The sequence below is a fragment of the Nocardioides panacihumi genome, from assembly GCF_039530925.1.
GTDB lineage: Bacteria > Actinomycetota > Actinomycetes > Propionibacteriales > Nocardioidaceae > Nocardioides > Nocardioides panacihumi.
Genome location: NZ_BAAAPB010000001.1, coordinates 1,210,153 through 1,261,215, shown reverse-complemented (window position 1 = coordinate 1,261,215; position 51,063 = coordinate 1,210,153). Strand labels below are relative to the sequence as shown.

Below are 51,063 nucleotides of genomic sequence, written 5' to 3'. Positions count from 1 at the left end.
GCGCCGACTCGGCATCTCGGAGTCAGGCGGTGACCAGGTCCCCGCGCTCGAGGCCGTGCCCGGCGGGTACGTCGGCCGGGTCGCTGCCCCGCGTCACGACGCGGTTGTCCGCGTCGACGAAGACCACGTGCGGCTGCAGCTCCTTGGCCTCCTCGGTCGTCAGCTGCGCGTACGCGATCAGGATGACGATGTCACCCGGATGCACCAGGTGCGCCGCGGCGCCGTTGATGCCGATCACGCCGGAGCCGCGCTCGCCCGCGATCGTGTAGGTCTCCAGCCGCGCGCCGTTGGTGACGTCGACGATGTGGACGAGCTCGCCCGGCAGGATGTCCGAGGCCTCGAGCAGGTCCTCGTCGACGGTCACGCTGCCGACGTAGTGCAGGTCGGCCTGCGTCACGGTGGCGCGGTGGATCTTGGACTTCATCATGGTGCGCAGCATCGATGTCCCCCTCAGAACTGCAGTGGCATGTTGTCGATGAGCCGGGTCGAGCCGACCCGGGCGGCGATGAGGATGCGGCCCTCGGTGCCAGGCTCGGGATAGTCGGCGAGCTCAGTCAGGTCGGCGGCGCGCAGCGCGAGGTAGTCGATGTCGATCCCCGGCTCGTCCGCGAGCACGTTCATCGCCGCCCAGCGCGCGGGCGGCAGGCCGTACGACGCCCGGTCCTGCGCGGCTCGCAGCGCACGGCTCAGGCCGGCGGCCGCCAGTCGCTCGCCGGCGGAGAGGTAGCGGTTGCGGCTCGACAGGGCGAGGCCGTCGGGCTCGCGCTGCGTCTCGGCGCCGACGACCTCGATGCCCAGGCACAGGTCGGCGGCCATCCGGGTGATCAGCGCGAGCTGCTGGTAGTCCTTCTGCCCGAAGACCGCGACGTCCGGCCGGACCAGGCCGAAGAGCTTCGCGACGACGGTGAGCACACCCCGGAAGTGACCCGGCCGGCTCTCGCCCTCGAGGATGTCGGCGAGAGCCCCGGGCTCCACAGTGGTCATGTCGGGGCCGGCGCCGCCGGGATACATCTCGTCCACACTCGGAGCGAAGACGACGTCGACGCCCTCCCGCTCGCAGACCTTGAGGTCGTCCTCCAGCGTGCGCGGATAGCGATCGAGGTCCTCGCCGGCCCCGAACTGCAGCGGGTTGACGAAGACGCTCGCGACGACGGGGCCGTCGCCCACCCGCTCGCGCGCAACCCGCATCAGGCTGGCATGACCCTCGTGGAGGGCCCCCATGGTCGGCACGAGGCCGACCCGCCGGCCGACTCCGCGGTGAGCGCCGAGGACCGCAGCGAGCTCCGCGCGGGTGCTCGCCAGGACAGGCCTCATCGGGCGGCCGACACGTGCGCGCGCTGCTCAGCCGCATCGAGCAGGCCGGCGATCTTGTAGGCGCGGATCCGCAGCAGCCGGCCGTCGGTCACGGCTCGCTCGAGCGTCGCGCGCGCCATGGCGACGTACGACGCCAGGGTCTGCGGCGCGTTCGCGGCGATGTCCTCGAGGTGGGCCGCGACGGTGCCGGCGTCGCCGCGCACGATCGGGCCGGTGAGCGCCGCATCGCCCTGCGACAACGCGTTGTCGAGCGCGGCGGTGAGCAGCGGACGCAGCGTGCCGGCCGGGTCGCTCGCGCCGGCGGCGGAGAGGATCTCCATGGCCTCGGTGACCAGGGTGACGAGGTGGTTGGAGCCGTGCGCCAGGCCGGCGTGGTAGAGCGTGCGCATCTCCTCGGGCACCCACATCGCGGTGCCCCCGAGGTCGGAGACGAGTGACTCGGCGAACGATCGCTCGGCCGGCTCGGCGGTGAGGCCGAAGACGCAGCCGTGCAGGCGGTCGATGTCGACCTCGGTGCCGGTGAAGGTCATCGCAGGGTGCAGCGCGACGGTCCGAGCACCCACAGCACGGGCAGGCTCGAGCACGCCGAGGCCGTGGCGGCCGGAGGTGTGGACGACGTACTGCCCCTCGCTGATCGCGCCCGCGCCGACGAGCGAGACGACCACGTTGGCCAGCATGTCGTCGGGCACGGTGAGCAGGAGCACGTCGGCGGCGCGGGCGACGGCGGTCGGCTTGCCGCCCGGGACGCCGGGCAGGAGGGCGGCGATGCGGCCGCGGGAGGCATCGGACTCACCGGCGGCCGCCACGATCTCGTGGCCTGCGCGGCGCAGCGAGGCCGCCAGGACGGCGCCGACGCGACCAGCGCCGACGACACCCACCCGGAGCGCGGGGTTGAACGTGCTCATTGCTTTCAGCCTTTCGTTCCAGTCCCTCCGACCACTCCCCCTGTTCCCAGGTGGAGCCGGGTTGGGTACCGGACGCTTTCTGAACAGTGCAACGACGACGGTACGCGCGCACCTTCCGCCGAGGGAATGCGCCGGGGTGTGACGTGTCCGACATCGCGAGTCGGTGCATCCTCACACCCCACAAACGCCGAGTCGGCGCTGGTGCACCCCGTTGCGGGTGCACAAGCGCCGACTCGGCGTCGTACGGAGGCGCAGTAACGCCGACTCGGCGTCAGGCGGACTGTGCCTTCCAGCCGGTGGTCGCCTGAGCGGCGGAGAGCTCGGAGCGTACGGCGTCGAGCTCGGTCTCGAGCTCGTGGACATGGACGATCGCCTCGGCGGCGCGCTGCTCCGCCTCCTCGAGACGTACGGCGAGGGCCTGGCCGTCCCGCTCGGACCGGTCGGCCCGACGGGCCTCCTCGGCCCGGGCGCGGACCGCGTCGGCGGCACGCTGGTGAGCGGCCGTCAGCGCGGCCTCGAGGTCGGCGATCGTCTCCTGGCGGCGGGCGATCTCGTCGGTGAGGAAGGCGTCGTGCTTCGCCTGCTCGGCGACACGGGCCTCCGTGATGGCGCGGTAGGCCTGCGCCTGCTGGGCGCGGTCACGGGCGGCTTCGACGCGCGTGGCCATCAGCTCGGAGTGGGTGATCTTCGTGGCGGTGGCGCCGAGCACCACTGCCACCACGGCGGCGACGCTGGCGATCAGCCAGGAGCCGCTGGGGACCGCGCCGGCGACGGCCAGCGCGGAGAGCGCAACCAGGACCACGGCGACGGTCACACGCGTGTTGCGCTGCCGCCGTCGTGTGACGGATGTTGCTGATGGGGAAGCCATAGGCTCCAGGCTAAGCGTCCTCGTCATCGGAACGGACGCGACACGCCCGTTCCAGCAGCAGCGCTCCCGTGCAGATCATCACGCCGGCCGCGGCTGCGATGAGCGACCGCACCAGTCGCTGCTGGGCGAGATCGGAGTCGATGCCGAGCCAGCTGACGGCGTACCCGAGATATCCCCCGGCCACCACCGCTCCCGCGAGCGCGCACGCGCGGGCGAGGACGAGCCGGTTGACGGCCTGGTTCGCGAGGAGCCGCTCGCGGCGGACGTGCACCGTCCGGTACGTCGCCCAGGCGGTCCAGCCGAGGATCGCCGCGACGAGGAGCAGCGTCAGCGGCTGGACCCAGGTCACGACGGGCGCGGTGCCGTGGATCTGCTCGGCGAGCGGGTGGAGCACCCATCCGAAGACGAGACCCACGACCGCCCAGACGGTGATCGAGCCGGGCGAGGTCGGCTGCAGGTGCCCCGGGTCCGGCGGCCGGGGTGTCTCCGGCGGGTCCGGAAGCTGGTCCCGGCTCACCGGCTAGGTGAGGTCGAGGGCGAGGTCGTCGCGGCGTGACACGCCCGTCTCGCCCGACTTCTCCAGCAGGTCGGCCACGGGGCCCATGCCGGGGATCTCCGCGTCGGGCTCCAAGTCGTGCCAGGGCTTGAGGACGAAGGCACGCTCGGCGGCACGCGGGTGCGGCAACCGCAGCTCGTCGGTGTCGCTGACCTTGTCACCGACCACGATGAGGTCGATGTCCAAGGTGCGCGGGGAGTTCCTCACGTCGGAGCGCTGCCGGTCGAAGGCGTCCTCGATGGCCAGCACGCGCTCGAGCAGGCGCTGCGCGGACAGGGTCGTGTCGGCGAGCACGACGGCGTTCAGGAAGAGGCCCGCGTCGCCCGGGACGTCCAACGGCTCCGTCTCGTAGATGGGAGAGACGCCGGTGACCCACACGTCGGGGGTGTCGGCGAGCGCGTCGAGGGCTCCTTGGAGGGCCGAGATCCGCTCACCGAGGTTCGAGCCCAGCGAGAGGACGACTCGTCGGATCGGCCGCATCTCACCCGTGAGCGTGTCGGCGTCGATGATGTTCGGATTCGGCGTCTCAGTCACGGGCGGGGCCTCCGTTGGCTCGAGTGATCGTCAGCGCGACGTCCGAGTACGTCGCGTCGATAGGCGCGTCCGGCTTGTGCACCGTGACGCGCACCCATTCAACACGGCTGTCCAAGAGGCAGACGTCCGCGATCCTCTGGGCAAGCGTCTCGATCAGGTCGACCGGGTCGCGCTCGACGGCGGCCTTGGCCGTCGCCACGAGACTTCCGTAGTCGACCGTGTCATGCAAGTCGTCGGAGGCCGCTGCGGGAGCGGTGTCCAGCCCCAGGACGAGGTCGATGAGGAACACCTGTCCCTCGCGCCTCTCGAAGTCGAAGACCCCGTGGTGGGCGAAGCACTCGATGCCGGTGATGGCGAGCTCGTCGGTCGCTGACTGTGTCACGTGGCCATTCTGCCGACGACGGCGAGCGCGTCACGAGTGGCCCTCACGTCGTGCACCCTGAGGCCCCAGACGCCGCGCGCCGCGAGCAGGGCGACGAGTGCGACGTGGGCGTGCTCGCGCTCGGCGACGGGTCGCGGCTCGCCGCCCGCTCCGGGGAGCAGACGCCCGAGGAACGCCTTGCGGCTCGCGCCGACGAGGACGGGCAGGCCGAGCTCGTCGAAGGCGTCCAGACCGCGGAGCAGCTCCCAGTTCTGGTCGGCGGTCTTCGCGAAGCCGAGGCCCGGGTCGAGGACGAGCTTCTCGACACCGGCCGCCCGTGCCGCATCCACCCGCTGCTCGAGCTCGGCGCGCACCGCGGCGACGACGCCGCCCGGGCCGTCGTACGACGTGAGGGTCTGCATGACGTCGGAGTGCCCGCGCCAGTGCATGCACAGGTAGGTGGCGCCGGCGTCGGCGGTGACCGAGAGGATGCGGGGGTCCGCGAGGCCGCCCGAGACGTCGTTGACGATCGACGCACCTGCCGCGACCGCCGCCTGCGCGACCTCGGCGCGCATGGTGTCGACGGAGACGACCGCTCCAGCCGCGGCGAGCTCGGAGATGACCGGTACGACGCGGGCCAGCTCCTCCTCGATCAGCGGCCTGGTCGCCCCTGGCCGGGTCGACTCGCCGCCGATGTCGAGGATGTCGGCCCCGTCGGCGAGCAGCTCGCGCCCGTGCGCCACCGCATCGTCCGTCGCCAGGAACCGCCCACCGTCGGAGAACGAGTCGGGCGTGACGTTGACGATCCCCATGACGAGGGGTCGTCCCTCGGGGCGCGGGGGCATGGGTGGAGGCTACCGAAGCCCCGACCCGGGATCAGCGGCGGTGGATGAGCGCCATCGCCTCGGCGCGCGTGCTGGCGTCCGAGCGCATCGAGCCTCGGACGGCGGAGGTGATCGTGCGTGCGCCGGCCTTCTTGATGCCCCGCATCGTCATGCACAGGTGCTCGGCCTCGATCACGACGATGACGCCGCGAGCCTCGAGGATCTCCACGAGCGCGTCGGCGATCTGCGTCGTCAACCGCTCCTGGACCTGCGGACGCTTGGCGTACACGTCGACGAGCCGGGCCAGCTTCGACAGCCCCGTGATCTTCCCCGACTGCGCCGGGATGTAGCCCACGTGCGCGACGCCGGTGAACGGCACCAGGTGGTGCTCGCACATCGACCACAGCTCGATGTCACGGACGAGGATCATCTCGTCGTGACCGAGGTCGAAGGTCGTGGTCAGGACGTCCTCGGCCTCCATCCTCAGGCCCGCGGTGAGCTCGGCGTACGCCCTGGCGACCCGGGCCGGCGTCTCGACGAGGCCCTCGCGCTCAGGGTCCTCGCCGATCGCGATCAGCAGCTCGCGTACGGCGGCCTCGGCGCGCGCCTGGTCGAACGGGCCGGCGGGCTTCGAGTCCCGCAGGGTCACCGGCTCGATCAACGGGGTCCCCGATCGGTCGTCCGCTGGGGAGCGAAGCGGATGAGGGAGGACCCGAGTGCGGTGCTCATGCGTGGCCGGGGTCCGTGGGCGTGGGAGCCGGAGCGGCGGGAGAGCCGTTGATCGGACCGTTGACCGGGCCGTTGACGGGGCCGCCCGCGGCCGAGCCGTTGGCGGCCTGCGCGGCGAGGTGCATGGCGGCGGCCCGGTCACGGATCCACTGCGGGACCTCGACGGCCGGGATGTCCGAGGGCACCCGGGTCGGCGAGCCGGTCCAGGCCGGCCGTTGGGGACGCCGGCGCAGCGGCTTGAAGATCTCGGCGATCTCGTCCTTGCCCAGCGTCTCCTTGTCCAGGAGCGCCAGCACGAGCGTGTCGAGCACGTCGCGGTTCTCGACGAGGATGTCGTAGGCCTCCTGGTGCGCCGTCGCGAGGAGCTTCTTGGTCTCCTCGTCGACGATGCCGGCGATCTCCTCGGAGTAGTTGCGCTGGTGACCCAGGTCGCGACCGAGGAACGGCTCGGAGCCGGAGTCGCCGAGCTTGATGGCGCCGAGGCGCTCCGTCATGCCGTACTGCGTCACCATCGCCCGGGCCACGCTGGTGGCCTTCTCGATGTCGTTGCCGGCGCCGGTCGTCGGGTCGTGGAAGACCATCTCCTCGGCGGCCCGGCCGCCGAGCATGTGCGCGAGCTTGTCGAGCATCTCGGAGCGGGTCTGGGAGTACTTGTCCTCGTCGGGCATCACCATCGTGTAGCCCAGCGCCCGGCCACGCGGCAGGATCGTCACCTTCTGCACGGGGTCGTTGTGCGGCATCGCCGCGGCCACCAGGGCGTGGCCGCCCTCGTGGTAGGCCGTGATGAGCTTCTCCTTGTCGCTCATCAGACGGGTGCGCCGCTGCGGGCCCGCGATCACGCGGTCGATCGCCTCGTCGAGGTTCTCGTTGGTGATCATCTTCTGGTTGGCGCGCGCCGTGAGCAGGGCCGCCTCGTTGAGCACGTTGGCCAGGTCGGCACCGGTGAAGCCCGGCGTACGTCGGGCGACGGACAGCAGGTCGACGTCGATCGCCAGGGGCTTGCCGCGCGCGTGCACCTTGAGGATGTGCTCGCGTCCGGCGAGGTCGGGCGCGTCGACCTGGATCTGGCGGTCGAAGCGGCCCGGGCGCAGCAGCGCCGGGTCGAGCACGTCGGGACGGTTGGTCGCGGCGATGAGGATGACGCCGCCGCGGACGTCGAAGCCGTCCATCTCGACGAGCAGCTGGTTGAGGGTCTGCTCGCGCTCGTCGTGACCGCCGCCCATGCCGGCGCCGCGGTGACGGCCGACGGCGTCGATCTCGTCGATGAAGACGATCGCGGGGGCGTTCTCCTTGGCCTGCTCGAACAGGTCGCGGACCCGGGAGGCGCCGACGCCGACGAACATCTCGACGAAGTCGGAGCCGGAGATCGAGTAGAACGGGACCCCGGCCTCGCCCGCGACGGCACGCGCGAGCAGCGTCTTGCCGGTGCCGGGCTGGCCGTAGAGCAGCACGCCCTTCGGGATCTTGGCACCGACCGCCTGGAACTTGGCCGGCTCCTGGAGGAACTCCTTGATCTCCTGGAGCTCCTCGACCGCCTCGTCGGCACCTGCGACGTCGGAGAACGTCGTCTTCGGCATGTCCTTCGAGATCAGCTTCGCCTTCGACTTGGCGAACTGCATGACGCCGCGACCGCCGCCGCCCTGGACCGAGTTCATCAGGAACAGGAACAGGACCACGATCAGCACGAACGGCAGGATGAAGCTGATGATCGAGCCGAGCAGGCTGGGCTTGGCCACCTCGGAGTTGAACTTCTCGATCGTGCCCTTGTCGACCTGCTGCTGGACGTCGTTGAGCAGGGCCTGCTGGCCGCCGTCGACCCAGTGCGTGGTGACCTGGTCACCCCCGGTGCGCACCCCCTTGTCGAGGGTCGCCTTGATCTGCTGGTCACCGTCCACGAACGTGATCGACTGCACGTCGCCGCCGTTGATGTACTTCACCATCTGGGACGTGGGGATCTCGTCGCCGCCGGTGTGGGGGGCGAGGTACTGCAGGGCAAGGAGCACGCCGACAACGGCGATGATGATCCACACCCAGGGACCCTTGAAGATGCGCTTCACAGGCTTCTCTCGAACTCTACGAACACGGAACCGGGGAGGTTACCCCTCAGTGGACAACGATCCGGTGCCCCCGATTGTCCCACGCTATTGGGTGACCGTCGTCCCACGTCGTCTCAGGAGTACACGTGGGGGGCAAGTGTGCCGATGTCGCGCAGGTTGCGGTAACGCTCGCGGTAGTCGAGGCCGTAGCCGACCACGAACTCGTTGGGGATGTCCCAGCCGACGTACTTGACGTCGATGGGCATCTGCACCGCCTCGGGCTTGCGCAGGAGCGTGGCGATCTCGACGCTGGCCGGGCCGCGGCTGGTCAGGTTGGCCAGCAACCAGCTCAGCGTGAGGCCGGTGTCGATGATCTCGTCGACGATCAGGACGTGGCGGCCGGCGATGTCGGTGTCGAGGTCCTTGAGGATGCGGACGACGCCGGAGGACTTGGTGCCGGAGCCGTACGACGACACCGCCATCCAGTCGATCTCGACGTGCCGCCCGAGCGACCGGGCGAGGTCGGCGATCACCATGATGGCCCCGCGCAGCACGCCGACGATGAGGAGGTCCTTGCCCTCGTAGTCGGCCTCGATCTGCGCCGCCATCTCGGCGATGCGCGCCTGGATCTGCTCCTCGGTGAAGAGGATCTCGACGATGTCGTCCCCGACGTGCTCAGCGTCCATGGGTGTTCACCCTAACCGGGGTTGGTGAGCGGCGGGTCACCGGCGGGGTAACCGTCTGTTCAGTACGCCTCCTGACGGTTGCAAGGGTCAGGAGGCGTGTCGAAAGGACGGTTACCGTGACGAAAGGACGGTTACCCCTGGGGACGCTCGATCGACACGACCCCGCCCCGGCGTACGCCGCGCAGGTGGCCGGGGAGGTCGACCCAGCGCTGCCCGTGCCAGTCCGTGACCAGCGCGTCGAGGGCGAGCACGTGCTCGTGGAAGAGCTCCGCCGCGGGCGACCCCGCGGCCAGCGCGGCGAGGCGGAGGATGCGGCGGCGCAGCGCGTCGGGCTCGGCGGCGAGCACCTCGGCCCGCAGCGGGAGGCCGATGGCCGCCAGACGCTGCTCGGCCAGGTCGTCGAGCAGCTCCATGTCGGATCGGAGCTGGTCGGCGGTGCGAGCGAGTGCCGTCCCGACACCCGGTCCGAGCTCCTCCTCGAGCACGGGGAGCACCCGTGTGCGGACGCGGACGCGGGCATAGCCGGGGTCGTGGTTGTGCGGGTCGTCCCAGTAGTCGACGCCCTCGACCTGGCAGGCCGTCACGGTGTCGTCGCGGGCGACGTCGAGCAGCGGCCTGCGGTAGCGGTCGAAGGACCGTCGCATGCCGGCCAGGGAGCGGCCGCCGCTGCCGCGGGCGAGCCCGAGCAGCACGGTCTCGGCCTGGTCGTCGCGGGTGTGCCCGAGCAGGATCACGGCGGAGCCGACCTGGTCGGCGACCTGGTCGAGGGCGGCGTACCTGGCGCGGCGGGCGGCCGCCTCCGGACCGAGCCCGCCGGAGTCCTCGATGGTGACGGTCACGGTGAACGTCTCGTCCGCCCCGAGCTCCGCCATCTGGCCGACCGTGCGGAGGGCCTGCTCGCGCGAGCCCTCCTGCAGCCCGTGGTCGACGGTCACCCCGATGACGCGCAGCGCGGGTCGCCGGGCCTCGAAGACCGCCGCGGCCAGCAGGGCGAGGGAGTCCGGCCCGCCGGAGCAGGCGACCAGCACGGCGTCGCCGGGGGCGAGTGGAGCGAGCACCCGACGTACGCCGCGACGTACGGCTGCGACCGACGGGTGGAGCGTCACAGCACCCGCTTCATCCAGGCGTCGGCATCGTGGATCTCGGTGCGGCTGGGCAGGTTCTCCGGCCCGGCGAAGACGGCGTTGAACCGCTCCATGCCGGCCGTGTCGACGACGCGGCGCACGAACATGGCGCCGTCGCGGTACTGCGCCATCTTCGCGTCGAGCCCGAGCAGCCTGCGCAGCATCCGGTCGAGCGCGCCGACCCCCTTGCGCCGCTTGTCGAACTTGCGCCGGATCGCGTCGACGCTGGGGATCACCTCGGGTCCGACGCCGTCCATCACCACGTCGGCGTGTCCCTCGAGCAGGGACATCACGCCCGTGACCCGGTCGAGGATCTCCTTCTGCTCGGGCGAGCTGACCAGGTCGACGAGGCTGCCGGTCTGGCCCGTGCCCTTGATCGCGTCCGTGACCCGCTTGAGGCCGTCGTCGAGGATCGACGCCACGTCCATCGTCTCGGCGAGCGCGGCGATCTGGGCGAACAGGTGGTCGCGCAGCCACGGGTTGGCCGTGAACTGCACCCGGTGCGTCTCCTCGTGCAGGCAGACCCAGAGCCGGAAGTCGCCGGGCACGGCTCCGAGCTCCCGCTCCACGTGGACGACGTTCGGCGCGACCAGCAGGAGCCGGCCGTGCGGCTCGTGGAACGGGTCGAACTGGCCGAGGACCTTCCCCCCGAGGAAGCCGAGCAGGCCGCCGACCTCGAGGCCGGTGACGCGGGAGCCGATCGCGGTGGCGACCGGACCGGGCGTGCGCTTGCTCGTGACGCGGTCGACGAGCGGCGCGAGCGCGACGGCGAACCCGTCGGCGTTCGCCTGCACCCAGCCGGCCCGGTCGACGACGAGGACCGGTGCGGTGTTGTCGGGCGCGAGCAGGCCGGTGTAGTCCCGGACCAGCCCGGTCGACCGAGCCGCGTCCTCGCGCAGCTCCGCGACGACGTCCTGTGCTTCGGTCGAGCTGACCACGGGGCCGTCGCCGGCCAGCCGAGAGCCGACACGTACGGCGAGGTCCCAGTCGATCACGTCACCCATGTGACGTGACGCTATCCGACCGGTGTCTGTCATCTGCGGGTAGATATGACCGATCTGCGCGTCCTCCCAGGAGGAGTTCCACGCCCGACGGGGCCGCCGGTCGACGTCGGGCGCGGTTGTCGCTACCCCGAGGAGGAGCAGTGGCAGGAGGCGAGTGCGGCGGCGGCGTCGTCGAGCGCCCGGCGGGCCCCGAGGGTGCTGGCCGGAGCGATCTTGTCGGCCATGATCACGAACGTCATCACGTTGCCGTCGAGGTCGGTCGCGGTCCCGGCCAGCGAGCTGACGCCGGTCAGCGTGCCCGTCTTCGCGCGGACCAGGCCGAGGCCCGGCGCCGAGGCCGGGTCGTCGAAGCGCTCGATGAGGCTGCCCGTGAACCCGGCGACCGGCAGTCCGCCGAGCACGGCTGCGAGCTGCGGCTTCTGAGCCGCGACGCGAAGCACACCCGTGAGCGTGGCGGGCGTGATCCGGTCCTCGCGGGACAGTCCGCTGCCGTCGTACAGGACGAGGCCTGCGGTGGGGACGCCCAGCTTGCCGAGGGTCGCGACCATGCCGGCCACGCCGCCGTCGAACGATCCGGACCCACCCACCTTGGCGCCGACGTGGTGGGCGAGCACCTCCGCCGCGTCGTTGTCGCTGGTCTCCAGCGTGTGCGTCACGATCTCGCGCAGCGGGGCGCTCTCGACCTGCGCGACGGCCGTGCCCGCCGCGTGGGTGCGCACGAGCCTTCCGCGCACGGCGATCCCCTGCGCCCGCAGGTCGTCGGCGAAGAGGGCGGCCGCTGCCTGCGAGGGGTCGTCGACACGACGGCCTGACGCGTCGTTGCCCTGGTCGGCCCACAGCGCCGTGATGTGCGAGACGACGTCGTCGGGCACGTAGTTGGCGGGCCAGTGCGGACTCGTGGTCGGTGCAGCGAAGAGCGAGTCGTCGAATCCGAGCCGGACGTGCGTCGCCCCGGCCTTGCGGAGCGCCGCCGCCGTGCCGACCGCGAGGGTGCGCAGGTCGGCGCGAGGGGGGTAGGCGCCCTTGCCCGGCTTCGACCCCAGCAGCGGGTCGCCCCCGCCGACGAGGACGATCCTGCCCGGTGCCGGCTGGACCACCTTCGTCGCGAAGGTCGTCTCCGGACCGAGCACGTCGAGGGCCGCGGCCGACGTCAGGAGCTTGGTGGTCGAGGCCGGCACGGCGGCACCCGATCCACTCGTGAGCACCGGAGCGCCGCCGTACAGCGGGGCGATCTCGGTGACGACGTGCTTCCCGAGGTCCGTGTCGCCGAGCGGCCCGGCGAGCGCGGCACGCACCTTCGCCGGGTCGGGCGTCCTCGATGCCTCGGCGGCGTCGACGGCCTGCGGGCTCGGCACCGGCGACTCCCACGGATCCGGCGTGGGGGTGGGCGCGGCCGCGGGCGTCCGGTCGAGCCAGTTCTCCACCCAGCCGAGGTCGTACGCCGTCGCGGCAGCCGCCACGACGAGTGCGAGGGTCAGCAGCGGGGCGATCCAGCGGACCGCTCGTCGCCGGTGACGTGTGTCACGTCGCACCTGTCAGTCCCGTCCTCGAATCGCGCACCCGGACATTGTCGTGGAGACTGATGGGCGAATCACGGAAGGGTGCGGTCGAACCTCGGCCGCCGGGAAAGCGGAGGCGAGTCGTGACGCTGGAGTTCGACGTACTGGTGGAGATCCCCAAGGGGGAGCGCAACAAGTACGAGGTCGACCACGAGTCGGGCCGGATCCGCCTGGACCGCACGCTGTTCACCTCGACCGTCTACCCGGCCGACTACGGCTACATCGAGAACACCCTCGGCCAGGACGGCGACCCGCTCGACGCTCTCGTCATGCTGCCGTTCCCGACCTTCCCGGGCTGCCTCATCAAGTGCCGCGCCATCGGCATGTTCCGGATGACGGACGAGAAGGGCGGCGACGACAAGGTCCTGTGCGTCCCGATCGACCCGCGCAACGAGCACATCCAGGACATCGGCGACGTCGACTCGCACGACCTGATGGAGATCCAGCACTTCTTCGAGGTCTACAAGGACCTCGAGCCCGGCAAGTCCGTCGAGGGCGCCGACTGGGTCGCCCGTGACGCCGCGATCGCCGAGATCGAGGACTCCTTCCGCCGGTTCAAGACCGAGGGTCACTGACCTTCAGCCGAGCCAGTCGTCGACCGCGGCGCGCACCTGGGACAGGTACGCCGCGGTGCGCTCCTTGTCGCCCTTGACGGCCAGTGCGTGGTCGGCCCCGGGCAGCGCCAGTAGGTCGGCCTCGAGCCGACCGGCCGCGTCGGGGTCCCACGCCAGAGTGTCGCCGGTCCCGGCGATCACCAGCTGACGGGCTTCGTTGGCCCGGATCGCGCGGACGACGCGCCGGTCGAGCAGGAGCGGCGTGAGCCAGACCGCGTCGAGGCGGCCCTTCGCGGCGTACGGCGCGGCGAGCGTGCCGAGCGACTTGCCGACGATCAGCGGTCGATCTGCCCAGCCGGCTGTCGCCGTACGCGCCTGGTCGGCGACCCAGGTGACGGTCCGGCGTGGCGAGAGGCCGTCGGGGACCTGCCACCACACCTCGCGGACCGCCCAGCCGCGTCGGAGGAGGACGTCGCTGACCGCGGCCAGCAACGGCTTCGCGGGCGAGTAGGCGCGACCGGGGAGCAGGACCGCCCGGCCGACCTCGGGAAGGTCGGGGTGACGGTCGCGGAGCTCGGTCATGGTGTCAGGATGCGCCGACTCGGCCCTTCTCAGGTGCGAGGTTGCGCCGACTCGCCGATGAGGTCGTCGGCGCGCAGCAGCTCCCGGGGGATGCCGAAGGCGTCGACGAGCTGCTGGGCGAGCGGACGGACCTCGCGGCACAGCGCGTTGACCTGGGCGGTGATCGCCTTGGAGCGTGCGGAGGACAGGCGGCCGTGCTCCATGAACCAGGCCCGGTCCGCCTCGATGACCCCGAGGGCGTGCAGGTCGCGCAGCAGGATGAGCGCATCGCGCACCTGCCCCTCGGGCGTCGCGGCGACCTTGGCGGCGAACGCCTCGAGCACCAGCCGCTCGACGTGGGCTCGGGCGGCCGCGATCACGTGGTCCTGGACCGAGGAGAAGACGGCCCCCGGGTTGCCGCCCTTGTCGACGCCGGCCTTCAGCCGCCGGGCGACGCCGCCGAGGATGTGCTCCTCGCGGAACGACAGCATCGCCAGGTGGTAGTCGGGGTCGCGGAGGTCCGGTTCGCCATCGGAGGCGCCGCCGGGGAGCAGGTCGCGGACCCGTTCGAGCAGCTTGTGCACAGCCGTGCGCTCGAGCACCGTCTCCACGGCCAGACCGGTCACGAAGCGGACCATGCCCAGCTGGTTCATGTCCTCGAACGCCCCGGCATAGTCGGTGAGCAGGCCCTTCGCCACCAGCTGCAGCAGGACGTGGTTGTCACCCTCGAAGGTCGTGAACACGTCCGTGTCGGCCTTGAGTGCGGCGAGGCGGTTCGCGGAGAGGTAGCCCGCGCCGCCGCACGCCTCGCGGCACTCCTGGATGGTCCTGGTCGCGTGCCAGGTCGCCAGCGCCTTGGTGCCGGCCGCGCGCGACTCGAGCGTGCGACGGGCGATGTCGTCGTCTCCCGGCCGGTCGGACAGCGCGCCCGAGAAGACCGCGTGCAGGTCGTCGCGGAGCACCTCCTGCGCGAAGTGCAGCGCGTAGGTGCGCGCGAGCAGGGGCAGCAGACGCCGCTGGTGCAGGCCGTAGTCGAGCAGCAGGTCCTCGGCGGCCGGGTCCGTGGCCTCGAACTGCCGTCGCCGGCCGGCGTACGACACCGCGATCGCGAGCGCGACCTTCGACGCCGTGATCGCGGCACCGCCCACGCTGACCCTGCCCTGCACGAGGGTGCCCAGCATGGTGAAGAACCGACGGCTCTGGTTCTCGATCGGACTGCTGTAGACACCCTCGGGCGAGACGTCGGCGAACCGGTTCAGCAGCGCCTCGCGCGGCACCCGCACGCCGTCGAACCACAGCCGGCCGTTGTCGACGCCGTTGAGGCCCATCTTCGGCCCGTCGTCGCCCACTCGTACGCCGGGCACGGGCTCGCCGTCCTCACGGATCCTGACGACGAAGGCGTGCACGCCGTGGCTCTCTCCGGCGACCTCGAGCTGGGCGAACACGACGGCCAGCTCGGCGTGGCACGCGGCGTTGCCGATGTAGTCCTTGTAGGCGTCCTCGCGAGTCGTCGTGATGACGAACTCCTGCGCCTCGGGGTCGTAGCTGGCGACCGTCTGGAGTGCTGCGACGTTCGAGCCGTGCGCGTGCTCGGTCATCGCGAAGCAGCCGAGCGTCCGCGCCGCGACGACGTCGGCGAGATAGGCGTCGTGGTGACGCTCGGTGCCGAGCTGGAGGATCGCGCCGCCGAAGAGCCCGAACTGCACGCCGGCCTTGACCAGCACCGACAGGTCGCCGTGAGCGAGCGCCTCGAAGGCGGCGATGCTCGCGCCGATGTCCCCCGCGCCGCCGTACTCCACCGGGAAGCCGAGGCCGGTCAGCCCGCTCCCTGAGAGCTCGACGAGCAGCTCGCGCACGCGCTCGCGGAACTCGGCCGGGGGCATCGTGTCCGCGTCCTCCAGCACCGACGCGTGCGGCACGAGACCGTCGACGACTCGTCGCCGGACGTCCGCATGGGAGCCGTCGAGCAGGTCGCGCATGCCGGTGGCCAGGTCACCGTGGGTGCTCGCCGGAGAAGGTTCGGTCAGGGTCGCGTCGGTCGCGTGGTCGCTGAGCTGGGCCTCCATGGCGCCACGGTAGCCAGCGGAGCGCCCGGACGAACCCGGTGAGGCCGGTGGACTGGGCGAACCAAGTGGACCAGGTGGATCAGGGCCGGGCGTAGAAGTTGGGCGGCGTCCAGTAGTACATCGACGCCTCCTGGACGGGCTCACCGGTGCGCGGCGCGTGCAGGATCCGGCCGTCGCCGATGTAGAGGGCGACGTGGTAGATCGAGCTCGGACTGCTCGAGTCGCCCCAGAAGACCAGGTCACCGGGGCGCAGCTGGCTGGCCCTGATGGGCGTCGACTGCTCGTACTGCGCGACCGAGTAGTGGGGCAGCGACCTCCCGCCGGCCGCCCAGGCCTTCATGGTCAGGCCGGAGCAGTCCCAGCTGTCCGGTCCGGCGGCACCCCAGACGTAGGGCTCCCCGAGCTGGGCGCGGGCGAATGCGATGGCCGCCTGCGCGCCGCTCGACGGTGCCGGCGGGTCCGGGTCCGGGTCGGGCGTCGGAGCCGGATCGGAGGTCTGCGTCGGCGGATCGGGCGCCGGCGCGGGCTGCGGGTCGGCCGCAGGAGTCGGATCGGGTGCGGAGGAGGACGGGGTCGTCGGCGGGGTCGCGGGCGGGGTCGCCGCCGCGGGCTCCGCCGCCGCGGCTGCCGCCGACGCCGCCGACGCGGCCTGCTCCGCCGCGGCCTGCTCGAGTGCGTGCTGGCGTGCGGCGGCGGTCGCCACGCTGATGTCCTGCAGCCGGGCCAGCTTGCGGACCAGCGCCGCCTTCCGGGCGGCGATCACGGCGGCCTCGGTCGCGGCGGCGTCCGCACTGCGGCGCGCGGTCTCGCGGGCGGCGCCGGCCTCGTCCTTCGTCCGCTGCGCGGCCTGGTCGGTCGAACGCGCCTGCTCCTCGGCGGCCTTCGCGAGCGCGGAGGCGGCGAGGAAGCGCTGGTACTGCAGGTCGAGGGCGGTCTGGGCGTTGCCGATCGTCGAGACGCGCTGCATGAGGGCCTCGATGCCGTCGGCCGAGGCGAGAGCCGCGAGGGCCGTCAGCTGCGGGGCCTGCTGGGAGTCGGCCAGCAGCGTCGCGGCGTACGCCGTCCGCTGCCGGTCCAGGTCCTCACCTGCGACCCCTGCCCTCTGTGCGGCCCGCCGCGCGGCCCGCGCGGCCTGCTGGGCCCGGTAGCGGGCGCCGTTGTAGGCCTCCTCGGCGCGTTCGGCAGCGATGGCGCTGCGTTGCAGGCGCTCGTTGGCGTCCCGCAGCGCGGCCTGCACCGCGGGGACGTCGTCGGCGCCCGCCGCGACGGCCCGCCGGGCGTCGCGGACGTCCTGCCGGCTCGGCACCGGCGTGGAGCTCGGGGTGGGGTCCGCCGAGGCGGCGACGACGGTGCACGTGACCCCGAGGACGGTCGCGCACAGGGCGGACGACAGGGGCACTAGCACAGGCGACACTCGGAGCACTTGCCTCACGCTAATGCTCAGAAGTCACATAAGGAACAGCAATCTCAGATTTTCCGAAGTTCCTCGGCGTGTCGCCTTGACGAACTACACAGTTGTAATTTTCGCGTCGCGGGCCGCCTGCAGGGCCTCACGCTGCGCGAAGCCCTTCCGGCGGAACCGCTGCTTGCTCGCGATGCCGCCGAGGTAGAAGGACGTGAGCGCGATCATCACGCCCGCCACGTCGTCGGAGACGTAGTGCCAGCCGAAGTAGAGCGTGGCCACGCAGGTGCACGCGCAGTTGATCCAGAAGACGATCTTGAGCCACCTGATGCTGACGGTGTACTGCACCATCAGCGCCGTCAGCAGCGTGATGGCGACGTGCAGCGATGCGAAGCCCGCGACCGTCTGGGCGGCGTTGGCCTGGGCGTCCCAGAGCGCGTTGTGTCTCGCGTTCACGAGGGAGTTCATCAGATCGGTCGTCGGCGTGTGCGCGAGCGGCGCGTAGACCTGGACGTACTGGATCCCGGGACCGACCGTGGGGAGCGCGTAGTAGGAGACCGTGCCGAGCGTCCAGGCGAGCGCCTGGGCACAGACGAACCAGTAGCCGTAGCTGAGGTTCCTCGACCACACCAGCCAGCAGGTGACCGCGATCGGCACCAGCGGCAGGAACCACAGGTAGATGTAGGAGAGGAACCACGCCGCGACGTGGGTCCCGAGCATCCCCTGGAGCACCGCACCGGGCTCGTTGCCGAAGAAGAGCGCCTTGTCGATCAGGTGGAGCTCGTGGTCGTACTGCGCCTGGATCAGGGCGGGCAGCGCCGACTTCAGGTTCCGGTAGCTGACGTAGACGATGTAGAAGCAGATCACGCCCAGCCCGACGAGGGTCAGCCGTTCGTGGTTCCAGTGCGTGCGCAGCCGCTTGAGCGCGATCGCGCGCCACAGGGTCGGCTTGAACCGCGACTCCCACAGGGTCCTGGGCACCAGGTCGAGGGCGAGCGCCGCGAGCAACAGGATGGGCAGGCGCATCCAGGTCGGACCGAGGAAGCTGCCATCAGGGTCGATGAGCGGCTTCCCGGTCGCGATCGAGACGACGATCGCGGCGATCCCGATCAGCAGCGCATTGGCCACGAGGGTGATCTGGGCGCGGCGATACATGCCGGGAAGTCTATTCGGCGGGCAACAGCGCCAGACGGGTGGCATCGAGTTGCAGCCGGACGCCCTCGCCGGGGCCCGGATGACGGTCGAGCGGGGCGACGGCGTCGAGGATCCCGACACCCTCGGCATCGACCACGAGCCGCACCAGGTCGGGCGTCGCGCGGGCGGACACGACGGTCGCGGAGATCGGACCGGCGTCGTCGAGCACGAGCGCCGAGCGACGTACGGCGAGGCGGGCCGCGCCCTCGATCCCGCGCCCCAGACCGTCCAGGAGCCGGCGGGCCGGCGCGGCGTCCAGCACGCGCGCGTAGCCCAGGAACAGTGCCGTCTCGGCGTCGGCAGGCGCCGCCCACACCTCGCTCGCGGCGCCCTCCTGCACGAGGCGGCCGTCGCGCAGGACGGCGAGCCGGTCGGCGACGGCGAAGGCCTCCTCCTGGTCGTGGGTGACGAGCAGTGCCGTCGTGCCCGCCTCGCGCAGGATGCGGCTCAGGTCCCCGGCCAGGCGCTCCCGCAGGCCGGCGTCGAGGGCGGACAGCGGCTCGTCGAGCAGCAGCAGCCGGGGCTCGACGGCGAGTGCGCGCGCGAGCGCCACCCGCTGGCGCTCGCCGCCCGAGAGGGTGCCGGGCATCCGGTCGCCGTAGCCGCCCAGCCCGACGAGCTCGAGCAGCTCGGCGACGCGGGCGGCGCGGCCGGGCGCGCGGCGGAGCCGCTCCATCCGATCGCGGCGGAGCCGCTCCATCCGATCGCGGCGGAGCCGCAGTGGGTACTCCACGTTGCGCGCCACCGAGAGGTGCTCGAAGAGCTGGCCGTCCTGGAACATGAGGGCGAACCCGCGCTTGTGGGTCGGTACGCCGGCCAGCGAGCGTCCGTCCCAGGCGATCGTGCCGTGCGCCGGCTCGAGGCCCGCGATCGCCCGCAGGAGAGTCGACTTCCCCGAGCCCGAGGGCCCGAGCACCGCGAGCACGTGACCGTCGGCGAGGTCGAGGCTGACGTCGTGGACCGCGGCTCGGCCGTCGTACGAGACGGAGATGTGCGAGAGGGACAGCATCGGCTCAGAACGACCCGATCGACGGCACCCGGAGGCGCTCCACCAGCAGCATCACGACGGCCGTGGCCGCGGCGAGGACGACGGAGGCCGCCAGCGCCATCCCGTAGTTCATCGCGCCAGGGTGGCCGATCAGCCGGAAGATCACCACCGGCAGGGTCGGGTGCTCGTCCCGGGCGAGGAAGCTGGTCGCCCCGAACTCGCCGAGCGAGACCGTGAAGGCGAAGCCCGCGGCGGCCAGGAGCGGCTTCCAGACGACCGGCAGGTCCACCGTGAGGAACTGGCGCAGCGGGCCGGCACCGAGCGATGCGGCCGCCTGCCGGAGCCGGTCGTCGACGCCGCCGAGCACGGGCACGAGGATGCGCACGACCAGCGGCAGCGCGACCAGCGCCTGGGCGATCGGCACCAGCAGGGGGCTGTCACGGAACGACCCGAGGGTGATGAGGAGCCCGAAGCCCAGGGTCACCGCGGAGACACCGATCGGCAGCATGAAGAAGCCGTCGAGCACCCCGCGCAGCCGACGCTCGGCTCGGCCCTGCGACCGCCGGGTCACGACGACCGTGACGAGGCCACCGAGCAGCAGCGCCATCCAGGTGGCGTCGACAGCGGTGCGCAGGCTGGTCGCCAACGCGCTGGTGACCGGCACGAGCAGGGCGGTGCCCGGCGTGCCCAGGGCCCGGTAGTTGGCCAGGCTCCAGTGGTCACCCGACCGGAGGCTGCCCGCCAGGAGGGTCAGCAGCGGCGCCGCCACGAGCGCGAGCAGGGCGGCCGTTGCGATCAGCACGGGGACGTCCTGGCGGCGCGGCCGACGGGGGCGGGCGACGCTGCGGCGTACCCCGGGCGTCGTGCGCACCCGCGCCGCGATCGCGAGCAGGACCGTCACCACGACCAGCTGCAGGATCGACAGCGCGGCGGCGGCCTGCAGGTCGAGGAGGTTCGTGGTCAGCAGGTAGATCTCGGTCTCCACGCTGGAGTACCGCAGCCCACCCATCGTCAGCACGACCCCGAAGCCGGTCGCGCAGAAGAGGAAGACGACGGTCGACGCGCTGACGATCGCCGGTCGCAGGGCCGGCAGCGTGACCGTGCGGAACACGGTCGCCGGGCCGGCCCCGAGGGCGGCCGCGGCCTCCCCGGTCCGCGCGTCGAGTGACTCCCAGGCCGAGCCGACCGTCCGGATGACGACGGCGACGTTGAAGAAGACGAGGCCCGCGACGATGCCGGCCGCCGTGCCCTCGAGACCGAGGAAGCCGAGCGGCCCGGACTCCCCGAGCAGCTGCCGGAACGCCACGCCGACGACCACCGTCGGCAGCACGAACGGCACCAGCAGCGCCGCACGGACGACTCGCTGGCCGGGCCAAGCCAGCCGGTGCAGGGCGTACGCCGCCGGCAGGCCCAGCACGACGCTGAGCGCTGTCGCCACGCCGGCCGACCACACCGTAAACCACAGCACGCGGTGGACGCGCGGCCGGGCGAGCACCGACAGGACGGCACCGGGCCCGTCGGCGAAGCCGCGCGACACCATCCCGCACACCGGCAGCACGAAGAAGACCGCCAGCACCGCGACAGGGAGCGCGGCGAGGGCGATCAGTGCGAGCGTGCGCCTCATCGGCTCACCGCGCGGGCTCGATGCGGGTCTCGATACGCTCGCCGGCGCTCGCTGCCCGACCGACGAACGCCTCGTTGATCGCGCAGCCCGAGCCGCCGGGCGAGGACGTATCGCGATCGCGTGCTCTCATGACTCGACCACCGGGCTCACTGGGAGACCAGGTCGCTCCACGTGCGCAGCCACTCGTCGCGGTGGGCGTCGATCTCCTCGGGCGCGACCGTCCAGGGCTTCATCGGCTGCACGGCGTACTTCGCCCACGACGCCGGGAGCGGCAGGTCCTTCTCGACGGGGAAGACGTACATCGCGCCGGGCAGCGCGGCCTGGACCTGCGGGCTGACCAGGAAGTCCACGAGCGCCTGCGCACCCTTCACGTTCTTCGCGCCGGCCAGCACGCCGGCGTACTCGACCTGCGTGAAGCAGGTGTCGAGCAGAGCCTTCGTGGTCGAGGACCTCCCGGCGACGGTGAACGCCGGCGAGGAGTCGTAGGACAGCACGATCGGTCGGCTGCCCTTGCCGCCGCCCTGGGTGAAGTCGACCGTGTAGGCGTCCTCCCAGCCGTTGACGACGGAGGTGCCGTTGGCGAGCAGCTTCTTCCAGTAGTCGGGCCAGGCGTCGCCGTACTTCGCGATCGTGGTGAGCAGGAACGCCAGCCCGGGCGACGAGGTCGTGGCACCCGGGGTGACGAAGAGACCCTTGTACGCCGGCTCGACCAGGTCGTCGAGCGTTGCCGGCGGCGCGATGTGGTGCGCGTCGAACCAGGTCGTGTCGACGTTGACGCAGACGTTGCCGTTGTCGACGGGCGTCAGCCTCTTGCCACCGTCACCGGGCAGGTCGTACCTGGCCGCGCCGTCCGGCAGGTCCTTGGGTGTGTAGTCGGCGAACACCCCGGCGCCCAGGGCGCGCGAGGCGAAGGTGTTGTCGACGCCGAAGGAGACGTCGCCGGTCGGGTCGTCCTTGGTCAGCACCAGCTTGTTGGTGAGGGCGCCGGCGTCGCCGCTCTGGCGGATGACGAGCCGGTAGCCCGAGGTCTTCTCGAACTCGGACTTCAGCTCCTTCGGGAGGGTGAACGAGTCGTGGGTGACCAGGACGACCTGGTCGGAGCCCTTCGACGTGGCCTTGTCGCTCCCGCCGCTCAGCGAGCAACCGCTGAGAGTGAGCGCGAGGGTCGTGGCGAGACCGATGGTGGTGGTGGCGAGCGCGCGCGTGCGCATCGTGACTCCCTTCGCCGGTGCTAACCGGATCAGGTTCGGAGGGTCTGCGGCCGTCCCGCACTCTCAGCCCGGCTCATCTCTGGTCCGGGCTCCCCTGTCTGACGGGGCAACACTAGCGCGGGGCGCCGACGGATCGTCCCGGGGTCGTCAGTGCCGCGGATCCGAGTCACCAGGTGACTCGGATCCGCGGCACAGCGTCAGGCGTGCTCCACGACGGCGGCGAACTGCACCCCGTCGGCCCGGTCGGTCCGACTCGCCTGACCACGGGCCACGAGCAGCTCGAGGTGGGCCTTGGTCTCCATCGACGCCAGGGCCGAGTTGAACGGGTCCAGCGTCGCGAACGCGTGCCCGTGGCGGGTCCACGGCAGGTCGCCGGCGACGTCGTACGCCGTCCGGGCACCGCCCGACAGGGCCGCGAGGCACAGCGCGAGCCGCTCCTCGTGGTGTGCCAGCAGCTCGTCGACACGGGCGTGGACCGACGGAGCGATCGGCCCGTGCGCGGGCAGCAACGTCAGGTCCGGCAGCGCGCGGACCTTCGCGAGCGACGCCATGAAGTCGCGCAGCGGCTGCCGTACGGCGGCGGGCTCGAAGCCGATCGACGGCGTGATCGTCGGCAGCACGTGGTCGCCGGCGAAGAGCAGCCCGGCCTGCCGCTCGGCGAACACGTAGTGGCCGCGTGTGTGGCCCGGCGTGTGGATCGCGTGGAGGGTGCGCTCCCCGACGCCGACCTCGACGTCGCCGTCGAGCCAGCTGTCGGGGTAGCGGAGCGAGCGCTCGTCGCGGCCGTCGCTGGACGGGTCCTGACCGAAGATCCGTGCGAGCTCCGCGGCGCCGCTCTCGCGCAGCTGCGCGATCATCGGCATCTCGTCGGCCGGGACCGCGCCGAGCATCATGTCCAGGTTGGGCTTCTCCCCCAGGCCGAGCGCCACCCCCGCACCGACCTCCGCGCCCAGAGCGGCGGCGAGGGAGAAGTGGTCGCGGTGCACGTGGGTGACGAGGAAGCGCCGGATGTCGGCGAAGCTCCGTCCGATCTGACGCAGCCCCTTCTCGAGCGCCTCGCGCCCCTCCGTGATGGCCCACCCGCCGTCGACGAGGGTCAGCCCCTGCTCCGTCTCGATGACGTAGACGTTGACCGCCTTGAGGCCGTCCATCGGCAGTGGCAGCGGGATCCGGTGGATCCCGGCGGCCACCTCGAAGGCGCCGGGTGCCGACCAGTGCTCGCCGGAGTCCGGCGAGACGGCGTACGCCGTGGGGGTGCTCATGCTCGCTCACTCTCCGTGTTCCGTCGGTGCAGCCACAGCAGGCCCGCGATCGGCAGGATCGCCGGCACCCAGCCGTAGCCGCTGCCGTAGTCCGACCACACCGACGCGTCGGGGAACCAGTCCCGCTCCACCAGCGACAGCGTGCCGATGACGACCACGCCACCCAGCTCGACCCACAGCATCACGCGGGCGAAGGCGGGCCGACCGTGCGCGGCCCTCCGGATGGCGAACCAGCCGGCGACGTACGTCAGCGCCGCGACCAGCGACAGCAGGTAGGCGACCGGCGCCTCGTGGAACTGGGTGGCGAGCTGGACGATCGCCCGCGAGCCGGACGCCAGGATGAAGAGGGCGTACACGGCCAGCAGGACGAGATGGGGACCTGATCTCACTGCGACCTCACCGGGTCATCATGATCCTCACCGCGACGACGCCCGTCGCCAGGGCCGCCACCGCGACCACGCCCGACGACCACGGCCCGCGGTCCTCGCGCACGGAGACCATCGCGATCGGCAGCATGACGACGATCGCGGCGACGTACCCGAGATGGGTCGTCAGCTCGGCGGGCCTCCCCTCGCTGAGGGCGGCCAGCGCACCCAGGGCGAGCACGACGGCGAGGACCTCGAGCATCCAGGCGAGCTGGTCCAGCCAGCGCGGCCGCGGCGCCCGGAGGGCGACCCCGACGCCTGCCGCGACCGCGACCAGCAGTGCGTAGCCGACGACGATCCACGCGATGGGGGTCAGGGCGCCGGACATGGGAGCATCCTTCCCGATGACACTCCGTGATCTTTCAGCGGGCGATCCGTCAGCGGCCGACCCTCTCGTGGCCCGGCTACGCGCTGCCGGCTGCGTCTTCGCGGAGGAGGAGGCGGCGCTTCTCCTGGCGGCCGACGACTCCCCCGCCCGCGTCGAGGCGCTCGTCGCGCGCCGCGTCGCGGGCGAGCCGCTGGAGACGATCCTGGGCTGGGCGGACTTCGCGGGCGTCCGCGTCGTCTGCGCGCCGGGCGTCTTCGTGCCCCGGCAGCGGACCGCGCTGATGGTGCGCCTCGCCGCGACCCTGCTGAGCGACGGAGGGCGGGTCCTCGACCTGGGCTGCGGGACGGGGGCGATCGGGGCGGCCGTCGCGGTGCGAGCGCCGTCCCTGGAGGTCTGGGCGGTCGACGTGGACCCGGCCGCCGTCGCCTGCGCCCGTCTCAACCTGCCGGCGGACCGCGTGCTCCTCGGCGACCTCTACGAGCCGCTGCCGGCCGCCATGCGCTTCGACGTCATCCTGGCCAACGCGCCGTACGTGCCCACCGGCGAGATCGCGCTGATGCCGCCCGAGGCCCGCGACCACGAGCACCGGGTCGCGCTCGACGGCGGCGCCGACGGGCTCGACGTGCAACGGCGCGCGATCGCCGGCGCGCCCGTCCGCTTGTCGCCACACGGCGCGGTGCTGGTGGAGACCGGTCGCCGGCAGTCCGAGGCGACGGCCCGCCTGATGCGAGCCGCCGGCCTCGAAGCCCGCATCGAGACCGACGACGAGATCGGCGGGACGGTGGTCGTCGGGACCATGACAGAGGTCGTCCACCCCCCACCGGTGGACGACCTCCCCTGACGGAACGGGCAGGCGTACCGGCCATGACGCGGTTTCGGGCTCCCCAGCGCCTCGCGTCGGTAGCTGTTGGCGAACCGCCCGTCCGTGCACGTCAGGACAGGCGAGTGCCAACAGTTACGGCACGCGGAGCACGCCGGTGGCGTCGTACGCCGACAGCGCCTCGACGTACGGCGCCAGGTCGATGTCCTGGTCTGCCAGCCACGCGTCGGAGTAGTACGTCGTGCTGTAGCGGTCGCCGCCGTCGCACAGCAGCGTGACGACGCTGCCGGACTCGCCGGCGCTCCGCATCCGGGCGATCACCTGCAGCGCGGCCCAGACGTTGGTGCCGGTTGAACCGCCGACCGCGCGGCCCAGCCGCTCGGTGACCCAGCGCATCGTGGCGATCGATGCGGCGTCCGGCACGCGCAGCATCTCGTCGACGACGCCACCCACGAAGGACGGCTCGACGCGCGGCCGGCCGATGCCCTCGATGCGCGAGCCGCGGCCCGTCGCGGTGGAGACGTCCTGCTCCCAGCCGTCGTAGAACGCCGAGCCCTCGGGGTCGGCGACGAGGAGGCGCGTCGGGTGGCGCTGGTAGTGCAGGTAGCGGCCGATGGTCGCCGACGTGCCGCCGGTGCCGGCCGAGACCACGATCCACGTCGGGATCGGGTGCGGCTCGCGGCGCAGCTGACCGAAGATCGACTCGGCGATGTTGTTGTTGCCGCGCCAGTCCGTCGCTCGCTCGGCGTAGGTGAACTGGTCCATGTAGTGGCCGTCGCACTCGGCCGCGAGCCGGCGAGCCTCGTCGTAGACCTCACCCGCCGCGTCGACGAAGTGGCAGCGGCCGCCGTACCACTCGATGAGCGCGATCTTCTCCGGCGAGGTCCTGCGCGGCATCACCGCGACGAACGGCAGCCCGATGAGGCGCGCGAAGTAGGCCTCCGACACCGCGGTCGAGCCGGACGAGGCCTCGACGATGGTCGATCCGGCGTGCAGCCAGCCGTTGCAGAGCGCGTAGAGGAAGAGGGACCGGGCCAGTCGGTGCTTGAGCGAGCCGGTGGGGTGCACCGACTCGTCCTTGAGGTAGAGCGTGATGTCCCCGGCGGCGGGCAGCGGCAGCAGGTGCAGGTGCGTGTCGGCGCTGCGGTTGGCGTCGGCCTCGACCCGCCGGACGGCCTCGTCGATCCATTCGCGGTGGTCGATGGTCAGGAGCGGCATGGCCGCACCTTAGAGCCCGAGCATCTGGGCGCTGCGTTCGCGCATCTCGATCTTGCGGATCTTCCCGGTCACGGTCATCGGGAAGTCCTCGACGACGAGCACGTAGCGCGGGATCTTGTAGTGCGCGAGCTTGCCCTCGGCGAACGCCTTGACAGCGGCGGCGTCCAGCGGGTCCGCCCCGGCCCTCATCCGCACCCAGGCGCACAGCTCCTCGCCGTACTTCTCGTCGGGTACGCCGACCACCTGGACGTCCTCCACGTCGGGATGGGTGTAGAGGAACTCCTCGATCTCGCGCGGGTAGATGTTCTCGCCGCCGCGGATGACCATGTCCTTGATCCGTCCCACGATGTTGCAGTAGCCGTCGTCCCTCATCACCGCGAGGTCACCGGTGTGCATCCAGCCCTCGTCGTCGATCGCCTCGGCGGTCTTCTCGGGCTCGTCCCAGTAGCCCAGCATCACCGAGTAGCCGCGCGTGCAGAACTCCCCCGGCTCACCGCGCGGCACGGATCTGCCGGTCGTCGGGTCGACGATCTTGATCTCGACGTGCGGCGCGGCCCGGCCGATGGTCTCGGTGCGCCGCTCCAGGTCGTCGTCGACGTGGGTCTGGCACGAGACCGGGGACGTCTCGGTCATGCCGTACGCGATCGACACCTCGGCCATGTGCATCTCGTTGACGCACCGCTTCATCACCTCGACCGGGCAGATCGCGCCGGCCATGATGCCGGTGCGCAGGCTGGTCAGGTCGTAGTCCGCGAAGTCGGGCAGGTTGTGCTCGGCGATGAACATCGTCGGGACGCCGTACACGGCGGTGCAGCGCTCGTCCTGCACCGCCCGCAGCGTCGTCGCGGGGTCGAAGGCCGGGCCCGGGATGACCATCGTGGCGCCGTGGGTGGTGCAGCCCAGGTTGGCCATCACCATGCCGAAGCAGTGGTAGAAGGGCACCGGGATGCAGAGCCTGTCCTGCTCGGTGAAGCCGATGGTCTCGGTGACGAAGTAGCCGTTGTTGAGGATGTTGCGGTGGCTGAGGGTCGCGCCCTTCGGGAAGCCGGTGGTGCCCGAGGTGTACTGGATGTTGATCGGGTCGAACGGGTCCAGCGACGCCATCCGCTCGCGGACCGCGCTCGGCGGCAGGTTGCGGCCCTCGTCGTTGAGCGCGCGCCAGCCGTCGGAGTCGATGTAGACGACCCGCTCGAGCGTCGGGCAGTCGTCGGCGGTCTCCCGGATCATCGCCCGGTAGTCGCTGCTCTTGAAGCTGCTCGCCGCCATCAGCAGCCGCATGCCGCTCTGGTTGGCGACGTAGGCGAACTCGTGCGTGCGGTACGCCGGGTTGACGTTGACCAGCACCGCGCCGATCTTGGCGGTCGCGAACTGCACGATCGTCCACTCGGCGCAGTTGGGGGCCCAGATCCCGACCCGGTCACCCTTCGCGATGCCGGCCGCGAGGAGGCCGCGCGCCAGCCAGTTCACCGAGTCGTCGAGCTGCCGCCAGGTCCAGCGCCGGCCCGAAGCCACCTCGACCAGGGCCTCCTGGTCGGCGTACGCGTGGACCGTGCGCTCGAAGTTCGCCCCGATGGTCTCCTCGAGCAGCGGGATGTCGGTCTCTCCGGCGGCGTACGACTCCATGGAGCATCTTTATCACCTCTGTGGCCCCGGTCACAGAGGCCCCGGATGGTCCCGTGAGGCCCCGAAGCCGGGGCCGGACTATGACGTCTGCCACATCTGCCGCGCAACGCCGGGACCCGATTTGCTGCCCGAGGCCGCGATGACCGATACATGAAGTGTGGAGACACCTATCGACGCGGTTCTCATCGGTGGCGGCATCATGAGTTCCACTCTCGGCACGCTCCTGCAGGAGCTCGAGCCGAGCTGGAACATCAAGGTGATAGAGCGGCTCGACACGGTGTCCCAGGAGAGCTCCGGCCCCTGGAACAACGCCGGCACCGGCCACTCCGCACTGTGCGAGCTCAACTACACGCCGACGAACCCCGACGGCACCGTCGACATCTCCAAGGCCGTCCAGGTCAACGAGCAGTTCCAGGTCTCCCGCCAGCTGTGGGCCTTCCTCGTCGAGAGCGGCCGCATCCCGGACCCGTCGGCGTTCATCAACCCGATCCCGCACATGAGCTTCGTCTGGGGCGCCGACAACGTGGCATACCTGCGCAAGCGGTACGACGCGCTGGCCCAGCACCCCCTCTTCAGCGGCATGCACTTCAGCACCGACCCCGAGGTGATCAGCACCTGGGCGCCCACGCTCGTCGAGGGCCGCGACCCGTCGGTCCCCGTCGCGGCGACCTTCACCGAGGCCGGCTCCGACGTCGACTTCGGCCGGCTCAACGAGCTCCTCCTCGACAACATGACCCAGCGGGGCGCGGCGCTCGACCTCGGCTCCGAGGTCCGCAAGGTCAGGCGGAACGCCGAGGGTCTGTGGGAGATCGAGGGCCGACGCGTCGGCTCGGGCGAGCGGTTCGACTACACGGCGCGCTTCGTCTTCGTCGGCGCCGGCGGCTTCGCGCTCCGGCTGCTGCAGGCGGCGAAGATCCCGGAGATCAAGGGCTTCGGAGGCTTCCCGGTCTCCGGCGAGTTCCTCCGCACCACCAAGCCCGAGGTGGTCGCGCAGCACCAGGCCAAGGTCTACGGCAAGGCCGCCGTGGGCGCACCGCCGATGTCGGTGCCGCACCTCGACACCCGGTTCGTCGACGGCACGCAGGCGCTCATGTTCGGCCCGTACGCCGGCTGGAGCCCGCGCTTCCTCAAGTTCGGGTCGTTCTTCGACCTGTTCGCCTCGATCCGGCTCCACAACCTGTGGCCCATGGTCAAGGCGGGCCTGACGAACGTCGGCCTGACGATCTACCTGATCCAGCAGCTGATCGCGCGGCCGTCGACGAAGTTCAAGGACCTGCTCGACTTCTTCCCGGAGGCGGACCCCCGCGACTGGGAGAAGATCACCGCCGGTCAGCGTGTGCAGGTGATCCGGCCCGACGGGGTGCTGCAGTTCGGCACCGAGGTGATCGCGAGCGCCGACGGCTCGATCGCGGGCCTGCTCGGCGCGTCCCCGGGCGCCTCGACGGCGGCGCCGATCATGCTCCAGGTGCTCGAGCGCTGCTTCCCCGACCGCTGGGGCGCGTGGCAGCCCGCCCTCCGGCAGGCCGTCCCCAGCTTCGGTACGTCGCTCTCCGATGACCCGGCCAACGCCCACGAGACGCTCGCTCGCACCGCCGAGGCACTGCGCCTCGCCGAGCCGGCACGGCCGCCGCAGCTGCGCTCGGCCTGAGCCGCCCGGCCCGACACGCCGGCAAGACGCGATCGGCGCCTGTGCACCGGAGCCCCGAGTCGATGGGTCGGGGCTCCGGTGCACAGGCGCCGCGTCGGCGCGCAGACCGCCTCAGGCGGCCGCGACGTCGCCGTCGGGGGCGATCGTGTCGCGCAGCTTGGCGAGGATGCCGCCGAGCAGACGCGAGACCTGCATCTGGGTCACGCCGATCCGCTCGCCGATCTCGGCCTGGGTGAGGTCCTCCACGAAGCGGAGCCGGACGATGAGCTGCTCGCGCTCGTTGAGCCTGCCGAGCGCCGGAGCCAGCAGGGCGCGGGCCTCGGCGGCGGACAGGTCGGCGTCGTACTCGGGCAGCAGGTCGCCGAGGCTGGCCGCCTCGGGCTCGCCGCTGGAGACGGGCGCGTCGAGCGAGAGCGGCGTGAAGCAGCCCTCCGCGGTGAGCGCCTCGACCACGTCCGCCTCGTCCACGCCGAGCTTGTCGGCGATCTCCGCCGCCGACGGGCCGCGGCCGTTGATGTCGCGCAGCGACTCACGCATCCGCAGCACGTTGGTCTGCAGCTCCTGGATGCGGCGCGGCGGACGCACGGTCCAGCCCAGGTCGCGGAAGTGGCGCTTGATCTCGCCGCGGATGGTCGGGACGGCGTACGTCAGGAAGTCCTCGGCCTTGTCACCGTCGAACTTGCGAGCGGCGCGCACCAGCGCCAGGTAGGCCACCTGCTCGAGGTCCTCGAGCGGGATGCCACGCCCGACGTAGCGCCGCGCGATCGAGCGGGCGACGCCGGTGTTGACCAGGATGACCTGCTCGATGAGGTCGGCGCGCTGCGTACGGAGCGCTGACGACGCCTCGTCGAAGAGGCGGGTGGTCTCACGCCGCCGGGTCTCTCGGGGCACGTCGTGGTGGAGAGTCGCTGCGATGGTCATGACTAGGTCGTCCCCGGTGCGGAGACCCCTGTAACCCGGCCCGACCCCAATTGGTCCCTGGGGGTGGCGGATGGGCGAGGCCGCCCCACCCCTGCGGGTGGGACGGCCTCAGCGGGTCGTCGCCTCGTCGGTGCGAGTGTCCGGAGGTCACCCGACCGGGATCGACCTGGCTCGGTACCCCAGGATGCGGCGACGGTATTCGTGCAGCCGCCCCGAGGCGCGCCCCGGACTACTCCGCCACCGGGCCCTTCGGGTCGGGTGGGGCGAAGCCGTGCTGCATGCACCAGGCCACCGCCTGCGCGCGCGAGGAGACGCCGATCTTCTTGTACGCCTGCCGGATGTGGCTCTTCAGCGTGTTGATCGTCAGGAAGAGCCGGTCGGCGATCTCCTGGTTCGACATGCCCTGGGTGACCAGGGCGAGCACCTCGACCTCGCGCGGAGAGAGACCCGCCTCCTGGCCGATCCAGTCGACCTGCTCCTCCGGCCGCTTGCCGTCGCCCGCGCGCTCGATCGTGTCCACGAGCTCGGGGGCGTGCTTGCTCATCGAGACCCAGCCGTCGGCGCCTCGGGCGAGCGCGCGCGCCCGCAGGTCCGGACGCATGTCGCGGCTGTAGATGATGACCTTCGCGTCGGTCTTCTGGATCAGGTGGTCGAGGTCGGCGCCCTCGGAGCGGTGGAGCCCGTGACTGTCGTAGAGGATGACGTCGATGCCCTTGGCCTTGCCGTAGACGCTGGCCAGCGCGACGACGGTGATGCGGTCGGGGTAGTCCGCCAGCATCGCGGTCAGCCCACGAGCCACCACTTCCTGACGACTGACGACAGCGACGCGGAGGGGCTCAGGCATGCGCGACGTCCATGCGAGAAGCGTGCCAGACGGTCCTGGGGAACACCACAGACAGGGGGCCCTACCGCGGTCTGTTGTCGACGATGCGACGCATCTTGCCGACGGAGCGCTCGATCGCGAACGGCTCCTTCACCTCGACGCCCACCGTCACGCCGATCGTGCGCTTGACGAGCTGGCGGACGTGGACGGCTGCCTCGGCCGCCTCGGCGGCCGTCGCATGCTCGGCACGCTCGACCGTGACGGTGAGCTCGTCCATGTTGCCCCGACGCGTCAGGACGCACTGGAAGTGCGGGGTCAGCGCCGGGATCTTGAGGACGAGCTCCTCGATCTGAGTCGGGAACAGGTTCACGCCGCGCAGGATGATCATGTCGTCGGTGCGCCCGGTGATCTTCTCGATGCGCCGCATCGGCCGCGCGGTGCCGGGCAGCAGCCGGGTCAGGTCACGGGTGCGGTAGCGGATGACGGGCATGGCCTCCTTGGTGAGCGAGGTGAGCACCAGCTCGCCCTCCTCACCGTCGGGAAGGACCTCACCGCTGAGCGGGTCGATGATCTCCGGGTAGAAGTGGTCCTCCCACAGGTGCAGACCGTCCTTGGTCTCGACGCACTCCTGGGCGACACCGGGGCCGATGATCTCCGAGAGCCCGTAGATGTCGACCGCGTGCATGTCGAGACGCTCCTCCATCGACGTACGCATCTCGTTGGTCCACGGCTCGGCGCCGAAGATCCCGACGCGGAGCGAGCTGGCCCGTGGGTCGAGGCCCTGGCGCTCCATCTCGTCGATGATGTTGAGCATGTACGACGGCGTGACCATGATCAGGTCCGGCCGGAAGTCGTTGATCAGCTGGACCTGCCGCTCCGTCATGCCGCCCGACACGGGCACGACCGTGCAGCCGAGCTTCTCGGCGCCGCCGTGGGCGCCCAGCCCGCCGGTGAACAGCCCGTAGCCGTAGGCGTTGTGGAGGATGTCGCCCGGCCGACCGCCGGCCGCCCTGATGCTGCGTGCGACGACCGTCGCCCACACGTCCAGGTCGTTGCGCGTGTAGCCCACGACGGTGGGCCTGCCCGTGGTGCCGGAGGAGGCGTGCACGCGGATGACCTGCTGGCGCGGCACCGCGAACATCCCGAACGGGTAGTTGTCGCGCAACGTCGCCTTGGCGGTGAACGGCAGCCGCGCGAGGTCGGCCAGCTCGGTGATGTCGTCGGGGTGCACCTCGGCCGCCTCGAACGCCTTGCGGTAGTGGTCGACGTTCTCGTAGGCGTGACGCACCGACCACTGCAGCCGCTCCAGCTGCAGCGCGCGCAGCTCGTCGACGGATGCGGTCTCGATCGGCTCGAGGCCGTGGTCGGGTGGGATCGGCGCGGGCATCGGACTCCTCGGATCTGGATCTCAGCGACCGGCGAAGACCGGCCGCTCCTTGCTCAGGAAGGCCGCCACGGCGGCAGCGTGGTCCTCGGTCGAGCCGGCGCGCGTCTGAGCGGCTCCCTCGGCGTCGAGCGTGGCGTCGAGGCCACGGCTCCAGCTCTCGGCGAGCAGTCGCTTGCTCTCGGCGTACGCCGCTGTCGGACCGGAGGCCAGCCGCTGCGCCAGGGACGTCGCGACGGCCAGCGCCCGGCCCGGCTCGACGACGTCGGCGTCGATGCCCCACTCGACCGCCTGTGCGGGCCCGAAGGACTCGCCCAGGAGGACGAGCCGACGCGCGCGGGCGTCGCCGACGGCGCGCGGCAGCGTGTGTGCCAGACCGGAGTCGCAGGTGAGCCCGATCGAGCTGAAGGCGGTGGCGAGCACGGCGTTCGACGCGACGACCCGCAGGTCGCAGGCGAGCGCGAAGCCGAGCCCGGCGCCCACGCAGCTGCCCTCGACGGCGGCGACCACCGGCTTCGGCATCGCGGCCAGGCTGCGGACGATGGGGGCGTAGTGGTCGGCGACGGTGGCGAACGCCGTCGCCGCGCCCGCGCCGAGACCCTCGGCATGCTCCTTGAGGTCCTGTCCGACGCAGAAGTGGTCGCCGGCACCGGTCAGCACGACAGCGCGGACGCCGGCGTCGGCGCCGACCTCGGCGAGCGCGTCACGCAGGGCGTCCTTGACGGCCGCGTTCAGCGAGTTGCGTCGCTCGGGACGGTTGATCGTGACCGTGGCGACGGCGTCGTGTCGCTCGACAAGCACAGGCTCCATGGATCCCTCTTCCGAATTCCTGACCTTTCGGTCAGTATTACAGGACGGGACGCGCCGCGGCTAGACCCGTCCAGCATCCGTGACCTCACCCTGTGGGAGCCTCCTGCCATGACGACCGACTCCGCGCCGGCTCCGGCTCCGCGCCGGGGACGGCCGGGCTACGACCAGGCGACCGTGCTCCGGCGCGCGATCGACCTCTTCAACCGGCAGGGGTACGACGCCACGAGCATGGGCGACCTCGCGGCCGAGCTCGGCTTCACCAAGTCCGCGATCTACCACCACGTGCCGAGCAAGACGCACCTGCTCAAGGAGGGCCTCGACGAGGCGCTGGACAACCTCAGCGCCGTGCTCGACAGGGCAGATGCGGACCGGTCCGGGTCGGCGTACGAGCGTCTCCGCGAAGCGGTCCGGGGCAGCATCGAGGTGCTCGTCGACCACCTTCCAGCGGTCACGCTGCTGCTGCGCGTGCGCGGCAACGGCGAGGTCGAGCAGGAGGCGTTGCGGCGCCGTCGCATCATCGACGACCGCCTGGCCGAGCTCGTCCAGGCGGCCGTCGCCGAGGGCGCGCTGATCGACGACCTCGACCCGTACCTGATCAGCCGCCTGCTGTTCGGCATGGTGAACTCGCTGGTCGAGTGGGTGCGCCCCGATGGCCGGTACGACGCCCGCCAGCTCGCCGATGCCGTCGCGGCCGTCGCCTTCGACGGCCTCGTCCGTCGCTGATCGGACGCCGCCAGAACCCGCCGACTCGGCGCTCGTGCACCGCGAGGATGCGCCGACTCGACCCTCCTGAGCCGCGAGGATGCGCCGACTCGACACTCCTGAGCCGCCAGGATGCGCCGACTCGGCGCTAACGCACCGCCAGAGCACGCCGAGTCGGCGCTAACGCACCGCCAGAGCACGCCGAGTCGGCGCTAACGCACCGCCAGAGCACGCCGAGTCGGCGCTAACGCACCGCCAGAGCACGCCGAGTCGGCGCTAACGCACCGCCAGAACCCGCCGACTCGGCGCTAACGCACCGCCAGAACCCGCCGACTCGGCGCTCATGCACCGCCAGGATGCGCCGACTCGACCCTCCTGAGCCGCCAGGATGCGCCGACTCGACCCTCCTGAGCCGCGAGGATGCGCCGACTCGGCCCTAGGCGGGCTGGATCGGGCGGCCGAGGGAGCGGCTGCGGCCGCGGAACTCGGCGACGACGGTCTCCCCGCTCCGGACCGTGACGTCGTAGATCCCCGACCGCTTGCGGCGGACCCGCTCGACGGCGGTCGCGACGAGTACGTCGCCGAGGCGGCCCGGCTCGAGGAGGTCGATCTCGAACCCGGACGCCACCGTCACCTCGCCGTAGGTGTTGCAGGCCAGCGCGAACGCGCTGTCGGCGAGGGTGGCGATGAGACCGCCGTGGCACAGGGCGTGGCCGTTGACCATGTCGGCCCGCACCTCCATGGTGACCTCGGCGCGGCCCGGCGCGATCGAGACGATCTCCATGCCGAGCGCGCGGCTCGCCGAGTCGTCCGCCCACATCGACTCGGCCGAGGAACGGGCGAGCTCGTCGGCGTTCACCACGTGTAGAACCCCTCGCCGCTCTTGCGACCGAGCTTCCCGGCGGCGACCAGCTCCCGGAGCAGTGCGGGCGGCTCGAAGCGCGGCCCGAGCTCGCGGGCGAGGTGCTCGGCGATGTCGAGCCTGACGTCGAGGCCGACGATGTCGGTCGTCCGCAGCGGGCCGACCGGATGGCGGTAGCCGAGGGTCATGGCGGTGTCGATGTCCTCGGCGGAGGCGACGCCCTCCTCCAGCATCCGCATCGCCTCGAGGGCGAGCATGACGCCGAGTCGGCTGGACGCGAAGCCGGGCGAGTCGGTGACGGTGATGGCCGTCTTCGCCAGGCCGGCGACCCACTGCTGGGCCCGGGTGACGAGGGCGGGGTCGGTGCGCGCCCCCACCACGATCTCGACCAGCGAGCTGGCCGGGACGGGGTTGAAGAAGTGCAGCCCGACGAGCCGGCTCGGCTCGGTCAGCGCGCCCGCGAGGGCGTCGACGGAGAGCGAGCTGGTGTTGGTGGCGATGTCGGCGCCCGGGGCCGCCTTCTCGATGCTCGCCAGCACCTGGGCCTTGAGGTCGGCCAGCTCCGGGACGGCCTCGACGACGAGCTCGGTGGCGGCGAGGTCCTCCGCCGCGGTCGACACGGTCAGGGTGCCGAACGGTCCGGTCGCGCCCTTCTCGACGGCCTTGGCCAGGCTCGCCTCGACGCGGTCGCGGGCAGCCGCGGCGGTGTCGGCGGAGGTCTCGACGACGATCACGTCGGAGCCGGCGGACAGGAACGCATGGGCGATCCCGGCGCCCATCCGGCCGCCGCCGTACACGCCGACGATGCGGGGCAGGCTGCTCACTTCTTCTCCTTCCGGCGCTCGAGGAACGCCGTCATCCGTTCGTGCTTGTCGGTCGTCTCGAACAGCACCGCCTGGGCGATGTCGTCGATCACCGGGTGCGCCTCGCGCGGTGCGTGGAAGACGGTCTTGGTGAGCCGTACGGCCAGTGGCGCCTGCCGCGCGATCCGGTCCGCCCAGCGGTGGCCGGCCGCGAGCAGGTCGTCCGGCTCGACGACCTCGTTGAGCAGCCGGAGCGCGTGCGCCTCGTCGGCGTCGAGCACCCGGCCGGCCAGCAGGATCTCCTTCGCGACCGGCTCCCCGACGAGCTCGACGAGTCGCCAGGTCCCGCCGGCGGCCGCCAGGATCCCGAGACCGGGCTCGGGGTTGCCGATGCGGGTGGTCGGCGTGCCGATCCGGAAGTCGCAGGCGTACGCGAGCTCGGCCCCTCCACCCAGCGCGTAGCCCTCGACGAGCGCGATGGTCGGCATCGGCAGCCGACGGATCCGGTCGAACAGCCCGGAGTTGATGCCGCGCAAGGCGTCGTCGCGCCGCCTCTCACGCAGCTGCCCGATGTCGGCGCCCGCGGCGAACGTGCCACCGGACCCGGTGAGCAGCAGGATGCGCGGGTCGGCCTCCAGGGTCGCGCAGACCTCGTGGAGCTCGGTGACCATCTGCTGGTCGATGGCGTTGCGTACGTCGGGTCGGTCGAGCCGTACGACGACCCGGTCGGCGCTCTCCTCGACCGCGAGGCTCGCCGTCGGAGCGGCGCTCACACCCGCTCCACCAGCAGCGCCGCGCCCTGGCCGACGCCGACGCACATCGTCGCCAGCCCCCGCCGTGCGTCCCCGCGCTCGAGCCGCCCGAGCAGGGTGAGCACGATGCGGGTGCCGGAGGCGCCGAGCGGGTGGCCGAGCGCGATGGCGCCGCCGTCGGCGTTGACGATGTCGGGGTCCAGCCCGAGGTCGCGGATGCAGGCGAGCGACTGGGAGGCGAACGCCTCGTTGAGCTCGACGACCTCGAGATCGCCCACCGACCAGCCGGCGCGCATCAGCGCCTTCTGCGTCGCGGGGACGGGTCCGATGCCCATGACGGACGGCGCGACGCCCGCGCTGGCCGCGGCGACGAGCCGCGCCCGGGGCTGCAGGCCGTGCTCGGCCACGAAGCGCTCACTGGCCACGACCACCGCTGCCGCCCCGTCGTTGAGCGAGCTCGAGTTGCCCGCGGTGACGACGCCGTCGGGACCGTTCACGGGGCGCAGGCGGGCCAGCCGCTCCAGGTTGGTGTCCGCCCGGGGACCCTCGTCGACGGCGAACTCGCCGTCGGCGGTCGGGACGGGGACGATCTCGTCGACGAACCGCCCGTTCTTGATCGCGTCGACCGCCCGCTCGTGCGAGCGCAGCGCGAAGGCGTCGAGCTCCTCGCGCGTCAGCGACCACTGCTCGGCGACCCGCTCGGCGGTCTGCGGCATCGAGAGGGTCGTGTCGGCATCGAAGCGCGGGTTGGTGAACCGCCACCCGATCGAGGTGTCGAAAGCGGCGCCCGGCTTCGCGAAGGCCTTGTCCGGCTTCTCCATCACCCACGGCGCACGCGTCATCGACTCCACGCCACCGGCGACGACCACGTCGGCGTCGCCCGCCGCGATCATCTGGCGGGCGGTCGCGATCGCGGTCAGCCCGGAGGCGCACAGCCGGTTGACGGTGAATCCGGGCACCGAGTCGGGGAAGCCCGCGAGCAGGGCGGCCATCCGGGCGACGTTGCGGTTGTCCTCCCCGGCCTGGTTGGCGGCGCCGAGGACCACCTCGTCGATGAGCTCGGGGTCGACGCCCGCGCGGCGTACCGCCTCTCCGACGGCGAGCGCCGCGAGGTCGTCGGGCCGCACCCGCGCGAGCGCGCCGCCGTAGCGGCCGATCGGCGTGCGCGCCCCGGCCAGGATGAAGGACTCGGTCATGGGTCTCCTCAGGCTCTCAGGCTCTCGGGTGTCAGGCGTCGAAGTCGACGGTGACGGTGTCGCTCACCGGATAGGTCTGGCAGGTCAGCACGTAGCCGGCCGCGACCTCAGACTCCTCCAGCGCGTAGTTGCGGACCATGTCCACCTCGCCCTGGCCGACGTGGGCGCGGCAGGTGCCGCACACGCCACCCTTGCAGGCGAAGGGCAGGTCCGTGCGCTGGGTCTGGGCCGAGTCCAGGATGCTCGTCGTGCGCGCCATCGGCGTCGTCGTGCTGCGCCCGTCGAGGATGACCGTCACCTCGCTGGTGACGCCATCCAGGCGCGCGTCCTCGTGGCGCAGCTGCGGCGGCGGCTCGTCGACGAAGAACAGCTCGAAGTGAACCCGCTCCGGAGCGACGCCGAGGTCGGTGAGGACGGCGCGCGCGTCCTCGATCATCGCCAGCGGGCCGCACAGCCACACGTGGTCGACCTGCTCGAGCGGCACCAGCAGCGTCAGGATCGTGCGCAGCCGGTCGGCGTCGAGCCGCCCGGAGAAGAGCTCGACGTCCCGCGGCTCGCGGGAGAGCACGTGGACGAGGTCGAAGCTCGGCCCGTGCAGGTTCTTCAGGTCGGCGAGCTCCTCGGCGAACATCACGGTGTTCGTCGTGCGGTTGCCGTAGAGCAGGGTGACGTCGCTGCCCTGCGCCAGGACCGTGGTGGCGATCGACAGCATCGGCGTGATGCCGGAGCCGGCTGCGATGCACAGGTGGCGCTCACCGGTCGCCCCGCGGGCGCGGAAGCTGCCCGACGGCGCCTGCACCTCGACCGAGTCGCCCGGCCGCACCTCGTGGACCAGCCAGGCCGAGAACATGCCGTGCGGGATCTCGCGCACGCCGATGCGGGGCGCGCTGCCGGCCGGGGAGCAGATGGAGTACGTGCGCCGGTGCTCGACCCCGTCGACCGTCTTGCGCAGGGTCAGCGACTGACCGGCCTCGAACGCGAACGTCTCGCGCAGCTCCTCCGGTACGTCGAACGTGACCGCCACGGCGTCGTCGGTCAGCCGCTCGACAGCAGCGACGGTCAGCTCGTGGAACTCGGTCGCCGGCCGCGGTCGAGCGGTCATCGTCGAGGTCACGTCAGATCTCCTTCACGTGGTCGAACGGCTCGAGGCAGGACAGGCAGCGGTAGAGCGCCTTGCACGCGGTCGAGCCGAACTCGGACGTCAGGTCGACGTCTGCGGATCCACAGCGGGGGCAGGTGACGTGCCGGCGTACCGGGCCGAGCGTGAGCGGCACCGGACCGCTGTGCGTGGGCGCGGTGCCGGGCGCGGAGATGCCGGCCTCGGCGAGCGCCGCGCGGCCCTGCGCGCTGATCCAGTCGGTCGTCCACGCGGGCTCGAGCGCCACCTTCACGCGAACGTCCGAGAAGCCGGCCTCGTTGAGGCTGCGCACCAGGTCGTCGCGCATCGTCGCCATGGCGGGGCAGCCGCTGTACGTCGGCGTGATCGCGACCTCGACCGCGCCGGTGTCGTCGACCGTCACGTCGCGCAGGACGCCGAGGTCGGCGAGCGTCAGCATCGGCAGCTCGGGGTCGGTGACCTCGGCCGCGACGGCCCGGGCGTCGTCGGCACGCGTGGTCAGCACGGTCATCGCGGTCACCAGCGCCCCAGGGGGTGAGCACGCGCGACGACCTGCATCTCGGCGAGCATGCGGCTGAGCGCCTCGGTGTGGAAGCCGTGACGACCGGTGCGGCCACGTACGCCGGCCAGCGCGGCCCGGTCGGGGCGGGCGACGGCGGCTGCGGCGAGCACCTGGTCGAGCACGGCGTTCGCGGAGTCGGCCGCCGTGGACGGGTCCACGCCCACGCCTGCGCCGGCCACGTCCTGCTCGACCGGGTGCGCGGAGAACAGCTCCGGCCACATCGGGTAGAGGGCGTCGAGCGCCGCCAGGAGGCGACGGCGCGACTCGTCGGTGCCGCCCGCGAGGGTGACGAACCAGCGGCCGGCGAAGTCGCGGTGGTAGGCGAGCTCCTTCACGCCCTTCGCCGCCACGGCCGCGAGCACGGCGTCACGGCTGGCCGCGAGCCGCTCGAACAGCGCGAGGCGCCACGTCGAGAACAGCAGCACCCGGACGACGACGTCGGCGAAGTCGCCGTTCGGCACCTCTGCCAGCCGCACGTTGCGGAACGCGTCGGCGTCGCGGAAGAACGCCAGCGCGTCCTCCGCGGGGACGGGCGAGCCCTCGGGGAGCGCGGGCACGACCGACGGGTCGGCAGCGGCCGCGCGGGCGAGCAGCAGCCTGGCCTGTCCGAGCAGGTCCAGCGCGATGTTGGCCAGCGCGATGTCCTCCTCCAGGTCCGGCGCGCGGCTGCACCACTCCGACAGCCGCTGGGAGAGCACGAGCGCGTCGTCGCCGAGCATCAGGCAGTACGTCGCGAGGGCGGTCGCATCGACACCGTCCGGGACCGTCGTGTCGACGCCCGCGAGCGGGTCCTCGAAGTCGGTGCCGAACGCCCAGTGCGCGTCGTTGACCAGCAGGCCGTCGTACGCGCTGTCGTGGTCGTCGGGGGCGTGGGTGTGGATCTCTGTCATGGCCAGGGCCCTCACATGTGCGGGACGTCGTCGGGGATGTCGTAGAACGTCGGGTGCCGGTAGACCTTGTCGCCCGACGGCGCGAACAGCGGGTCCTTCTCGTCGGGGCTCGAGGCGGTGATCTCGGACGAGCGGACGACCCAGATGCTGACGCCCTCGTTGCGGCGGGTGTAGACGTCGCGGGCGTGGCGAAGCGCCATCGCGTCGTCGGCCGCGTGCAGCGAGCCGACGTGCACGTGGTTGAGGCCGCGCTTGCCGCGGACGAACACCTCGTAGAGCGGCCACTCGGCGCGGGGCCCGGTCGACTCCGTCATCGGGCGGTCTCCTCTCGGGCGGCGTAGGCCATCGCGGCCTCGCGCACCCACGCTCCGTCGTCGTACGCCTTGCGCCGGTGCGCGAGCCGCTGCTCGTTGCACGGGCCGTTGCCCTTGACCACAGCCCAGAACTCGTCCCAGTCGACCTCTCCGAAGTCGTAGGACTGCCGCTCCTCGTTCCACCGGATGTCCGGGTCGGGCAGGGTGACGCCCAGCTTCTCCGCCTGCGGCACGGTCATGTCGACCATGCGTTGGCGCAGCTCGTCGTTGGTGTGCCGCTTGATGCCCCAGGCCATCGACCGCTCGGTGTTGGGCGAGTCGCCGTCGGGCGGGCCGAACATCATCAGCGCCGGCCACCAGAAGCGGTCCACGGACTCCTGCACCATCTCGCGCTGCGCGTCGGTGCCGCGCATCATCGTCATGAGCAGCTCGTAGCCCTGCCGCTGGTGGAAGGACTCCTCCTTGCAGACGCGGATCATCGCCCGGCCGTACGGCCCGTACGACGTCCGGCACAGCGGCACCTGGTTGCAGATGGCGGCGCCGTCGACGAGCCAGCCGATCGTGCCGACGTCGGCGTAGGAGAGGGTCGGGTAGTTGAAGATCGAGGAGTACTTCTGGGCACCGCTCATCAGCTTCAGGGTGAGCTCCTCGCGGGAGACGCCCAGGGTCTCGCAGGCCGAGTAGAGGTAGAGCCCGTGACCGGCCTCGTCCTGCACCTTGGCGAGCAGGATCGCCTTGCGGCGCAGCGACGGTGCGCGCCCGATCCAGTTGCCCTCCGGCTGCATCCCGATGATCTCGGAGTGAGCGTGCTGGGCGATCTGGCGCACCAGCGTCTTGCGGTAGTCCTCCGGCATCCAGTCGCGCGGCTCGATCCGATCGTTGTGCGCGATGGTCGAGTCGAACGCCAGCTGCAGGTCGGCCTCGTCCGCGACGGCTGTCATCGGTGTCCTCCGTCATCCTCACAGGTATTTACTGACCGAGCGGTCTGTAATAGCGTGACACATCGAGCGCCGACCTGGCAACGACGTGTGACGGAAGGACTGACGTGAGCGAGATGCTGGAGAGCTACGCGGCGGGGCGCTGGTTCCGCGCCTCCGACGAGGGCGAGCCCCTGCTCGATGCCGTGACCGGCGAGGAGGTCGCCCGCATCTCGAGTCGTGGCCTCGACCTCGCCGCGATGGTCGACCACGCGCGCACCGTCGGCGGTCCGGCCGTCCGGGCGCTGACCTTCCACGAGCGCGCGGCCCTGCTCAAGCAGCTCGCCAAGCACCTCTCCGAGGACAAGGACGAGCTATACGCCCTGTCGGCGCGCACCGGCGCGACGAAGCGCGACTCCATGGTCGACATCGACGGCGGCTTCGGCACGCTGTTCTCGTTCGCGAGCAAGGGCACGCGCGAGCTGCCCAACGACACCGTCGTGCTGGACGGCCCGCTCGAGCGGCTGGGTCGCGGCGGCACGTTCGTCGGCCAGCACGTCTACACGTCGCGCCCGGGCGTCGCGGTCCAGATCAACGCGTTCAACTTCCCGGTGTGGGGCATGCTCGAGAAGCTCGCGCCGGCGTTCCTGGCGGGGCTCCCGTCGATCGTGAAGCCGGCCAGCCAGACGGCGTACCTCACCGAGGCCGTCGTACGCCGGATCATCGACTCCGGCATCCTCCCGGAGGGCTCGCTGCAGCTGCTCAGCGGCAGCGCGGGCTCGCTGCTCGACCACCTGGGCGTGCAGGACTCCGTGGCGTTCACCGGCTCGGCCCACACCGCCGGCATCCTGCGCACGCACCCGTCCGTCGTGCACGGCGGCCTGGCGCTCGGCGTCGAGGCCGACTCGCTGAACTGCTCGATCCTCGGCCCGGACGTCTCCGTCGACGACCCGGAGTTCGACCTCTTCGTCAAGGGCGTCGTCACCGAGATGACGGTCAAGGCGGGCCAGAAGTGCACCGCGATCCGTCGCGCCATCGTGCCGTCGTCGGTCGCCGACGCCGTCGTCGCGGCGATCTCCGCGCGGCTGGCGAAGACCACCGTCGGCGACCCCACCGACGAGTCCGTGCGGATGGGCGCGCTCGCCTCGCTGGCGCAGCGCGACGAGGTGCGCAAGGCGATCGAGGCGCTGCGCTCCTCCGCCGACATCGTGTACGGCGACCCCGAGCGGGTGGAGCTGGTCGGCGCGGACGCCGAGCGCGGCGCGTTCATGTCCCCGGTGCTGCTGCGCGCCCGCCCCGGCGCGGTCGAGCCGCACGACGTCGAGCCGTTCGGCCCGGTCAGCACCGTCCTCACCTACGACTCGCTCGACGAGGCGATCGCCCTCGCGGCCCGCGGCAAGGGCAGCCTGGTCGGCTCCCTGGTCACGCACGACCCGTCCGTCGCCCGGACCGTGACGCTCGGCCTCGCGCCCTGGCACGGCCGCATCCTGGTGCTCGACCGCGACGACGCCGGCGAGTCGACCGGGCACGGGTCGCCGCTCCCGGTGCTGGTGCACGGCGGCCCCGGCCGCGCGGGTGGCGGCGAGGAGCTCGGCGGCATCCGCGGCGTGCTCCACCACATGCAGCGCACGGCCCTGCAGGGGTCGCCCGACATGCTCACGGCGATCACCGGGCGTTGGACCACCGGCTCGGCGCGTGCGGTCGGCGAGGTGCACCCCTTCCGCAAGAGCCTCGCCGAGCTGCGGATCGGCGACACGGTCGAGAGCGCCTCGCGCACGGTGTCCCTGGCGGACATCGACCACTTCGCGGAGTTCACGGGCGACACGTTCTACGCCCACACCGACCCTGAGGCCGCCGCCGCGAACCCGCTGTTCGGCGGCATCGTGGCGCACGGCTACCTCGTGGTCTCGCTGGCCGCCGGGCTGTTCGTCGAGCCGAACCCGGGCCCGGTGCTCGCCAACTTCGGGGTCGACAACCTGCGATTCCTCACGCCGGTCAAGGCGGGCGACACGATCAGCGTGCAGCTGACGGTCAAGCAGATCACGCCGCGCACGTCGGCCGACTACGGCGAGGTGCGCTGGGACGCGGTGGTCTCCAACGCCGACGGTGAGGCCGTCGCCACCTACGACGTGCTCACCCTGGTCGCGAAGACCTGGCCGGCCTGATGCACCGCATCACGATCGAGTACGCCGGCCCGGCCGATCCGGCGGCGTTCGACGCGCGCTACCGGGAGGCCCACGTGCCGCTCGTGCTGGCGCTGCCGGGGTTGAGCCGCTTCACGATGACCCACCCGCGCGGCCTCGGCGGCGAGGCGCCGTACCTCGTCGCCGAGCTCTGGTTCGACGACGCCGACTCCATGAAGACCGCGATGCGGTCGCCGGAGATGGCCGCGACGGCCGCCGACGCCGAGACGTACGACGTCACGTCGACGACCATGTTCACCGGTGAGGTCGTCGACGTTTCCTGACGCCGAGTCGGCGCAACCTCGCACCCCAGCACGGCCGAGTCGGCGCAACCTCGCACCCCAGCACGGCCGAGTCGGCGCAACCTCGCACCCCAGCACGGCCGAGTCGGCGCAACCTCGCAGCCAAGCAGGGCCGAGCTGCGAGGATGAGCCGACTCGGGCTCCCTGAACTGCCAGGACGCGCCGACTCGAGCACCCTCAGCTGCCAGGACGCGCCGACTCGGGCTCCCTCAGCTGCCAGGACGCGCCGACTCGACCTCCCTGAACTGCCAGGACGCGCCGACTCGACGGGTCAGAGGCGTGCGATGGCGGAGGCCGGGTTCTCGATCGCGTCGGCGACGGAGCGCATGAAACCGGCCGCCGTGCCGCCGTCGCAGACCCGATGGTCGAAGACGAAGGACATCTGGGTGATCTTGCGCGGCACGATCTGGCCGTCGACCACCCAGGGTCGGTCGATGATCCGGCCGAAGCCGAGGATCGCGACCTGCGGGTGGTTGATGATCGCTGCGCTGCCGTCGACCCGGAAGCCGCCGTAGTTGTTGAGCGTGAACGTCCCGGCGGAGAGCTCCTCGGCGGTCGCCTTGCCGACCCGGGCGCGGGCGGTGACGTCGCGGATGGCCCGGTCCAGGCCTGCGGTCGTCATCGCGTCGGCGCCGAGCACGGCCGGGACGACGAGCCCGCGGTCGCCCTGGACGGCGAGGCCGAGGTTGATCGCGTCGTACTCCACGATCTCGTCTCGCTCGGTGTCCAGCCGGGCGTTGAGGACGGGGTAGGCCTTGAGCCCCGCCACGACGAACCGGGCGATGTAGGCGAGCAGGCCCGGACCGGCGTCGTCCGCCGTGCGCGCCGACTCCCGGAGGTCCCAGAGGGCGGTGGCGTCGACGTCGACCCAGACCGTCGCCTCGGGGATCTCGGCCCTGCTGCGCGACAGGGCAGCGGACACCGCCTTGCGGAAGCCGTTGAGCGGCACACGGCGCTCGCCGGCGGCAGGCTCGACCGGCACGCGAGGCGCGGCGGGCGCGGCGGCCGGAGCGGCGGCCGCGATGGCCCGCTCGACGTCGGACTTCGTGACGATGCCGTGGTAGCCGGTCGGCTCGATGCCGTGCAGGTCCACGCCGTGGTCGTGGGCGAGCCTTCGCACCAGCGGCGAGATGACGCGGACGGGGCCACGGCCGGCAGGTACGGCGGTCGCGGGCGGCCCGGAGCGAGCGACGGTGCGCGGGCGGCGCCGGCGCCCGGCGCCCGCCTGGGTCGACGTGCCGTAGCCGATCAGGACGTTGCCCGAGCCGGCCTGCTCCTCCTCGCGGTAGGTGTCGGCCTCCCGTTCCCCGGCGGAGGCATCAGCAGAGCCTCCCGCAGACTCTCCCGCGGCGTCGCCGGCCGGAGCACCGATCGTGATCAGCGGCTTCCCGACGTCGACAGTCTCGCCCTCGGCGGCGTGCAGCGTGACGACGCGGCCGGCGTACGGGCTGGGCACCTCGACGACCGACTTGGCGGTCTCGACCTCCACGACCGTCTGGTCGATCGTGACGACGTCTCCCTCGGCGACGAGCCAGTGGACCACCTCGGCCTCGGTGAGACCCTCCCCGAGGTCGGGCAGCAGGAACGTCTGCGCGGTGCTCATGCGTCCTCCCACTGCAGGTCGTCGACGGCGTCGAGGATCCGGTCGACCGACGGCAGCTGGAAGTGCTCCAGCTTCGGCGGCGGGAACGGGATGTCGAAGCCGGTCACTCGCCGCACCGGGGCGGACAGGGAGTGGAAGCAGCGCTCGCTGACCCGCGCCGCGATCTCCGAGGCGACGCTCGCGAACCCGCTCGCCTCCGCCACGACGACCGCGCGGCCCGTCGACTCGACCGCGGCGCACACGGTCGCGTCGTCGAAGGGCACGATCGAGCGCACGTCCACGACCTGCAGGCTGCGCCCGTCGCGCTGCGCGGCCTCGGCCGCCTCCAGCGCGACCGGCACCGACGGGCCGTAGGCGATGAGGGTGGCGTCGGTCCCCGGGCGGCGTACGACGGCCTTGCCGATGCCCGGCTCGTGCCCGCGGCCGAGCGCGACCTCGTCCTTGGCCCAGTAGAGCTTCTTCGGCTCGAGGAAGACGACCGGGTCGGGCGACGCGATCGCCTCGCGCATCAGGGCGTAGGCGTCGGACGGCGTCGACGGGGCGAGGACGTGCAGGCCCGGCGTGTGGGCGTAGTAGGCCTCGGAGGAGTCGCAGTGGTGCTCGACACCGCCGATGCCGCCGGCGTACGGGAGGCGGATGACCAGCGGCAGCTGGACCTGGCCGCGGGTCCGGTTGCGCATCTTGGCGATGTGGCTCACGACCTGCTCGAACGCCGGGTAGCCGAACGCGTCGAACTGCATCTCGATGACCGGGCGCATGCCGTTCATCGCCAGGCCGACCGCGAAGCCGGCGATGCCGGACTCGGCGAGCGGGGTGTCGAAGCAGCGGTCCTCGCCGAACTCCGCCGTGAGACCGTCGGTGACCCGGAAGACGCCGCCGAGCGGACCGACGTCCTCACCGAACATCAGGACGGTGGGGTCCTCGGCCATCGCGTCGCGCAGGGCGCGGTTGATCGCCTGCGCCATGCTCAGCTTCTCGTGGCCCACCTCGTGAGCCGTCTCGTTGGCCATCTCGTTGGCCGTCTCGCGCTCCATCAGTGGGCGTCCTCTCGGCTGAGCTCGTCATGCACGAGCGCGAGCTGCTCCTCGAGCTGCGGGGTCGGCTGCGCGTAGACGAAGCGGAACAGGTCCTCGGGGTCGGGTACGACGTCGCGGTTCAACCCGTCGCGGGTGTGCTGCGCGACCCGCTCGGCCTCCTCGGCGAAGGCCGCGGCCTGCGCGTCGTCGAGGGCCCCCACCGCCCGCAGGTAGGTCTCGAGCCGCAGGATCGGGTCCTTCGCGACCCACCCGGCGACCTCGTCGTCCTGGCGGTAGCGGGTGGCGTCGTCGGCGTTCGTGTGCGCCTGCATGCGGTAGGTGTGCGCCTCCACCAGCTGCGGCCCTTCGCCGGCCCGCGCGCGATCGACCGCGTCACCGAGCACGCGCAGCAGTGCCGCGAGGTCGTTGCCGTCGACGCGCTCGCCCGGGACGCCGTACCCGATGCCCTTGTGCGCGAGCGACGGCGCGACCGACTGCCGCGCCAGTGGCACGGAGATGGCGTACTCGTTGTTCTGGATGAAGAAGACCACCGGCGTCTTGAAGACCGCGGCGAAGTTCAGCGCCTCGTGGAAGTCGCCCTCACTGGTGGCGCCGTCGCCGCACATCGCCATCACGACGGTGTCCTCGCCGCGCAGCCGGGCCGCGTGCGCGACCCCGACCGCGTGCAGCAGCTGGGTCGCCAGCGGCGTCGCCTGCGGGGCCACCTTGTGCTCGTAGGGGTCGTAGCCGGAGTGCCAGTCGCCCTTGAGCAGCACGAGCGTGTCGACCGGGTCGACGCCGCGGGCCACGATGGCGGCGGTGTCGCGGTACGTCGGGAAGAGCCAGTCCTGCTCGGACAGCACCTGGGCGGCCGCCACCTGGCAGGCCTCCTGGCCGTGCGACGAGGGGTAGACCGCGAGGCGACCCTGCCGGACGAGCGCGTAGGCCTGCTCGTTGAGGCGGCGGGCGGTGACGAGGCCCGCGTACCCGTGCAGGAGCGCGTCCGTCGCAGGGAGGCTCGTCCCACCCGCGGCCGTCGGGCGGCCGTCGGGATCGATGAGCATGACGGGCTCGGGCGACGGCAACAAGCGATCTGCGTCACGTGTCATGCGTCAATGCTGATCGGGAGCGCCGTTGAATGCCAGCCACGGGCAGGATCGGAGAGGATGTCCACGCGAAGGGCATGTTCCGTTGCCGAACGTCCAGATCCGGAGGATGAACGAGCGTGGTCACGAGACAAGTTGCAGGCGGCCTCGACGAGGTCGATCAGCAGATCGTCGAGGAGCTGCGCCGCGACGGCCGGCTGTCGATGCGGGCGCTGGCGGAGCGGCTGCACATCTCGCGGGCGAACGCCTACGCGCGGGTGGAGCGGCTGGAGTCCGGCGGCGTGATCCGCGGCTACCACGCCGACATCGACCCGGTGCTCGCCGGGCTCCGGACGACGGCGTACGTCACCGTCACGCTGCAGCAGGCCGAGTGGCGCACGGTGCGCGACAAGCTCCAGGCGCTGCAGGGCGTGGAGCACATCGGGCTGGTCGGTGGCGACTTCGACGTGATCCTGCTCGTCCGGGCCCGTGACAACGCCGACCTGCGCCGGATCGTGCTCGACCAGATCCAGGGCATGGAGGGTGTCCTCAACACCCGCACACTGCTGGTCTTCGAGGAGCCGCAGGTGCGTCCGCCCGCGGGCCCGGCGCTGCCCTGAGCCGTCAGAAGGGGTACGTCGCGGGCTTGCCTCGAACCGTGATCCAACGCGTCTCGGTGAACGCCTCGACGTTGGCCGCCGCACCACCGAACCGGGAGCCGGTGCCGGACGCCTTGACACCGCCGAACGGCGCCACCGCCTCGTCGTTCACGGTCTGGTCGTTGATGTGGACGATGCCCGTCGGGATCTGCTCGGCGATCTCCAGTCCGCGCATGACGTCCTGGGTCACGATGCCCAGCGACAGCCCGTACTCGCTGTCCGCGGCCAGCTTGATCGCCTCCTCGACGGAGTCGACCCGGGTCACCGGTGCCACCGGGCCGAAGATCTCCTCGCCGAACGCCGGCGAGCGCAACGGCACCTGGGCGAGCACCGTCGCCTGGTAGAAGAGCCGGTCGTAGGAGCCGCCCGCGGCGAGGGTCGCGCCCGCGTCGGTGCTGGCCGTGACCAACCGGTGGACCTTGTCCCGCTGGCGCTCGTCGATCAGCGGACCGAGCGCGACCTGGTCGGTGGCGGGATCACCGACCGGGAGGTGGCGCGCCTTCTCGGCGAGCGCGTCCACGAAGTCGTCGTACACCGAGGCGGCGACGAGGTGGCGTCCTGTCGTCATGCAGATCTGGCCCTGGTTCAGGAACGAGCCCCAGGCCGCGAGCCCGGCGGCGGCCTCCACGTCGGCGTCCTCGAGCACCAGCATCGCCGAGTTCCCACCGAGCTCGAGGTGGGCACGTTTGAGGTGCTGCCCGGCGAGCTCGCCGATCCGACGGCCGACCGCCGTCGAGCCGGTGAAGGAGATGACCCGCACGTTCGGGTCGGTGACCATGGCCTCGCCGACGTCGGGACCGCCCGGGAGCATCTGCAGCACGCCCGGCGGGAGCCCCGCCTCCTCGAAGATGCGGGCCAGAACGGTGCCCCCGGTCACGGCGGTCCGCGGGTCCGGCTTGAGCAGCACGGCGTTGCCGAGCGCGAGGGCGGGCGCAACGGAGCGGATGCCGAGGATGATCGGCACGTTGAACGGCGAGATGACGCCGACGATCCCGGCAGGCACGCGGCGCGCCATCGAGAGCCGCGGCTCCTCACTGGGCAGCAGCTCGCCGTACGGACGACTCGGCAGGGTCGAGGCCTCGTAGCACTCCTCGGCAGCGACGTGCAGCGCGAAACCGGCCATGCCCGGGATCGCACCGACCTCGCGGATGTTCCAGTCCTGGATCTCGTCCGCGTGCTGCTGCCACAGGTCGCCGGCCTTGCGCAGGACGGCTGCGCGCACCGGGTACGGCGTCGCGGCCCATGCGCGTTGCGCCTCGACGGCGGCCGCCGCGGCCTCGGCGACGTCCTCGGGGGTGGCGGCACCCATCCGGCCGAGCTCGTTCCCGGTCGCCGGCTCCACGACGGCGTAGTCGCCACCCCGCGCCTCCTGCCACCGGCCGCGGATGAAGATGCTGCCCTGCCAGTCGACCGCGTCGAGCAGTCCCATGAGCGTCGTCCCATCCGATCGCCGGTCGGCCGTGCGGCCCTTGTCCAGCATCGTTCTCCTCGGCTCGTTGATCGGTCAACGACCAGGGAGATGCTTCCGCTCGGCGGAAGCCGGTCGTGGACGGCGGATGAGGTCCGCGACTAGAAACGGCGCATGCGTACCGAGGTCGCCATCATCGGGGCCGGCCCGGCCGGCCTGCTGCTCGCCCACCTGCTCGCCCAGGACGGCGTCGAGTCGATCGTCGTCGAGACGCGGACGCAGGAGTACGTCGCCGCGCGCATCCGCGCCGGGATCCTCGAGCACTCCAGCGTCGAGCTCCTGCGCTCGGTCGGGCTCGGCGCCGGCATCGAGGCCCACGGGCACGAGCACCGCGGCATCTACCTGCAGTGGCCCCACGAGAGGCACCACCTCGACTTCGTGGACCTCGTCGGCCGCAGCGTGTGGGTCTACGGACAGACGCAGGTGCAGGCCGACCTGGTGGCTGCGTCCGAGGCCGCCGGCCGGCACGTGGTCTACGGCGTCTCCGAGACCGCGGTCCACGACCTGGAGACCGACCGGCCGTCGGTGACGTTCACCGACGCGGACGGCGTCGGGCAACGGATCGACGCCGACGTGGTGGTCGGGTGCGACGGCTCGTTCGGCGTCAGCCGGGCCGCCGTACCCGACAGCGTGCGACAGACCTGGGAGCGGGTCTACCCCTACTCGTGGCTGGGCATCCTCGCCGACGTGGCGCCGTCGACGGACGAGCTGATCTACGCCTGGCACCCCGACGGCTTCGCGCTGCACTCGATGCGCTCGGAGTCCGTCAGCCGGTTCTACCTCCAGGTGCCCAACGGCACCGACGTCGCCACGTGGTCCGACGACCGGATCTGGGACGGCCTCGCGACGCGCCTCGGGCACGGCCAGGACGGCTGGCAGCTCGACCCGGGACCGATCACCGACCGGAGCGTGCTGCCGATGCGCAGCTTCGTGCAGCAGCCGATGCGGCACGGGCGCCTCTTCCTCGCCGGCGACGCCGCGCACATCGTCCCGCCCACCGGCGCCAAGGGCCTCAACCTGGCCATCGCGGACGTCGCACTGCTCGCCCCGGCGCTCACCGAGCTGCTCCGGCGACGCGACGGAGGGCTCGCCGACGCGTACTCCGACACCGCCTTGCGCCGCGTCTGGCGCTGCGAGCACTTCTCGTGGTGGATGACCTCGATGCTGCACGTCTCCGACGATCCGTTCGACGCGCAGCTGCAGCTCTCCCAGCTCCGCTGGGTGACGTCCAGCGAGGCCGGCGCCGCGGGGCTCGCCGAGAACTACGCGG

General features: G+C 71.8%; 51 protein-coding genes and 1 riboswitch. Of the genes, 8 read left to right on the top strand and 43 right to left on the bottom strand.

Going from position 1 to position 51,063, the window contains the following annotated elements; translation table 11 throughout:
• Positions 1-22: 22 nt before the first annotated feature.
• The 14 genes from panD to dacB form a co-directional block, all read right to left on the bottom strand.
• Entirely contained in the window at positions 23-439 is a 417-nt protein-coding gene (panD, locus tag ABD205_RS05990) for an aspartate 1-decarboxylase (protein ID WP_344043399.1), read from the bottom strand.
• 11 nt (positions 440-450) lie between these two features.
• Complete coding sequence (gene panC / locus ABD205_RS05985; RefSeq protein ID WP_344043397.1) at positions 451-1,314, bottom strand: pantoate--beta-alanine ligase; 864 nt, start codon at positions 1,312-1,314, stop codon at positions 451-453.
• Complete coding sequence (locus tag ABD205_RS05980) at positions 1,311-2,219, bottom strand: Rossmann-like and DUF2520 domain-containing protein (RefSeq protein WP_344043395.1); 909 nt, start codon at positions 2,217-2,219, stop codon at positions 1,311-1,313. The genes panC and ABD205_RS05980 overlap by 4 nt, the downstream gene beginning before the upstream one ends.
• 271 nt (positions 2,220-2,490) lie before the next feature.
• Positions 2,491-3,087 (bottom strand): hypothetical protein, encoded by a 597-nt coding sequence (locus ABD205_RS05975; protein WP_344043393.1) that lies wholly within the window; start codon positions 3,085-3,087, stop codon positions 2,491-2,493.
• Between the two features lie 10 nt (positions 3,088-3,097).
• A complete protein-coding gene (locus ABD205_RS05970; RefSeq protein ID WP_344043391.1) occupies positions 3,098-3,604 on the bottom strand; it encodes a DUF3180 domain-containing protein in 507 nt (168 codons plus the stop codon).
• Positions 3,605-3,607: 3 nt separating this feature from the next.
• Positions 3,608-4,177 (bottom strand): 2-amino-4-hydroxy-6-hydroxymethyldihydropteridine diphosphokinase, encoded by a 570-nt coding sequence (gene folK, locus ABD205_RS05965; protein ID WP_344043389.1) that lies wholly within the window; start codon positions 4,175-4,177, stop codon positions 3,608-3,610.
• Positions 4,170-4,559 (bottom strand): dihydroneopterin aldolase, encoded by a 390-nt coding sequence (gene folB, locus ABD205_RS05960; RefSeq protein ID WP_344043387.1) that lies wholly within the window; start codon positions 4,557-4,559, stop codon positions 4,170-4,172. Before folB ends, folK begins: the two co-directional genes overlap by 8 nt.
• Entirely contained in the window at positions 4,556-5,383 is an 828-nt protein-coding gene (folP, locus tag ABD205_RS05955) for a dihydropteroate synthase (protein WP_344043385.1), read from the bottom strand. The genes folB and folP overlap by 4 nt, the downstream gene beginning before the upstream one ends.
• Positions 5,384-5,414: 31 nt before the next feature.
• Positions 5,415-6,005, bottom strand: a complete 591-nt coding sequence (gene folE, locus ABD205_RS05950; protein ID WP_425572788.1) for a GTP cyclohydrolase I FolE — start codon at positions 6,003-6,005, stop codon at positions 5,415-5,417.
• Between the two features lie 82 nt (positions 6,006-6,087).
• Positions 6,088-8,148, bottom strand: a complete 2,061-nt coding sequence (ftsH, locus tag ABD205_RS05945) for an ATP-dependent zinc metalloprotease FtsH (protein ID WP_344043381.1) — start codon at positions 8,146-8,148, stop codon at positions 6,088-6,090.
• Between the two features lie 113 nt (positions 8,149-8,261).
• Positions 8,262-8,813 (bottom strand): hypoxanthine phosphoribosyltransferase, encoded by a 552-nt coding sequence (hpt, locus tag ABD205_RS05940; protein WP_344043379.1) that lies wholly within the window; start codon positions 8,811-8,813, stop codon positions 8,262-8,264.
• A 131-nt stretch (positions 8,814-8,944) separates the two neighbouring features.
• Positions 8,945-9,919 (bottom strand): tRNA lysidine(34) synthetase TilS, encoded by a 975-nt coding sequence (tilS, locus tag ABD205_RS05935; protein ID WP_344043377.1) that lies wholly within the window; start codon positions 9,917-9,919, stop codon positions 8,945-8,947.
• Positions 9,916-10,941, bottom strand: coding sequence for a zinc-dependent metalloprotease (locus tag ABD205_RS05930; protein ID WP_344043375.1), 1,026 nt, complete (start codon positions 10,939-10,941; stop codon positions 9,916-9,918). The genes tilS and ABD205_RS05930 overlap by 4 nt, the downstream gene beginning before the upstream one ends.
• Before the next feature lie 122 nt (positions 10,942-11,063).
• The gene (gene dacB, locus ABD205_RS05925; protein WP_344043373.1) at positions 11,064-12,473 is read right to left on the bottom strand and encodes a D-alanyl-D-alanine carboxypeptidase/D-alanyl-D-alanine endopeptidase; all 1,410 of its coding nucleotides are present in this window, start codon (positions 12,471-12,473) and stop codon (positions 11,064-11,066) included.
• Positions 12,474-12,589: 116 nt separating this feature from the next.
• Between dacB and ABD205_RS05920 the strand changes: the two genes are divergently transcribed.
• Entirely contained in the window at positions 12,590-13,075 is a 486-nt protein-coding gene (locus ABD205_RS05920; protein WP_425572787.1) for an inorganic diphosphatase, read from the top strand.
• A gap of 3 nt (positions 13,076-13,078) precedes the next feature.
• On the opposite strand, the gene ABD205_RS05915 is transcribed toward ABD205_RS05920, so the two are convergent.
• From ABD205_RS05915 to ABD205_RS05870, 10 genes are all read right to left on the bottom strand, one after another.
• Complete coding sequence (locus ABD205_RS05915) at positions 13,079-13,636, bottom strand: hypothetical protein (RefSeq protein ID WP_344043369.1); 558 nt, start codon at positions 13,634-13,636, stop codon at positions 13,079-13,081.
• Positions 13,637-13,665: 29 nt separating this feature from the next.
• On the bottom strand, positions 13,666-15,681 hold the full coding sequence (locus tag ABD205_RS05910; protein WP_344043367.1) for an acyl-CoA dehydrogenase family protein: 2,016 nt from the start codon (positions 15,679-15,681) through the stop codon (positions 13,666-13,668).
• Between the two features lie 79 nt (positions 15,682-15,760).
• On the bottom strand, positions 15,761-17,080 hold the full coding sequence (locus ABD205_RS05905; RefSeq protein ID WP_344043365.1) for a C40 family peptidase: 1,320 nt from the start codon (positions 17,078-17,080) through the stop codon (positions 15,761-15,763).
• A gap of 108 nt (positions 17,081-17,188) precedes the next feature.
• Positions 17,189-18,238, bottom strand: a complete 1,050-nt coding sequence (locus tag ABD205_RS05900) for a phosphatase PAP2 family protein (protein WP_344043363.1) — start codon at positions 18,236-18,238, stop codon at positions 17,189-17,191.
• 10 nt (positions 18,239-18,248) lie between these two features.
• A complete protein-coding gene (locus tag ABD205_RS05895) occupies positions 18,249-19,286 on the bottom strand; it encodes an ABC transporter ATP-binding protein (RefSeq protein ID WP_344043361.1) in 1,038 nt (345 codons plus the stop codon).
• Between the two features lie 4 nt (positions 19,287-19,290).
• Entirely contained in the window at positions 19,291-20,889 is a 1,599-nt protein-coding gene (locus ABD205_RS05890) for an ABC transporter permease (RefSeq protein ID WP_344043359.1), read from the bottom strand.
• Positions 20,890-21,035: 146 nt separating this feature from the next.
• Positions 21,036-22,100, bottom strand: a complete 1,065-nt coding sequence (locus ABD205_RS05885) for a thiamine ABC transporter substrate-binding protein (RefSeq protein WP_344043357.1) — start codon at positions 22,098-22,100, stop codon at positions 21,036-21,038.
• A riboswitch (TPP riboswitch) is annotated at positions 22,090-22,206 on the bottom strand. Its footprint overlaps the gene before it by 11 nt.
• Positions 22,207-22,297: 91 nt before the next feature.
• A complete protein-coding gene (locus ABD205_RS05880; protein ID WP_344043355.1) occupies positions 22,298-23,362 on the bottom strand; it encodes an MBL fold metallo-hydrolase in 1,065 nt (354 codons plus the stop codon).
• Positions 23,359-23,751 carry a hypothetical protein gene (locus tag ABD205_RS05875; protein WP_344043353.1) on the bottom strand — a complete coding sequence of 131 codons (393 nt, stop codon included), beginning with the start codon at positions 23,749-23,751 and terminating at the stop codon, positions 23,359-23,361. Before ABD205_RS05875 ends, ABD205_RS05880 begins: the two co-directional genes overlap by 4 nt.
• Positions 23,752-23,758: 7 nt before the next feature.
• On the bottom strand, positions 23,759-24,115 hold the full coding sequence (locus tag ABD205_RS05870) for a hypothetical protein (RefSeq protein WP_344043351.1): 357 nt from the start codon (positions 24,113-24,115) through the stop codon (positions 23,759-23,761).
• Positions 24,116-24,131: 16 nt separating this feature from the next.
• On the opposite strand from ABD205_RS05870, the gene ABD205_RS05865 reads away from it, so the two are divergent.
• Positions 24,132-24,956: a putative protein N(5)-glutamine methyltransferase gene (locus ABD205_RS05865; RefSeq protein ID WP_344043349.1), complete on the top strand. Its 825-nt coding sequence runs from the start codon at positions 24,132-24,134 to the stop codon at positions 24,954-24,956.
• A 114-nt stretch (positions 24,957-25,070) separates the two neighbouring features.
• Here ABD205_RS05865 and cds1 read toward each other — a convergent pair whose 3' ends face one another.
• Positions 25,071-26,153 carry an L-cysteine desulfhydrase Cds1 gene (cds1, locus tag ABD205_RS05860; RefSeq protein WP_344043347.1) on the bottom strand — a complete coding sequence of 361 codons (1,083 nt, stop codon included), beginning with the start codon at positions 26,151-26,153 and terminating at the stop codon, positions 25,071-25,073.
• A gap of 9 nt (positions 26,154-26,162) precedes the next feature.
• The gene (locus ABD205_RS05855) at positions 26,163-27,776 is read right to left on the bottom strand and encodes an AMP-binding protein (RefSeq protein ID WP_344043345.1); all 1,614 of its coding nucleotides are present in this window, start codon (positions 27,774-27,776) and stop codon (positions 26,163-26,165) included.
• A 157-nt stretch (positions 27,777-27,933) separates the two neighbouring features.
• Here ABD205_RS05855 and mqo point away from each other — a divergent pair, with 157 nt between their 5' ends.
• On the top strand, positions 27,934-29,424 hold the full coding sequence (gene mqo, locus ABD205_RS05850; RefSeq protein ID WP_344043343.1) for a malate dehydrogenase (quinone): 1,491 nt from the start codon (positions 27,934-27,936) through the stop codon (positions 29,422-29,424).
• Between the two features lie 111 nt (positions 29,425-29,535).
• Here mqo and ABD205_RS05845 read toward each other — a convergent pair whose 3' ends face one another.
• From ABD205_RS05845 to ABD205_RS05830, 4 genes are all read right to left on the bottom strand, one after another.
• Positions 29,536-30,345 (bottom strand): sigma-70 family RNA polymerase sigma factor, encoded by an 810-nt coding sequence (locus ABD205_RS05845; protein ID WP_344043341.1) that lies wholly within the window; start codon positions 30,343-30,345, stop codon positions 29,536-29,538.
• Positions 30,346-30,574: 229 nt separating this feature from the next.
• Positions 30,575-31,189 (bottom strand): response regulator transcription factor, encoded by a 615-nt coding sequence (locus ABD205_RS05840; RefSeq protein ID WP_344043339.1) that lies wholly within the window; start codon positions 31,187-31,189, stop codon positions 30,575-30,577.
• A 61-nt stretch (positions 31,190-31,250) separates the two neighbouring features.
• Positions 31,251-32,555 carry a phenylacetate--CoA ligase PaaK gene (paaK, locus tag ABD205_RS05835; protein WP_344043337.1) on the bottom strand — a complete coding sequence of 435 codons (1,305 nt, stop codon included), beginning with the start codon at positions 32,553-32,555 and terminating at the stop codon, positions 31,251-31,253.
• A gap of 21 nt (positions 32,556-32,576) precedes the next feature.
• Entirely contained in the window at positions 32,577-33,362 is a 786-nt protein-coding gene (locus ABD205_RS05830; RefSeq protein ID WP_344043335.1) for an enoyl-CoA hydratase/isomerase family protein, read from the bottom strand.
• A 108-nt stretch (positions 33,363-33,470) separates the two neighbouring features.
• On the opposite strand from ABD205_RS05830, the gene ABD205_RS05825 reads away from it, so the two are divergent.
• A complete protein-coding gene (locus tag ABD205_RS05825; protein ID WP_344043333.1) occupies positions 33,471-34,085 on the top strand; it encodes a TetR/AcrR family transcriptional regulator in 615 nt (204 codons plus the stop codon).
• Positions 34,086-34,500: 415 nt separating this feature from the next.
• Here ABD205_RS05825 and paaI read toward each other — a convergent pair whose 3' ends face one another.
• Genes paaI through paaA form a run of 9 tightly spaced genes read right to left on the bottom strand, consistent with a single transcriptional unit; the run spans position 34,501 to position 41,501 of the window.
• Entirely contained in the window at positions 34,501-34,926 is a 426-nt protein-coding gene (gene paaI, locus ABD205_RS05820; protein ID WP_344043331.1) for a hydroxyphenylacetyl-CoA thioesterase PaaI, read from the bottom strand.
• Complete coding sequence (locus ABD205_RS05815) at positions 34,920-35,750, bottom strand: 3-hydroxyacyl-CoA dehydrogenase family protein (RefSeq protein ID WP_344043329.1); 831 nt, start codon at positions 35,748-35,750, stop codon at positions 34,920-34,922. Before ABD205_RS05815 ends, paaI begins: the two co-directional genes overlap by 7 nt.
• The gene (locus ABD205_RS05810) at positions 35,747-36,502 is read right to left on the bottom strand and encodes an enoyl-CoA hydratase/isomerase family protein (RefSeq protein ID WP_344043327.1); all 756 of its coding nucleotides are present in this window, start codon (positions 36,500-36,502) and stop codon (positions 35,747-35,749) included. Before ABD205_RS05810 ends, ABD205_RS05815 begins: the two co-directional genes overlap by 4 nt.
• Complete coding sequence (locus tag ABD205_RS05805; RefSeq protein ID WP_344043325.1) at positions 36,499-37,677, bottom strand: thiolase family protein; 1,179 nt, start codon at positions 37,675-37,677, stop codon at positions 36,499-36,501. The genes ABD205_RS05810 and ABD205_RS05805 overlap by 4 nt, the downstream gene beginning before the upstream one ends.
• A 31-nt stretch (positions 37,678-37,708) precedes the next feature.
• Positions 37,709-38,791, bottom strand: a complete 1,083-nt coding sequence (paaE, locus tag ABD205_RS05800) for a 1,2-phenylacetyl-CoA epoxidase subunit PaaE (protein WP_344043323.1) — start codon at positions 38,789-38,791, stop codon at positions 37,709-37,711.
• A gap of 1 nt (position 38,792) precedes the next feature.
• Complete coding sequence (gene paaD / locus ABD205_RS05795) at positions 38,793-39,305, bottom strand: 1,2-phenylacetyl-CoA epoxidase subunit PaaD (RefSeq protein WP_344044468.1); 513 nt, start codon at positions 39,303-39,305, stop codon at positions 38,793-38,795.
• A gap of 5 nt (positions 39,306-39,310) precedes the next feature.
• Complete coding sequence (paaC, locus tag ABD205_RS05790; protein ID WP_344043321.1) at positions 39,311-40,246, bottom strand: 1,2-phenylacetyl-CoA epoxidase subunit PaaC; 936 nt, start codon at positions 40,244-40,246, stop codon at positions 39,311-39,313.
• An 11-nt stretch (positions 40,247-40,257) separates the two neighbouring features.
• Positions 40,258-40,560 (bottom strand): 1,2-phenylacetyl-CoA epoxidase subunit PaaB, encoded by a 303-nt coding sequence (gene paaB, locus ABD205_RS05785; RefSeq protein WP_344043319.1) that lies wholly within the window; start codon positions 40,558-40,560, stop codon positions 40,258-40,260.
• Positions 40,557-41,501 carry a 1,2-phenylacetyl-CoA epoxidase subunit PaaA gene (gene paaA, locus ABD205_RS05780; protein WP_344043317.1) on the bottom strand — a complete coding sequence of 315 codons (945 nt, stop codon included), beginning with the start codon at positions 41,499-41,501 and terminating at the stop codon, positions 40,557-40,559. Before paaA ends, paaB begins: the two co-directional genes overlap by 4 nt.
• Before the next feature lie 113 nt (positions 41,502-41,614).
• Here paaA and paaZ point away from each other — a divergent pair, with 113 nt between their 5' ends.
• Both paaZ and ABD205_RS05770 read left to right on the top strand, forming a co-directional pair.
• Positions 41,615-43,642: a phenylacetic acid degradation bifunctional protein PaaZ gene (gene paaZ, locus ABD205_RS05775; RefSeq protein ID WP_344044467.1), complete on the top strand. Its 2,028-nt coding sequence runs from the start codon at positions 41,615-41,617 to the stop codon at positions 43,640-43,642.
• A complete protein-coding gene (locus tag ABD205_RS05770; RefSeq protein WP_344043315.1) occupies positions 43,642-43,944 on the top strand; it encodes an EthD family reductase in 303 nt (100 codons plus the stop codon). The genes paaZ and ABD205_RS05770 overlap by 1 nt, the downstream gene beginning before the upstream one ends.
• Before the next feature lie 289 nt (positions 43,945-44,233).
• Here the strand turns inward: ABD205_RS05770 and ABD205_RS05765 are convergent, their stop codons facing one another.
• Genes ABD205_RS05765 through pdhA form a run of 3 tightly spaced genes read right to left on the bottom strand, consistent with a single transcriptional unit; the run spans position 44,234 to position 47,690 of the window.
• Positions 44,234-45,565: a dihydrolipoamide acetyltransferase family protein gene (locus ABD205_RS05765; RefSeq protein WP_344043313.1), complete on the bottom strand. Its 1,332-nt coding sequence runs from the start codon at positions 45,563-45,565 to the stop codon at positions 44,234-44,236.
• On the bottom strand, positions 45,562-46,599 hold the full coding sequence (locus ABD205_RS05760) for an alpha-ketoacid dehydrogenase subunit beta (protein WP_344043311.1): 1,038 nt from the start codon (positions 46,597-46,599) through the stop codon (positions 45,562-45,564). Before ABD205_RS05760 ends, ABD205_RS05765 begins: the two co-directional genes overlap by 4 nt.
• Positions 46,599-47,690: a pyruvate dehydrogenase (acetyl-transferring) E1 component subunit alpha gene (gene pdhA / locus ABD205_RS05755; RefSeq protein ID WP_344043309.1), complete on the bottom strand. Its 1,092-nt coding sequence runs from the start codon at positions 47,688-47,690 to the stop codon at positions 46,599-46,601. The genes ABD205_RS05760 and pdhA overlap by 1 nt, the downstream gene beginning before the upstream one ends.
• Before the next feature lie 116 nt (positions 47,691-47,806).
• On the opposite strand from pdhA, the gene ABD205_RS05750 reads away from it, so the two are divergent.
• Complete coding sequence (locus tag ABD205_RS05750) at positions 47,807-48,286, top strand: Lrp/AsnC family transcriptional regulator (RefSeq protein WP_344043307.1); 480 nt, start codon at positions 47,807-47,809, stop codon at positions 48,284-48,286.
• 4 nt (positions 48,287-48,290) lie between these two features.
• On the opposite strand, the gene ABD205_RS05745 is transcribed toward ABD205_RS05750, so the two are convergent.
• Entirely contained in the window at positions 48,291-49,805 is a 1,515-nt protein-coding gene (locus tag ABD205_RS05745) for a benzaldehyde dehydrogenase (protein ID WP_344043305.1), read from the bottom strand.
• A 102-nt stretch (positions 49,806-49,907) separates the two neighbouring features.
• Between ABD205_RS05745 and ABD205_RS05740 the strand changes: the two genes are divergently transcribed.
• Positions 49,908-51,063, top strand: a 1,156-nt coding sequence (locus tag ABD205_RS05740; protein WP_344043302.1) for a 4-hydroxybenzoate 3-monooxygenase, incomplete at its 3' end; no start/stop codon positions are given.

Bases quoted from the DNA above. Each gene is read 5' to 3' on its own strand.
- panC (WP_344043397.1), bottom strand. From the start codon at position 1,314: ATGAGGCCTGTCCTGGCGAGCACCCGCGCGGAGCTCGCTGCGGTCCTC.
- pdhA (WP_344043309.1), bottom strand. From the start codon at position 47,690: ATGACACGTGACGCAGATCGCTTGTTGCCGTCGCCCGAGCCCGTCATG.
- ABD205_RS05870 (WP_344043351.1), bottom strand. From the start codon at position 24,115: ATGTCCGGCGCCCTGACCCCCATCGCGTGGATCGTCGTCGGCTACGCA.
- ABD205_RS05900 (WP_344043363.1), bottom strand. From the start codon at position 18,238: ATGTATCGCCGCGCCCAGATCACCCTCGTGGCCAATGCGCTGCTGATC.
- paaC (WP_344043321.1), bottom strand. From the start codon at position 40,246: ATGACAGAGATCCACACCCACGCCCCCGACGACCACGACAGCGCGTAC.
- ABD205_RS05915 (WP_344043369.1), bottom strand. From the start codon at position 13,636: ATGACCGAGCTCCGCGACCGTCACCCCGACCTTCCCGAGGTCGGCCGG.
- ABD205_RS05760 (WP_344043311.1), bottom strand. From the start codon at position 46,599: ATGGAGCGCGAGACGGCCAACGAGATGGCCAACGAGACGGCTCACGAG.
- ABD205_RS05910 (WP_344043367.1), bottom strand. From the start codon at position 15,681: ATGGAGGCCCAGCTCAGCGACCACGCGACCGACGCGACCCTGACCGAA.
- ABD205_RS05885 (WP_344043357.1), bottom strand. From the start codon at position 22,100: ATGCGCACGCGCGCGCTCGCCACCACCACCATCGGTCTCGCCACGACC.
- paaK (WP_344043337.1), bottom strand. From the start codon at position 32,555: ATGCCCGCGCCGATCCCACCCGACCACGGCCTCGAGCCGATCGAGACC.
- ABD205_RS05765 (WP_344043313.1), bottom strand. From the start codon at position 45,565: ATGAGCACCGCGCAGACGTTCCTGCTGCCCGACCTCGGGGAGGGTCTC.
- cds1 (WP_344043347.1), bottom strand. From the start codon at position 26,153: ATGCCGCTCCTGACCATCGACCACCGCGAATGGATCGACGAGGCCGTC.
- ABD205_RS05770 (WP_344043315.1), top strand. From the start codon at position 43,642: ATGCACCGCATCACGATCGAGTACGCCGGCCCGGCCGATCCGGCGGCG.
- ABD205_RS05930 (WP_344043375.1), bottom strand. From the start codon at position 10,941: ATGGGTGACGTGATCGACTGGGACCTCGCCGTACGTGTCGGCTCTCGG.
- ABD205_RS05825 (WP_344043333.1), top strand. From the start codon at position 33,471: ATGACGACCGACTCCGCGCCGGCTCCGGCTCCGCGCCGGGGACGGCCG.
- folP (WP_344043385.1), bottom strand. From the start codon at position 5,383: ATGCCCCCGCGCCCCGAGGGACGACCCCTCGTCATGGGGATCGTCAAC.
- ABD205_RS05830 (WP_344043335.1), bottom strand. From the start codon at position 33,362: ATGGAGCCTGTGCTTGTCGAGCGACACGACGCCGTCGCCACGGTCACG.
- paaD (WP_344044468.1), bottom strand. From the start codon at position 39,305: ATGACCGTGCTGACCACGCGTGCCGACGACGCCCGGGCCGTCGCGGCC.
- ABD205_RS05980 (WP_344043395.1), bottom strand. From the start codon at position 2,219: ATGAGCACGTTCAACCCCGCGCTCCGGGTGGGTGTCGTCGGCGCTGGT.
- ABD205_RS05845 (WP_344043341.1), bottom strand. From the start codon at position 30,345: ATGACCATCGCAGCGACTCTCCACCACGACGTGCCCCGAGAGACCCGG.
- paaA (WP_344043317.1), bottom strand. From the start codon at position 41,501: ATGACAGCCGTCGCGGACGAGGCCGACCTGCAGCTGGCGTTCGACTCG.
- ABD205_RS05880 (WP_344043355.1), bottom strand. From the start codon at position 23,362: ATGAGCACCCCCACGGCGTACGCCGTCTCGCCGGACTCCGGCGAGCAC.
- ABD205_RS05840 (WP_344043339.1), bottom strand. From the start codon at position 31,189: ATGCCTGAGCCCCTCCGCGTCGCTGTCGTCAGTCGTCAGGAAGTGGTG.
- ABD205_RS05865 (WP_344043349.1), top strand. From the start codon at position 24,132: ATGACACTCCGTGATCTTTCAGCGGGCGATCCGTCAGCGGCCGACCCT.
- paaB (WP_344043319.1), bottom strand. From the start codon at position 40,560: ATGACGGAGTCGACCGGGCCCCGCGCCGAGTGGCCGCTCTACGAGGTG.
- ABD205_RS05805 (WP_344043325.1), bottom strand. From the start codon at position 37,677: ATGACCGAGTCCTTCATCCTGGCCGGGGCGCGCACGCCGATCGGCCGC.
- paaZ (WP_344044467.1), top strand. From the start codon at position 41,615: ATGCTGGAGAGCTACGCGGCGGGGCGCTGGTTCCGCGCCTCCGACGAG.
- panD (WP_344043399.1), bottom strand. From the start codon at position 439: ATGCTGCGCACCATGATGAAGTCCAAGATCCACCGCGCCACCGTGACG.
- ABD205_RS05895 (WP_344043361.1), bottom strand. From the start codon at position 19,286: ATGCTGTCCCTCTCGCACATCTCCGTCTCGTACGACGGCCGAGCCGCG.
- ABD205_RS05745 (WP_344043305.1), bottom strand. From the start codon at position 49,805: ATGCTGGACAAGGGCCGCACGGCCGACCGGCGATCGGATGGGACGACG.
- ABD205_RS05975 (WP_344043393.1), bottom strand. From the start codon at position 3,087: ATGGCTTCCCCATCAGCAACATCCGTCACACGACGGCGGCAGCGCAAC.
- ABD205_RS05890 (WP_344043359.1), bottom strand. From the start codon at position 20,889: ATGAGGCGCACGCTCGCACTGATCGCCCTCGCCGCGCTCCCTGTCGCG.
- hpt (WP_344043379.1), bottom strand. From the start codon at position 8,813: ATGGACGCTGAGCACGTCGGGGACGACATCGTCGAGATCCTCTTCACC.
- ABD205_RS05855 (WP_344043345.1), bottom strand. From the start codon at position 27,776: ATGGAGTCGTACGCCGCCGGAGAGACCGACATCCCGCTGCTCGAGGAG.